Source organism: Actinoallomurus sp. CA-150999 (genome assembly GCF_050942425.1).
Taxonomy (GTDB): Bacteria; Actinomycetota; Actinomycetes; order Streptosporangiales; family Streptosporangiaceae; genus Actinoallomurus.
The window spans coordinates 8,860,180-8,917,017 of the sequence record NZ_CP192063.1; the positions used below are offsets into that span (position 1 = coordinate 8,860,180).

At 72.2% G+C, this 56,838-nt stretch carries 52 protein-coding genes, 1 pseudogene and 1 riboswitch (2 of these 54 cut by a window edge); of the genes and pseudogenes, 15 read left to right on the top strand and 38 right to left on the bottom strand.

Annotated elements, in window-relative coordinates; genetic code table 11:
* The 3 genes from ACQP2O_RS40995 to ACQP2O_RS41005 all read right to left on the bottom strand — a co-directional run.
* Positions 1-16 carry the beginning of an FtsX-like permease family protein gene (locus ACQP2O_RS40995; protein ID WP_433174586.1) on the bottom strand. The gene continues 1,922 nt to the left of window position 1, outside the view, so the window shows 16 of its 1,938 coding nt (coding positions 1-16); its start codon is at positions 14-16; its stop codon lies off the left edge, out of view.
* Between the two features lie 2 nt (positions 17-18).
* Positions 19-789 (bottom strand): ABC transporter ATP-binding protein, encoded by a 771-nt coding sequence (locus ACQP2O_RS41000; RefSeq protein WP_433174587.1) that lies wholly within the window; start codon positions 787-789, stop codon positions 19-21.
* A gap of 105 nt (positions 790-894) precedes the next feature.
* Positions 895-1,248, bottom strand: coding sequence for a VOC family protein (locus ACQP2O_RS41005; RefSeq protein ID WP_433174588.1), 354 nt, complete (start codon positions 1,246-1,248; stop codon positions 895-897).
* Between the two features lie 200 nt (positions 1,249-1,448).
* Here ACQP2O_RS41005 and ACQP2O_RS41010 point away from each other — a divergent pair, with 200 nt between their 5' ends.
* The gene (locus tag ACQP2O_RS41010) at positions 1,449-2,762 is read left to right on the top strand and encodes a sensor histidine kinase (protein ID WP_433174589.1); all 1,314 of its coding nucleotides are present in this window, start codon (positions 1,449-1,451) and stop codon (positions 2,760-2,762) included.
* On the top strand, positions 2,747-3,421 hold the full coding sequence (locus tag ACQP2O_RS41015; protein WP_433174590.1) for a response regulator: 675 nt from the start codon (positions 2,747-2,749) through the stop codon (positions 3,419-3,421). The genes ACQP2O_RS41010 and ACQP2O_RS41015 overlap by 16 nt, the downstream gene beginning before the upstream one ends.
* Positions 3,422-3,564: 143 nt before the next feature.
* Here ACQP2O_RS41015 and ACQP2O_RS41020 read toward each other — a convergent pair whose 3' ends face one another.
* Together ACQP2O_RS41020 and ACQP2O_RS41025 are read right to left on the bottom strand one after the other, a co-directional pair.
* Entirely contained in the window at positions 3,565-4,104 is a 540-nt protein-coding gene (locus tag ACQP2O_RS41020) for a GNAT family N-acetyltransferase (protein WP_433174591.1), read from the bottom strand.
* A 3-nt stretch (positions 4,105-4,107) separates the two neighbouring features.
* Positions 4,108-5,166 (bottom strand): tetratricopeptide repeat protein, encoded by a 1,059-nt coding sequence (locus ACQP2O_RS41025; protein WP_433174592.1) that lies wholly within the window; start codon positions 5,164-5,166, stop codon positions 4,108-4,110.
* 902 nt (positions 5,167-6,068) lie between these two features.
* On the opposite strand from ACQP2O_RS41025, the gene ACQP2O_RS41030 reads away from it, so the two are divergent.
* The 3 genes and pseudogenes from ACQP2O_RS41030 to ACQP2O_RS41040 form a co-directional block, all read left to right on the top strand.
* Complete coding sequence (locus tag ACQP2O_RS41030) at positions 6,069-6,359, top strand: hypothetical protein (RefSeq protein WP_433174593.1); 291 nt, start codon at positions 6,069-6,071, stop codon at positions 6,357-6,359.
* Positions 6,360-6,525: 166 nt separating this feature from the next.
* Positions 6,526-7,572 (top strand): mechanosensitive ion channel family protein, encoded by a 1,047-nt coding sequence (locus ACQP2O_RS41035; RefSeq protein ID WP_433174594.1) that lies wholly within the window; start codon positions 6,526-6,528, stop codon positions 7,570-7,572.
* Positions 7,573-7,585: 13 nt separating this feature from the next.
* Positions 7,586-7,963 (top strand): annotated as a pseudogene (locus ACQP2O_RS41040) (globin); the annotation flags it as partial.
* A 213-nt stretch (positions 7,964-8,176) separates the two neighbouring features.
* Here ACQP2O_RS41040 and ACQP2O_RS41045 read toward each other — a convergent pair.
* From ACQP2O_RS41045 to ACQP2O_RS41060, 4 genes are all read right to left on the bottom strand, one after another.
* Complete coding sequence (locus ACQP2O_RS41045; protein WP_433174595.1) at positions 8,177-9,373, bottom strand: MFS transporter; 1,197 nt, start codon at positions 9,371-9,373, stop codon at positions 8,177-8,179.
* Between the two features lie 122 nt (positions 9,374-9,495).
* Entirely contained in the window at positions 9,496-10,899 is a 1,404-nt protein-coding gene (locus tag ACQP2O_RS41050) for a S28 family serine protease (RefSeq protein ID WP_433174596.1), read from the bottom strand.
* 132 nt (positions 10,900-11,031) lie between these two features.
* A complete protein-coding gene (locus ACQP2O_RS41055) occupies positions 11,032-11,682 on the bottom strand; it encodes a response regulator (RefSeq protein WP_433174597.1) in 651 nt (216 codons plus the stop codon).
* The gene (locus ACQP2O_RS41060) at positions 11,679-12,863 is read right to left on the bottom strand and encodes a sensor histidine kinase (protein ID WP_433174598.1); all 1,185 of its coding nucleotides are present in this window, start codon (positions 12,861-12,863) and stop codon (positions 11,679-11,681) included. The genes ACQP2O_RS41055 and ACQP2O_RS41060 overlap by 4 nt, the downstream gene beginning before the upstream one ends.
* Before the next feature lie 189 nt (positions 12,864-13,052).
* On the opposite strand from ACQP2O_RS41060, the gene ACQP2O_RS41065 reads away from it, so the two are divergent.
* Together ACQP2O_RS41065 and ACQP2O_RS41070 are read left to right on the top strand one after the other, a co-directional pair.
* Positions 13,053-13,982 (top strand): ATP-binding cassette domain-containing protein, encoded by a 930-nt coding sequence (locus tag ACQP2O_RS41065; protein ID WP_433174599.1) that lies wholly within the window; start codon positions 13,053-13,055, stop codon positions 13,980-13,982.
* Positions 13,979-14,791 (top strand): hypothetical protein, encoded by an 813-nt coding sequence (locus ACQP2O_RS41070; protein WP_433174600.1) that lies wholly within the window; start codon positions 13,979-13,981, stop codon positions 14,789-14,791. The genes ACQP2O_RS41065 and ACQP2O_RS41070 overlap by 4 nt, the downstream gene beginning before the upstream one ends.
* Positions 14,792-14,864: 73 nt before the next feature.
* Here ACQP2O_RS41070 and ACQP2O_RS41075 read toward each other — a convergent pair whose 3' ends face one another.
* On the bottom strand, positions 14,865-15,311 hold the full coding sequence (locus ACQP2O_RS41075) for an acyl-CoA thioesterase (protein ID WP_360898006.1): 447 nt from the start codon (positions 15,309-15,311) through the stop codon (positions 14,865-14,867).
* A gap of 235 nt (positions 15,312-15,546) precedes the next feature.
* On the opposite strand from ACQP2O_RS41075, the gene ACQP2O_RS41080 reads away from it, so the two are divergent.
* Entirely contained in the window at positions 15,547-17,826 is a 2,280-nt protein-coding gene (locus ACQP2O_RS41080; protein WP_433174601.1) for a glycosyl hydrolase family 95 catalytic domain-containing protein, read from the top strand.
* Positions 17,827-17,899: 73 nt separating this feature from the next.
* Here ACQP2O_RS41080 and ettA read toward each other — a convergent pair whose 3' ends face one another.
* Together ettA and ACQP2O_RS41090 are read right to left on the bottom strand one after the other, a co-directional pair.
* Positions 17,900-19,597 (bottom strand): energy-dependent translational throttle protein EttA, encoded by a 1,698-nt coding sequence (gene ettA / locus ACQP2O_RS41085; RefSeq protein ID WP_433174602.1) that lies wholly within the window; start codon positions 19,595-19,597, stop codon positions 17,900-17,902.
* Between the two features lie 10 nt (positions 19,598-19,607).
* A complete protein-coding gene (locus ACQP2O_RS41090; RefSeq protein WP_433174603.1) occupies positions 19,608-20,924 on the bottom strand; it encodes a GGDEF domain-containing protein in 1,317 nt (438 codons plus the stop codon).
* 923 nt (positions 20,925-21,847) lie between these two features.
* Between ACQP2O_RS41090 and ACQP2O_RS41095 the strand changes: the two genes are divergently transcribed.
* Positions 21,848-25,756 carry a nidogen-like domain-containing protein gene (locus tag ACQP2O_RS41095; RefSeq protein ID WP_433174605.1) on the top strand — a complete coding sequence of 1,303 codons (3,909 nt, stop codon included), beginning with the start codon at positions 21,848-21,850 and terminating at the stop codon, positions 25,754-25,756.
* Here the strand turns inward: ACQP2O_RS41095 and ACQP2O_RS41100 are convergent.
* Positions 25,735-26,727 (bottom strand): AraC family transcriptional regulator, encoded by a 993-nt coding sequence (locus ACQP2O_RS41100; protein ID WP_433174607.1) that lies wholly within the window; start codon positions 26,725-26,727, stop codon positions 25,735-25,737. The two genes, ACQP2O_RS41095 and ACQP2O_RS41100, sit on opposite strands and share 22 nt — an antisense overlap.
* Positions 26,728-26,893: 166 nt before the next feature.
* Between ACQP2O_RS41100 and ACQP2O_RS41105 the strand changes: the two genes are divergently transcribed.
* A complete protein-coding gene (locus ACQP2O_RS41105; RefSeq protein WP_433174608.1) occupies positions 26,894-27,868 on the top strand; it encodes an NADP-dependent oxidoreductase in 975 nt (324 codons plus the stop codon).
* 379 nt (positions 27,869-28,247) lie between these two features.
* Here the strand turns inward: ACQP2O_RS41105 and ACQP2O_RS41110 are convergent, their stop codons facing one another.
* The 21 genes from ACQP2O_RS41110 to ACQP2O_RS41210 all read right to left on the bottom strand — a co-directional run bounded on the left by ACQP2O_RS41110 (position 28,248) and on the right by ACQP2O_RS41210 (position 50,307).
* Positions 28,248-28,781 carry a single-stranded DNA-binding protein gene (locus ACQP2O_RS41110; protein WP_433174609.1) on the bottom strand — a complete coding sequence of 178 codons (534 nt, stop codon included), beginning with the start codon at positions 28,779-28,781 and terminating at the stop codon, positions 28,248-28,250.
* Between the two features lie 116 nt (positions 28,782-28,897).
* Entirely contained in the window at positions 28,898-30,628 is a 1,731-nt protein-coding gene (locus tag ACQP2O_RS41115; RefSeq protein WP_433174610.1) for an ABC transporter, read from the bottom strand.
* A gap of 19 nt (positions 30,629-30,647) precedes the next feature.
* Entirely contained in the window at positions 30,648-32,372 is a 1,725-nt protein-coding gene (locus tag ACQP2O_RS41120; protein WP_433174611.1) for an AAA family ATPase, read from the bottom strand.
* Positions 32,369-33,607, bottom strand: coding sequence for a uroporphyrinogen-III C-methyltransferase (gene cobA, locus ACQP2O_RS41125; RefSeq protein ID WP_433174612.1), 1,239 nt, complete (start codon positions 33,605-33,607; stop codon positions 32,369-32,371). The genes ACQP2O_RS41120 and cobA overlap by 4 nt, the downstream gene beginning before the upstream one ends.
* Positions 33,608-34,005: 398 nt before the next feature.
* Positions 34,006-35,130: a nicotinate-nucleotide--dimethylbenzimidazole phosphoribosyltransferase gene (gene cobT, locus ACQP2O_RS41130; RefSeq protein ID WP_433174613.1), complete on the bottom strand. Its 1,125-nt coding sequence runs from the start codon at positions 35,128-35,130 to the stop codon at positions 34,006-34,008.
* A 38-nt stretch (positions 35,131-35,168) separates the two neighbouring features.
* A complete protein-coding gene (gene cobC, locus ACQP2O_RS41135) occupies positions 35,169-36,317 on the bottom strand; it encodes an Rv2231c family pyridoxal phosphate-dependent protein CobC (RefSeq protein ID WP_433174614.1) in 1,149 nt (382 codons plus the stop codon).
* Positions 36,307-37,212 (bottom strand): sirohydrochlorin chelatase, encoded by a 906-nt coding sequence (locus ACQP2O_RS41140; protein ID WP_433174615.1) that lies wholly within the window; start codon positions 37,210-37,212, stop codon positions 36,307-36,309. The genes cobC and ACQP2O_RS41140 overlap by 11 nt, the downstream gene beginning before the upstream one ends.
* Complete coding sequence (locus ACQP2O_RS41145; protein ID WP_433174616.1) at positions 37,209-37,820, bottom strand: precorrin-8X methylmutase; 612 nt, start codon at positions 37,818-37,820, stop codon at positions 37,209-37,211. Before ACQP2O_RS41145 ends, ACQP2O_RS41140 begins: the two co-directional genes overlap by 4 nt.
* Positions 37,817-38,887 carry a HoxN/HupN/NixA family nickel/cobalt transporter gene (locus ACQP2O_RS41150; protein WP_433174617.1) on the bottom strand — a complete coding sequence of 357 codons (1,071 nt, stop codon included), beginning with the start codon at positions 38,885-38,887 and terminating at the stop codon, positions 37,817-37,819. The genes ACQP2O_RS41145 and ACQP2O_RS41150 overlap by 4 nt, the downstream gene beginning before the upstream one ends.
* A 31-nt stretch (positions 38,888-38,918) precedes the next feature.
* A complete protein-coding gene (locus ACQP2O_RS41155; RefSeq protein ID WP_360883844.1) occupies positions 38,919-39,119 on the bottom strand; it encodes a 4Fe-4S binding protein in 201 nt (66 codons plus the stop codon).
* A complete protein-coding gene (gene cobJ, locus ACQP2O_RS41160; protein WP_433174618.1) occupies positions 39,110-40,864 on the bottom strand; it encodes a precorrin-3B C(17)-methyltransferase in 1,755 nt (584 codons plus the stop codon). Before cobJ ends, ACQP2O_RS41155 begins: the two co-directional genes overlap by 10 nt.
* The gene (locus tag ACQP2O_RS41165; RefSeq protein ID WP_433174619.1) at positions 40,861-41,007 is read right to left on the bottom strand and encodes a hypothetical protein; all 147 of its coding nucleotides are present in this window, start codon (positions 41,005-41,007) and stop codon (positions 40,861-40,863) included. The genes cobJ and ACQP2O_RS41165 overlap by 4 nt, the downstream gene beginning before the upstream one ends.
* Positions 41,008-41,015: 8 nt before the next feature.
* Positions 41,016-41,219 (bottom strand): hypothetical protein, encoded by a 204-nt coding sequence (locus tag ACQP2O_RS41170; RefSeq protein WP_433174620.1) that lies wholly within the window; start codon positions 41,217-41,219, stop codon positions 41,016-41,018.
* Positions 41,220-41,390: 171 nt separating this feature from the next.
* Complete coding sequence (gene cbiE, locus ACQP2O_RS41175) at positions 41,391-42,929, bottom strand: precorrin-6y C5,15-methyltransferase (decarboxylating) subunit CbiE (RefSeq protein WP_433174621.1); 1,539 nt, start codon at positions 42,927-42,929, stop codon at positions 41,391-41,393.
* Positions 42,926-44,083 (bottom strand): cobalt-precorrin-5B (C(1))-methyltransferase, encoded by a 1,158-nt coding sequence (locus tag ACQP2O_RS41180; RefSeq protein ID WP_433174622.1) that lies wholly within the window; start codon positions 44,081-44,083, stop codon positions 42,926-42,928. Before ACQP2O_RS41180 ends, cbiE begins: the two co-directional genes overlap by 4 nt.
* Positions 44,084-44,090: 7 nt before the next feature.
* Complete coding sequence (gene cobM / locus ACQP2O_RS41185; protein WP_433174623.1) at positions 44,091-44,885, bottom strand: precorrin-4 C(11)-methyltransferase; 795 nt, start codon at positions 44,883-44,885, stop codon at positions 44,091-44,093.
* Entirely contained in the window at positions 44,882-45,628 is a 747-nt protein-coding gene (cobI, locus tag ACQP2O_RS41190; protein WP_433174624.1) for a precorrin-2 C(20)-methyltransferase, read from the bottom strand. Before cobI ends, cobM begins: the two co-directional genes overlap by 4 nt.
* A complete protein-coding gene (locus tag ACQP2O_RS41195; protein ID WP_433174625.1) occupies positions 45,625-46,161 on the bottom strand; it encodes a GNAT family N-acetyltransferase in 537 nt (178 codons plus the stop codon). The genes cobI and ACQP2O_RS41195 overlap by 4 nt, the downstream gene beginning before the upstream one ends.
* Complete coding sequence (locus tag ACQP2O_RS41200) at positions 46,158-47,489, bottom strand: cobyrinate a,c-diamide synthase (protein ID WP_433174626.1); 1,332 nt, start codon at positions 47,487-47,489, stop codon at positions 46,158-46,160. The genes ACQP2O_RS41195 and ACQP2O_RS41200 overlap by 4 nt, the downstream gene beginning before the upstream one ends.
* Positions 47,490-47,517: 28 nt before the next feature.
* Positions 47,518-48,120 carry a cob(I)yrinic acid a,c-diamide adenosyltransferase gene (gene cobO / locus ACQP2O_RS41205; protein ID WP_433174627.1) on the bottom strand — a complete coding sequence of 201 codons (603 nt, stop codon included), beginning with the start codon at positions 48,118-48,120 and terminating at the stop codon, positions 47,518-47,520.
* A gap of 63 nt (positions 48,121-48,183) precedes the next feature.
* Positions 48,184-50,307 (bottom strand): putative cobaltochelatase, encoded by a 2,124-nt coding sequence (locus tag ACQP2O_RS41210; RefSeq protein ID WP_433174628.1) that lies wholly within the window; start codon positions 50,305-50,307, stop codon positions 48,184-48,186.
* 59 nt (positions 50,308-50,366) lie between these two features.
* Positions 50,367-50,488, bottom strand: a riboswitch (cobalamin riboswitch).
* A 204-nt stretch (positions 50,489-50,692) separates the two neighbouring features.
* Between ACQP2O_RS41210 and ACQP2O_RS41215 the strand changes: the two genes are divergently transcribed.
* Complete coding sequence (locus ACQP2O_RS41215) at positions 50,693-51,721, top strand: LLM class F420-dependent oxidoreductase (protein ID WP_433174629.1); 1,029 nt, start codon at positions 50,693-50,695, stop codon at positions 51,719-51,721.
* A gap of 5 nt (positions 51,722-51,726) precedes the next feature.
* Here the strand turns inward: ACQP2O_RS41215 and ACQP2O_RS41220 are convergent, their stop codons facing one another.
* Positions 51,727-52,002 carry a DUF6504 family protein gene (locus ACQP2O_RS41220; RefSeq protein ID WP_433174630.1) on the bottom strand — a complete coding sequence of 92 codons (276 nt, stop codon included), beginning with the start codon at positions 52,000-52,002 and terminating at the stop codon, positions 51,727-51,729.
* A gap of 198 nt (positions 52,003-52,200) precedes the next feature.
* Complete coding sequence (locus tag ACQP2O_RS41225) at positions 52,201-52,476, bottom strand: hypothetical protein (RefSeq protein WP_433174631.1); 276 nt, start codon at positions 52,474-52,476, stop codon at positions 52,201-52,203.
* A gap of 363 nt (positions 52,477-52,839) precedes the next feature.
* On the opposite strand from ACQP2O_RS41225, the gene ACQP2O_RS41230 reads away from it, so the two are divergent.
* The 3 genes from ACQP2O_RS41230 to ACQP2O_RS41240 all read left to right on the top strand — a co-directional run bounded on the left by ACQP2O_RS41230 (position 52,840) and on the right by ACQP2O_RS41240 (position 54,923).
* Positions 52,840-53,685 (top strand): helix-turn-helix domain-containing protein, encoded by an 846-nt coding sequence (locus ACQP2O_RS41230; RefSeq protein ID WP_433191315.1) that lies wholly within the window; start codon positions 52,840-52,842, stop codon positions 53,683-53,685.
* A 23-nt stretch (positions 53,686-53,708) separates the two neighbouring features.
* A complete protein-coding gene (locus ACQP2O_RS41235; RefSeq protein ID WP_433174632.1) occupies positions 53,709-53,816 on the top strand; it encodes a DUF397 domain-containing protein in 108 nt (35 codons plus the stop codon).
* 72 nt (positions 53,817-53,888) lie between these two features.
* Positions 53,889-54,923, top strand: a complete 1,035-nt coding sequence (locus ACQP2O_RS41240; protein WP_433174633.1) for an alpha/beta hydrolase — start codon at positions 53,889-53,891, stop codon at positions 54,921-54,923.
* A gap of 9 nt (positions 54,924-54,932) precedes the next feature.
* Here the strand turns inward: ACQP2O_RS41240 and ACQP2O_RS41245 are convergent, their stop codons facing one another.
* Positions 54,933-55,508, bottom strand: a complete 576-nt coding sequence (locus ACQP2O_RS41245; protein ID WP_433174634.1) for a CGNR zinc finger domain-containing protein — start codon at positions 55,506-55,508, stop codon at positions 54,933-54,935.
* A gap of 69 nt (positions 55,509-55,577) precedes the next feature.
* Between ACQP2O_RS41245 and ACQP2O_RS41250 the strand changes: the two genes are divergently transcribed.
* Positions 55,578-56,348 (top strand): class I SAM-dependent methyltransferase, encoded by a 771-nt coding sequence (locus ACQP2O_RS41250; protein WP_433174635.1) that lies wholly within the window; start codon positions 55,578-55,580, stop codon positions 56,346-56,348.
* Between the two features lie 256 nt (positions 56,349-56,604).
* Here the strand turns inward: ACQP2O_RS41250 and ACQP2O_RS41255 are convergent, their stop codons facing one another.
* Positions 56,605-56,838, bottom strand: partial view of a DHA2 family efflux MFS transporter permease subunit gene (locus tag ACQP2O_RS41255; RefSeq protein WP_433174636.1) — the final stretch only. The gene runs 1,227 nt beyond the window's last position; the window shows 234 of its 1,461 coding nt (coding positions 1,228-1,461); its start codon lies off the right edge, out of view; it ends in the stop codon at positions 56,605-56,607.

Here is a 56,838-nt window from a genome sequence, read left to right on the forward strand (position 1 = left end):
AGGCGATCCCCGGCATGCTCAGCCCTCCAGCCGCGCGAGCCGGTCGGCGACCTCCCGGGCCGACGGGCGCATCGCCTGGTCGACGACCCTGCCGTCCGACAGGAACACCACCGCGTCGGCCCGCGCCGCCGCGGCGGGATCGTGGGTGACCATGACGATCGTCTGTCCGGCCGAGTCGACCATGGTCCGCAACAGCTCGAGCACCGTACGGGCCGACGCCGAGTCCAGCGCGCCCGTCGGCTCGTCGGCGAACAGCACCGCGGGCCGCGTCACCATCGCCCGCGCGATCGCCACCCGCTGCTGCTGCCCGCCCGAGAGCTCCCGGGGCCGGTGCCGCAGCCGGTCCCCCAGGCCGACGGCGTCCAGCACCTCGCGCACGGCCTGGCGGGAGACCGTGCGCCGAGCGAGCTTCAGCGGCAGCGCGACGTTCTGCTCCGTGGTGAGCGAGCCGACCAGGTTGAAGGTCTGGAAGACGAACCCGACGGTGTGCCGCCGCAGGGCGGTGAGAGCGCTGTCCGGCGCGGAGGTGATGTCCTGCCCTCTCAGCAGGACCCGCCCGCCGCTCGCCTTCTCCAGCCCGGCCGCGCAGTGCAGCAGGGTCGACTTCCCCGACCCCGACGGCCCCATCACGGCCGTCCACGACCCGGCGGGAAACCCGATGCTCACTCCGTCGAGCGCCCGGACCGTCGCGTCCCCGCGCCCGTACTCCCTGCTGACCTCGCGCAACTCCACCGCCGGCGCGGCGGGCCCCGCATGCCACGCCCGCCCGATCGCCTGTCCCTCCGTCATAAGGCGATCTCATCGTCCGGGGGAACCGGGAACATCAGCCCAGGACACCAACTCGAGGTATGTCTGGCCCTACCTCCGTGACCGCCGGCGGCGCCGTCCGCCGGGTCAGCCGTACGCGATCACGCAGAAGCGGTTGCCCTCCGTGTCCGCGAGCACGACGAAGTCCGCGTCCTCCGGATAGTCCTGCCAGTCCACGTGCGACGCGCCGAGGCCGACCAGCCGGTCGACCTCGGCGGCCTGGTCGGCGGTGTACAGGTCGAGGTGCACCCGCGGCCGGTCCTGCACCGGCGTCTCGGACAGGCCGAGCGAGATGTTCGGCCCATCACCGGACGCCGGCGCGAGCACCACCCACGTCTCCGTCGGCTCCTCACGCGGCACGTAATCCAGCGCCCGACTCCAGAACTCCACGGCCCGCCGCACGTCCGAAACGCCCATCACGATCGATCCCACTCGCACCATCGCCCGATTATCGACGCCCACTCCGCCACGCGGAAGAACACGCGACTCAGTGACCTTGCCGCCGGCGTTGCCCCCGCGAATCGGGACGACCCAGTCACCTCGCCGTCCGCAACGGCGGCAAGGCCCCGGGCATCACGGCGGACCACCGGTCACGGCGTATCTCCGCACGAACGACGCCGAGGCGCGGTTACCGTACGTGCGTGTCCTCTGCGCCCCGTACCGCGTTCGAGGCGATGCTGCGGCGTCGTTTCCTGGTCGGCGGCTGGCCGTGGCGGTGTTTGGCGTACCTGCTGACGGCGGCCCTGCCGTTGACCGTGGCGGCCGTGCCGGTGGCCGTGCTCGCCCTGCCGTTGGTGGTCGCGACGCGGCGGGCGACGGACGCCCATCCGGCGCCGGTCGCGGTCGCGCTGTTCGGTCTTCTCGGCGTGGTGCTCGTCGCCGGGGCCGGCCCGCTGATCGCCGTTCCGCTGGCCGAGCTGGAACGCCGCCGACTGCGCCTCGTGGACGTACGGCCCGTGGCGTCCGGGCACCGTACGGTCCGCGGCCCGTGGTCGTGGCTGCGGACCCGGTACACCGAGGCGGCGACCTGGCGCGAGCTGGGCTACCTCTGCGTGTTCGTCGCGGTCGTCCCGGTGTTGTCCCTGGCCCTGCTGCTGTTCGCGCTGCTGATCGGCGCGTTCCTCATCAGTCCGCTGCTGGCGCGTGACGGCACCGTGGCGCTCGGGTTCACCAGTGTCGACGACCCGTGGCAGGCCCTCCCGTACGCGCTCGCCGGGCTGGTGCTGCTCCCCGTCCTCCCGTACGTGCTCGCGGTGGTCGCCGGTGCCCACGCGGCCGTGGCGCGCTCGCTGCTGCGGCACGGGCCCGACGAGCGGCTGCGCGCCGAGCTCGTCGAGGTGTCGCGGTCGCGCGCCCGGCTGGTCGACGCGTTCGAGGCGGAGCGGCGGCGCATCGAACGCGATCTGCACGACGGCGCGCAGCAGCGTCTCCTGAGCCTCACCCTGCAGCTCGGCCTGGCCAGGCTGGACGTCCCGGCCGACTCCCCCGCCGCCCGGAGCGTGGGCGAGGCCCACGAAGAGGCCAAACGGCTGATGACGGAGCTGCGGGAACTGATCCGCGGCATCCACCCGCGGGTGCTCACGGACCGGGGGCTGGCCGCCGCGCTGCGCGAGATCGCGGACCGGTCTTCCATCCCGGTGACGGTGGACGCCGAGCTGCCGGACCGCCTGCCGGCCCATGTCGAGGGCACCGCCTACTTCGTCGTCTCGGAGGCGCTCACCAACGTCGCCAAGCACAGTGGCGCTTCGGAGGCGGTCGTCACCGTACGGCGGGAGGCCGGCCTGCTCACCGTGGAGATCCGCGACGACGGGGACGGCGGAGCCGACCCGCGCGCGGGGAGCGGGCTCACGGGCCTGGCGGACCGGGTGGCCGTGATCGACGGCAGAATGCTCCTGTCGAGCCCGGTGGGCGGGCCGACCGTCGTCCATGTGGAGCTTCCGTGCGACCTGCGGTAACGATCCGGGTGGTCCTCGCCGAGGACGGGGTGCTGTTGCGGGAAGGGCTGGCCGGGCTGCTCGGCCGGTTCGGCTTCGAGGTCGTGGCCACGGCCGGTGACGCGGACGCGCTCGTGGCCGCCGTGGCCGAGCACCGCCCGGACCTGGTGGTGACCGACATCCGGATGCCTCCCGGGTTCAGCGATGAGGGTCTGCGCGCCGCGGTCGCGCTGCGCCGCGCCCACCCGGGCCTGCCCGTGGTGGCGCTGAGTCAGTACGTCGAGCTCAGCTACGCGGCCGACCTGCTCGACTCGGGAGACGGCCGGGGAGTGGGGTATCTCCTCAAGGACCGGGTGGTCGACGTCGAGGAGTTCGTCGGCTCGCTGCGACGGGTGACGGACGGCGGGACCGTGGTCGATCCGCAGGTCGTGCGCCAGTTGCTGCGCCGGCAGCGCGATCCGCTGGCGAGGCTGTCGGCGCGTGAGCGGGAGGTGCTCGGTCTCATCGCCGAGGGCCACTCGAACACCGCCATCGCCCGGATCCTCGTCGTCTCCGAGGCGACGGTCGGCAAGCACGTCGGCAGCATCCTCACCAAGCTCGACCTGCCCCCGGCGGAGGACACGCACCGCAGGGTGCTGGCGGTGCTCGCCTACCTGCGGGGCGGCACCGCGTCCGGATGAACGCGTCCGCGCCCACGACGCCCACGGCGGATGCGGCAGGCCGCATCCGCCGTGACCTGAGTGTTCCGTTCACGGTCGACCATCGATCCGCTGGTGTGTCGTGAGCGGCGGCGGAGTCCGGCGCCGCCGCCGCTCACGGCCCCCTATTCCAGTCGTTTCTCGTAGAAGACGGTGACGGTGTCTCCCGTCGCCTCGCGCGCGATCTCCCGCCAGCCGTACGAGCGGTACAGAGCGATCGCGACCCGTTGCTTGACGGTGGTGTCGGCCCGGAGCCGGCGGCAGCCGAGCTCGGCGGCGCGCTGCTCCAGGACGGTGACGAGCGCCGCGCCGTATCCGCGGCCCTGCAGGTCGGGACGGACGCGGAGGCGGACCATCTCGGCGGTCAGGTCGTCGACGCGCCGGAGCCCGCCGAGTGCCGCGACCTGTCCGCTCACCTCCCCCACGAGGAACTCGCCGCGGCCTCGGAGATAGACCTCCTCGATGTTGGTGAAGTCGTCGTCGTAGTACACGCCGTCGCCGGGGCGCAGGCCCACCTGGAACAGGCATTCCTGGTGGAGGGCGAACACCGCCCGATGGTCGTGGGGGGTGTAGCGCCGGATGCGGAGGCCCGCGAACTCCCACGTGGGGGGCTCGGAGCAGAGCCGCCGGGGTAGCGCCGAGGCGATGACCGGTGGACGGCCCACCGGTCAGGCCTGCTTCCTGGTGATCCCCGCCGTGGCCGGTGCGGCCAGCGCGTCACGGAACTCGCGGGCCGCCCGGATGTCGCCGTACTGCGCTACCACGGCGCTGGCGAGCTGGCGGGCCCGGTGGATCACGATGTCGGTACGGTGCGCCGCGGACACCGCGAGGATGGTCTCCTTTGCGGTGCGCAGCGCCTCTTCCGGTTCTCCCTCCTGGAGCCGGCACGACGCCCGGTCGAGCCAGATCAGGGTGCGGTCGAGCTCTTCGGTGGTGGGATAGAGGGTCAGTGCCTTCCGGAGGGTCTCCTCGGCGTTCCCGTGGTCGCCGAGGTTGGTGTAGGTGTCGCCCATGTGGAAGGCGAGCTGGCGTTCGGTGTAGCCGAAGGCGGTGTCCTTGACCTGGTCCTTTCCGAGCTGGGAGAAGACCGCCTGGCCGCGGGCGAGCGCGCGCTTGGCGCTGGGGACGGCTTCGCCCCGCCCCCGTTTGACGAGCATGCCGAGGGCGCGCGCCTCGACGATGGGCGCCATCGCGCCGGCCACGCTGGGCGCGCGACCGGCCAGGTCCTGCGCCCGGCGCGCCAGATGCAGGGCCTCGCGCGGGTCGCCGTAGTACATCGGCACCAGCGACTCGCGCACGCTGACCCAGGCGCGCAGCGCGCGGTCGCCGGTCTCGTCGGCGGCCGTGCGGGCGGTCCGGAAGAAGGAGCGGGAGAGCCGGTGGTCACCGAGGTCGATCATGATGACGCCGGCCATGCCGGACAGCTGCGCCGCGATGCGGCACAGTCGTTCCTGCAGCTCGATCGGCTGCCGTTGCTCGCACATGCGACGGACCTCACTGAAGTCCAGCAGGACGTCGCAGAGCAGCCGTAGCGGCGGCGTCGACATGTACTGCTGCCCGTATCCCTGTACGGTCTCCTCCCACTGATCGAGCATGGTCGGCGACACGGTCGCGTTGACGAGGGTGTCGTCCATCCGGCGGCGGATGCCGTCCACCGCCCCCAGGATCTGGCCGTCGAGCACCACGCCTGCTCCGGCCAGCAGTTGCAGAAGGGTCCGACGAAGCACTATGTCCTCCTCGTCTCCGTCCTTGCCGCCCGGGTCTTCGGCGCGGTAATGGACCCGGGAGATGCGCGGACCGGAGGTACGTTCGAAATTGGCCGCCCACTCGCTGCTGTCCGCGAGGACGGCACGCGGCCTGATCACACTGTCGGGCTCGCGGGCCATCCTGTCCTGATCACCGGCTCGTGGGCGTTCGTGCCGGTGGCCGCAGACACACGGCCCTTGAAAGCCGAGGTCCGGGGGTTCGACGCGGTAGACGCTGCACAGGTAGTGCAGATATTCGGGGCCCGGGCGCTTATAGCCGCTCTCGTACGCTGACAGCAGCGTCTCACCGAGCTTGGGACGCGTCTTTCCCTCCAGCTCGTAAAGCGCTCTGACCTGCGCGACGACATCGGACAGCGCGATGCCGTGCGCGAGTCGCTGGGCTTTGATCTGACTCGTTCCGAAGATCGGCCCGCATTGATCGTGAATTTCCCTCGCAATGTCAGGTGGCGCATGACCTTGCGCCAGCCCACGAGCACGGATACAACGTGCAGTATCGGCTTCTTTGCGAGGTGGATCCTTTTTGCGGGGATCCGGCACTTCCGTTTGAGGGGGATCTGTCACTTCCCGGCCTCCTTGGGGGGAAAGGTCCGACCGGATAACTCATGGCCACGGAGATGAAATCTCGCGTACGCAGCGTAACTCCGGCATCGCGATACGCCAACCGAATCAGTCAGAAACGCAAGCGATACGGTCTCTCTCCCCATACCGGAGCAGATAAAGATCCAACGTCAGTGCAAAAACCTCTACCCATGTGGACAGAAGATGGTCTCCAGGCCCTCCGTCCCGGCCTTGACCGCTTCGCGGCGGCTTGCGATTCTCGCACCGCGTAGCGAGGTGAGTTCACTTGGTGAGGGAGGCACACCATGTTCGACGAACGTCGACTGGGATATCTCGAAGGTCTGGTCCGTGAATTAGGCGAGCGCGGCCTGGTGGCCCGCGTGGTCCGCAGCCGCTCCGGCCCGGCGTTCTGCCGGGTCGTCAACCCGGACGCCGCGAGCCTGTCCGAGAACGTCATGTGCGCGCCGGCGCCCGGCACCCTCGACCAGCGGTCCTGGTACTTCTGGTGGTCGTGGGGCGAGCCGATGCACGACGTCGACGACCCGTGCGGCGCGGCGGTGAAGGTGGCACGTGTCCTAGAGGTGCGCACCGCCTAGCGAGTCCCCCCGCGGAGCCTGTTGCCAGTGGCGCGGACTGACCGGCTCCGCGGGGCCCGTTCATCAAGATCGCGCAAGAGACGTCCAGCCGTCGCCTACCATCCATCGGGTAGGTTCGCCGGTCGAACGTGGTCGCCCCGCACGGGCACCGCCAGGAGGATGTCTCGTGTTCGCGCGTCACCCGATGACGGTCTTGCCGTTCCTTAAGGACAACGGCTCACTCACCGGTGCCTGCACGGAAAAGCTCGGCAACGGGACCGTCCAGACCGTGCCCAGCACAGGTTGCCGGTGGACGTGGCAGATCACGCACAACGAGCATCTCGCCAGCTGGTACCACCAGTGGCTCGACGGGACGAGCCCGATCACCTGGACGCTCAAGCTCATCCTCACGATCACGATCGCGCTCGTCCTGCGCAGGCTCACGCACAAGCTGATCACCAAGGTCACCGTGCGGATGGCCGAGGGCACGATGTCCGAGCGGCTCCGCGAGAAGACCCGCACGATCTTCGATGGCAGCCCCGTACTGGTCAGCGAGCGGCGCCGGCAGCGGGCCGAGACGATGGGGTCGGTGCTGCGGAGCATCTCCTCGATGATCATCCTCGGCGCCGCCGCCCTCACCGTGCTCGGTTACCTCGGGCTCGACCTCACGCCGTTCCTGGCCAGCGCCAGCATCATCGGCGTCGCGGTCGCCTTCGGCGCCCAGAACCTCGTGAAGGACTTCCTCACGGGCATGTTCATGCTGCTGGAGGACCAGTACGGCGTCGGAGACGTCATCGACGTCGGCGGCGCCAAGGGCACGGTGGAGGCGGTCACCCTGCGCACGACCCGCCTGCGCGACGTCAACGGCGTCGTCTGGTACGTCCCGAACGGGGAGATCAAACGGGTCGGCAACGAGTCGCAGAACTGGGCCCGTGTGGTCCTCGACGTCCCGGTCGAGTACGACGTCGACCTCGACAAGGTCCGCACGATCCTGACCGAGACCGCGTCGGCGCTGGCGGCCGAGCCTCCGTGGGACGAGATCATCCTGGAGGACCCGACCGTCTGGGGCGTTCAGGCGCTCTCCGGGGAGGCGATCGTCGTCCGCGTCGTCTGCAAGACGGCGCCGGGCAAGCAGGCCGACACCGCGCGGGAGCTGCGCGAACGCGTCAAGAAGGCCTTCGACTCGGCCGGCGTCGCCGTCGCGACGTTCAAGGAGGACACCTCGGCCGCGTAGGCTGGGTCCCGTCATGGCACAAGAGGTCACTTTTTACGAAGCGGTCGGCGGCGAGGAGACCTTCCGCCGCCTGGTGCACCGGTTCTACGAGGGGGTGGCCGCCGACCCCGTGCTGCGCCCGCTCTATCCCGAAGAGGATCTGGGACCGGCCGAGGAGCGTCTGCGGCTGTTCCTGATCCAGTACTGGGGCGGTCCGCGCACGTACGGCGAGCGGCGCGGCCATCCGCGGCTGCGCATGCGGCACGTGCCGTTCCGGATCGGCAAGGCCGAGCACGACGCCTGGCTCGGCCACATGCGCGACGCCGTCGACGAGCTCGATCTGCCCGAGCCCCTCGAGACCATGCTCTGGGACTACCTCGTCATGGCGGCGAACAGCCTGATCAACGCCCCCGGCTGAGTCACCACCGCACGCGAGCCGGGCCCCATTCGAGTCGACGCCACGCCGGTCCGCTCCGCGCGCGGGTCGGGCTCCACGCGGGTCGACTCCACGCGGCTCAGCTCTGCGCAGGTCAGGTCCGCCGCGGGCCGGGCCCCACTCGAGTCGACTCCACGCCGGTCACCTGCACGCGGGGGCCGGGCTCCACACCGGTCGACCCAACGCAGGTCAGCTCCGCGCACGGGTCGGCTCCGGTGTCGCCGAGTGGGCCGGCGCGCCTTCGGACCGTACCGGGATCAGCAGGGCGGCGACGACGGGGAACGCGACCGCGACGGCGAAGGCCGTCCCGTAGTCGGATCCGCCGACGAGAGACCCGAGAACGGGCGGGGTCGCCGCCGCGAGCAGGTTCTGCCCGGTGTTCTGGATGCCGAGCGCCCGGCCGGCCCAGGCGCGCCCGGCGTACTCCGCCACGGCGGTGTAGGCCAGTCCGTTGGTGGTCACCGTGATCACCGCCGCGACGACGAGCACGACGGAGGCGCCGCCCCAGCCGGTCAGCGCGCCCGCGGTGAGCGCGAGCATGACGACGCCGATCCCGGCCGCGAGGAGGCGCATCGGCCGCAGTCGGCTGCCCGCGCGATCCGACCAGTGCCCGACGGCCAGCCGCGCCGCGGCGCCGCCGACCTGCGCGGCCGCCAGCAGCCGGCCGGCCGTCGCGGCGTCCCAGCCCCGCGCGTCCACCAGGTAGACGAGGGCGAACGCCGCCACCGCGAACTGCGGCACCACGAGCAGCGCGCTCGCCGCGTGGATCCGCCACAGGACCGGCGTCCGGTACGGGGAGCGCCCGCCGTGCGGTTCGTGCCCTCCCGTACGGGCGGGGTCGCGGACGACGACCGCCACCAGCAGCGCGGCGGCGAGACAGCAGCAGGCGAGGAACACCAGTCCGCCGCCGAGCCCGGTGCCCGCCGCGAGCGGCGGCAGGGCGAGTGCCGCGAGGCCGACGCCCAGCGGTTGTCCGGTCTGGCGTACGCCCATCGCCAGGCCGCGTTCGTGGGCGGCGAACCAGCCGAGGATGAGCCGGCCGCTGGCGGCGTGGATGGACGCGCCACCGGCTCCGGCGACGAAGAAGCACGCGCCGAGCGCGACCAGGTGGTGGACGGCGGCGGCGGCCAGGAGCGCTCCGCCGGCCACGGTCAGGCCGGTGGCGAGGACGACCCGCTCGCCCCAGCGGTCCGCGGCCACGCCCCACAGAGCGAGGGTGACGAGGAGCCCCGCCACGGGGCAGGAGATCAGCGTGGCGGCCTGGCTCAGGGAGAGCCCGGCGTCCGCCCGGAGGGCGGGGATGAGGTACGGCAGGCCGTACTGGTAGGCGCACCCGGCGACCATGGCGAACAACCCGACAATGAGGACCGACCATCGTCTGCTCATATTCTGATACTAGCGTCTTGAAATATGAGACGATCATCGACATGCGAAGGCCCCGCCGCCGGATCGGCGACGGGGCCCGCTGTGCCGCCCGGGCGCAGGCGCTCAGCGCGGCGGGTGATTCGTTAGAGCGGCGGGCGCTGGGCCAGCATCGGGTCCTCCGCGACCTGCGGGACCGAGAGGGCCTTCGCCTGCGCGGAGGAGACGCCGGCCCAGCGGAGCAGGTCGGCGGTCACCCGCGCACGCTGCGCGTCCGGCAGCGCGGCGATCAGGTGGGCGCTGTGGTTCATGCCCGGCGCGACGTACACGGCGGAGTCGCGGCTACCCGGGCCGACGCGGAACGGCTCGGCACCCCACGGGTCGTTCTGGCCGTAGATGAACGTCATGTGGGTCGCGCGGGTGCGGACCCAGTGGTCGATGTCCTTCATCGCCGACGGGTCGAACCGCATCGGGATGTCCGCCGGGACGTAGGTCCGCGGCTGGTAGGTGCTCTCGTAGCGCAGCAGCGGGTGCAGGTGCGTGAACTTCGGCGACGGCCAGCCGAGCTGCGTGCCCGCCTGGTAGTAGTACGGGATGAACGGCTCGAGGCCCTGGTCGGTGTAGGTCAGCGCGCCGGAGATCTTGTCGAAGTAGGAGTAGATGGCGTCGGTCGAGGCGGTCGTCGCCGGGATGTCCTTGCACTCCGACTGCAGGTGGTACTGCCAGAACGCCCACTCGAAGTCCATCACCGAGTTCTCGAAGGCCCGATCGACGGTCTTGATGATCTTCCAGGTGTTGCCGGCCTTCTCGGCGTCGGCGCTCATCCGTGCCAGGATCTGCGGGCGGCGCTTGAGCAGTTCGCGCTGCAGGCTCTCCAGGTTGGTCCGGCACTTGGGGTCGGTGCCGACCGTCTTGAAGAACCGGTCGTACGCGCTGTCGTCCTTGTTGTTGACGTCATTCGGCGCGACGTAGGCGACCGTGCCGTCGACGTCCGAGGGGTAGAAACGCTTGTGGTAAGTCGCGGTCATGCCGCCCTTACTCGCCCCGGTCGAGATCCACTTGCCGTGGTAGATGGTCTTGAGAGCCTTGATCAGCCGGTGCTCGTCGGTGGCGGCCTGCCAGATCGTGTCCTTCTTCCACACCGCCGGCTCGGGCCGTGAAGGCGTGAAGAAGCGGTACTCCACCGAGATCTGGTTGCCGCCGACGAGCGCCGTCGGCTCCGACAGGAACATCGTCGTCGGCGTGTTGTAGCCGCTGGTGTAGAGGACCATCGGCAGGTCGGCGGACTTGTGCTCCAGCAGCACGCGCTGCTCGAACCAGCCGCGTTCCGGGTGCCGGTGGTCGACCGGCTGCCGGTAGTTGAGCCAGAACCAGCGGTACCCCGTCAGGGTGGAGGTCTTCTCCTCCACCGTCATACCGGGAATCGCCTTGAGCTTGGCAAGGACGTCCTCGTCCGCCGCTCGTACGGGCGCCGCGTGCGCGGTGCCGCCGACACCGCCCAGCCCGGCCGCGAGCAGCAGTGCCAGCATTCCTCGAGAGAGGTTGCGCATTCCTACCCCTTTTATGTCGGATCGCGAGAATGCAACCGTGACAGTAGGGGTCAAAGAGGTCGGAAATCCCGATCTACCCAGGCTTCGTTACGGAACTGTCGCCGCCCGGCCGAACCCGTCGTACGCCGGCCGTCACCCCACGAGACCGGACTGGTACGCGGCGATGACCAGCTGCGCCCGGTCTCGTGCTTGAAGCTTCATGAGCAACCTGCTCACGTGGGATTTCGCGGTCGCGATCGACACGTGCAGGTGCTCGGCGATCTCCGCGTTGGACAGGCCACGGCCGACCAGCCGGAGCACCTCGCGCTCCCGCTCGGTCACCTCGTCGAGTGCGCGGTGGTCGTGGACCGTGGGCCGGCGGGTGAACTCGGCGATGAGCCGTCGGGTCACGCTCGGAGCGAGCAGCGCCTCTCCGGCCGCGATCACTCTGATCGCGGCGAGCAGGTCCGCGGGCGGCGTGTCCTTGAGCAGGAACCCGCTGGCGCCCGCCCGCAGCGCGGCGTAGACGTACCGATCGAGATCGAACGTCGTGAGCATCAGGACCCGCACCGGGACCGGGTCGGGATCGGCGAGCACCCGCCTGGTCGCCTCGATCCCGTCCAGCTCGGGCATCTGGATGTCCATGAGGACCACGTCGGGCCGCTCCCGGCGGATCAGCTCCACCGCCTCCACGCCGGTGCCGGCCTCGCCCACCACCGACAGGTCGGGCGCGGTCTCCACCAGCACCCGGAAGCCCGCCCGTACCAGCGCCTGGTCGTCCACGACGACCACCCGGACGCTCACGCCGGCGTACCGATGGGCAGGCGGACCGCCACCCGGAACCCGCGCAGCGGCAGCGGTCCCGCGCTGAACTCCCCGCCGTACGCCGCCACCCGCTCGCGCATCCCGATCAGGCCGTGTCCGCCGTCGGATCCATCACACCCCGCCCCGTCGTCGGTCACCTCGACGCACAGGTCGTCCGCGCCATAGGTGAGCAGGACGCGGCCGTTGTCCGTCCCGGCGTGCTTCACCACGTTCGTCAGGGCCTCCTGGACGATCCGGTAGACCGTCAGGTCGATCCCGGACGGCAGGTCGCGGGGCCGCCCGCGCAGCTGAAGGTCCACGCGCACGCCCGCACGCCCGGTCTGCTCGGCCAGTGCGGGCAGGTCGGCGACGCCCCGCGCGGGCGGCGCCACCGCGCCGCCGGGCGTCTCGTCCCGGAGCACTCCGAGGAGCCCGCGCATCTCCTGCAGCACGGCGCGGCTGGTCGTCTCGATCGCGGCGAGCGCCTTGGCGGCCTCGTCGGGCCGGGTTCCGATCACGTAGTGCCCCACCCCCGCCTGCACCGCGATGACGCTCATGCTGTGCGCGACCGCGTCGTGCAACTCCCGCGCGATGCGCAGGCGTTCCTCGCTGATCGCACGCCGGGCCTGCTCCACCTTGATCTGCGCCTGCCGCTCGGCCTGTTCGCGCAGTCCCTCGCCGTACGCGCGGGCCTGGCGCATCGCGACGCCCGCGCACCAGGCCGCGAGCTGGACGACGCCGGTCGCGACCACCTGAGAGATGAGGGAGCTCGGACCGCTGAACGGCGCGACCGCGCGGACGGCGACCGCATCGACCGCCATCGCGGCCTCGACGACGACGAGCGCGACCGCCGCCGTCCGGGCCGGCTTGAGCAGCGCCACCATGTACACGATGAGCGCGAGGGCGATCATCGGATCCTTGGAGAACCCGAGGAACGCCGACACCACACTCCCGGAGACGGCCATCGCGAGCGCGAGGACGGGCCGCCACCGCCGGATCGCCACCGTCGCGGCGATCGCACAGGCCAGCCCGACGCCGATCACCACCGGCACGCCGAAGTACGGCCGTACGTCCCACGCGCTCGACACCAGGGCGACCGTGAGCAGCAGCGCGACCACTACGTCGAGGCCGACCCAGTGCGCGAAGGTCAGCCGCCGGGTGAACGGAGGCCGTTGGTCCACGCGCCGACCGTAACCCGCCGACGCCGTCCCGGTCGTCCGTCTCCAGGCTGAACCGCCGACTCCGTCTCCAGGCTGAAAGGACGCCTGTCCCCCTTGCCCCAGGCGAGCGCGCGAATGCGGCCCACGGCCCGACGCGGTGCGGCAGGGCCCTGCCGCACCGTGGAGGGCACGACGAACCAAGGGGAAGGCATGATCAAGACAACTGCGCTCACCAAGCGGTACGACGGGACGACCGCCGTCGACGGCCTGTCCATGGAGGTACTCCCGGGCCGGGTCACCGGATTCCTCGGCCCGAACGGCGCCGGCAAGTCCACCACGCTGCGGCTGGTCCTCGGCCTCGACGCGCCGACGAGCGGCGCGGCGACCGTCTGCGGTCGCCCGTTCCGCACGCTGCACCGGCCGCTGCTGCGCGTCGGGGCGTTGCTGGACGCCACCGCCGTGCCCGCGGGGCGGACGGCGGACCGGCACCTCGCCGCGCTCGCCCGCAGCAACGGCATCCCGGCGAGCCGGGTACCCGTGGTCCTCGACGAGGTCGGGCTGACGGCCGCCGCGCGCAAGCGCGTCGGCGGGTTCAGCCTGGGGATGAAGCAGCGCCTCGGCATCGCCGCGGCCCTGCTCGGCGACCCGGAGATCCTCATCTTCGACGAGCCGGTCAACGGGCTCGACCCGGAGGGCATCCGCTGGATCAGGAACCTGTTCCGGCGGCTCGCGGGCGAGGGCCGCACCGTCCTCGTCTCCAGCCATCTGATGAGCGAGATGGAGAACACCGCCGACCACCTCATCGTCATCGGCCGTGGACGTCTGATCGCCGACATGGGCGTGGCGGAGTTCGTCGAACGCGCCTCGCACCGTCGTGTCCGCGTGCGGACACCGTACGGCGGCGAACTCGCCCGGGTGCTGATCGGTGCGGGAGCCCGGGTCGAGCCGGGCGACGACGGCGCCGTGGAGGTCACCGGCCTCACGGCCGCGCGGATCGGCGACCTCGCGCTGGAACACCGCGTCGCCGTCCATGAACTCGCCCCGCGCAACGCCTCCCTCGAGGAGGCCTTCATGGAGCTCACCGCCGGCAGCGTCGAATACCGCGCCGGGGCCGAGCAGGAGGGGAGCACGCTCCGATGACCACCGTCAGCCTGCCGACCGGCGCGGGGACGCGCCTGTCCCGTTTCACCGACGTCTTCGCGGCTGAATGGATCAAGCTGCGTTCGCTGCGCTCCACCGCGTGGGTGCTGCTGTGCGCGTTCGCGTCCGCCGTGACCGTGGGCGTCCTCATGGCCAATTCCGAGGTCGGCGAATGGCCGCGGATGTCGCCGGCCCAGCGCGCCGGCGTCGACCCGCTGGCCGATCCCTACCTCGGCTTCATGGTCGCCCAGCTCATCTTCGCGACACTCGGCGTCCTGACCGTGACCGGCGAGTACTCCAGCGGCCTGATCCGCACGACCTTCACCGCGGTGCCCGGCCGGCGTACGGTGCTGGCGGCCAAGGCCGCGGTGATCACAGCCGTCAGCGTCCCCGTCGGGGCCGTCACCGCGACGACGACCTTCCTGATCGGCCAGGCGCTTTTCGCCCAGCGGCACATCGGCCTGTCGATCACCGATCCGGGCGCCGTGCGCTCGATCGTCGCGGCGACGTTCTACCTGGTCGCGGTCGCCCTGGTCGGAGCGGGCCTCGGCGTGCTCCTGCGGCACACGGCGGCGGCGATCGGCGGGCTCGTCGCGCTGCTCTTCCTCGCCCCGCAACTCATCCACGGCAGCGCCCAGTGGGTGATCGACATCGAGAACGCCCTGCCCGGCAACGCGATCCGGCGGCTCGTCTCCCTCCACGTGGAGCACGGCGCTCCGTCGATGACCCACGCGTTCCTCGTGATCGCCGTGTACCCGGCCGTGGCGCTGACGGCGGCGCTGGTCCTCATCCACCGGCGCGACGCCTGACCCTGGACGACCGGATCCCCGGCGGCCGCCGGGGATCCGGTCGTCCGTCGACCTCGTCGGGGGCCGGCGATCGTCAGGCGGTCGCGGCGTACGCCTCCAGGAAGGCCCGCTCACGCTCGTCGAATCGCCGGGTCCGGCCCGCCTTCAGGTCGTAGCCGACGATGACCGAGGTGGCCTGCGCGTACACGTGCTCGTCATCGCGCACGTCGTACGCCAGGCCGAAGCTGGCGGCACGGATCTCGGTCACCCGCGTCTCCACCCGGACGGGTTCGGGCCGCAGCAGCAACGGCCGTCGGTAGTCGATCTCGTGCCGTGCCACGACGATGCCGCGCAGCGGGCGGCGTCCCTCCCGCTGCGGGTCGGTGAAGAACATCGCCACCCGCGCGTCCTCGAGGTAGGTCAGGTATCGGCAGTTGTTCACATGCCCCAGCGAGTCGATGTCACTAAAGCGCACGTGAAACTCGTGCACATGCGCGCTCGAGGGGCCGACGTGACCGGAGTCGACGGCGGGCTGGGTCATCTGTCATCCATCTCGTGAGGCTGCGGGAAGCGGCTTCGGAAGCCGGCACCAGTCTCCCGGTCCGGTCGCGGCGAGACGCGCGCGGGGCGGCCTTCGCGGGACTCGGGAGTGTCGCCGACCAAGAGCCATCGACCGATAGGTCCGACCTCTTTGCGACTCAAAGTCCCAATACACCCCTTGACGCCGCATACGTCGACGTGTTCCCTCTATGTCATCCGACCTCCTGGAGCCCGCCGTGTCCTCTCCCTCCCGCCGCACTTTTCTCCGGACCACCGCCATCGGCACCACCGCGATCGGCGCGACCGCTTTGGGGTCCGCGACGGCCGACGCCCTCCCCACCGGGTCCCCAACGGCCGCCGCCTCGCCGCCGAAAGGCATGCGGACCGAGCGGGAATGGGCCGCGTTCCTCGCCGGATCCGACCTGCGCTGGAAGCAGATGCCCGGCACCTTCTTCGAAGGGCCGTTCCTGGGCAACGGCGCCTTCGGCGCGGCCGCCTACCGCCATCCCACCCGGCAACGCCTCACGTTCGAACTCGGCGACAGCCGCGTCCGCGACCATCAGGATGGCGTCGGCGCCCTGTTCGGGCACTCGCGGCTGCGCATCGGGTACCTGACCCTGGAGACCGCGGGCGACGTCACAGGGGTCGACCTGCGGCTCTCCCTCTGGGACGCCGAACTCTCCGGAACGATCACCACGACCGCCGGTACGGTCGCGCTCCGGTCGTTCGTCCACGCGACCCGCGACCTGCTTGTCGTCGACGCGACGCCGGCCGGCGGGGAGAAGGTCGGCTGGACGTTCACGCCCTTCCCGGCGGTGTCTCCACGGCTGGCTTCCAAGCCGCGCCCGGCCGGGCTGAAGGACAACCCCGACCCGGTGCTCGCGGACGACCACTGCGATCAGGACCTGGTCGCGGGCGGCCGGACGACGACGGCATGGCACGTGGGCGGGCGGACGCTGCTCGCCACCGTCGCCCACACCTTCCCCGACCGGACCGCGACGGACGTCGCCGCCCAGCGGCTGAAGCGGGCCGCGCCGCTCGACGAGCTGACCCGCGAGCACCGGCGCTGGTGGCACCGCTTCTACCCGAAGAGCTTCCTGTCACTGCCGGACGCCCGGCTGCAGGCCTTCTACTGGATCCAGCTGTACAAGATGGCCTGCGCGACACGCGTCGACCGGCCGGTGATCGGCACCGCGGCGCAGTGGCTGCAACCGACGCCGTGGCCCGGCACCTGGTGGAACCTCAACGTTCAGCTGGAGTACTGGCTGATCAACGCCACCGGCCACACCGAGCTCGACTCGCTCACCCACTCCCTCGACCGGTACCGCGACAACCTCGTCGCCAACACAGCCGAGCAGTACCGGTCCGACTCGGCCGGGATCGGCCGGGTCACGCAGGAGAATCTCCTGTCGGACGCGTTCGGCGTCCCCGGGCAGGTGCCGAGCGGCGACTACGGTGTGCCGGAGGTCGGTAACCTGCCCTGGGCGCTGCACGACGTCTGGATGCGCTACCGGCACACCATGGACGACGCGCTGCTGCGGACGATGCTGTTCCCGCTGCTGCGCCGCGCGATCAACTACTACCTGCACTTCCTGACGGAGGGCTCGGACGGCCGCCTCCACCTGCCGGCGACGTACTCCCCCGAGTACGCCACCACCCGGGACTGCAACTACGACCTGGCCCTGCTCACCTGGGGCTGCCAGGCCCTGCTGGAGGCGGCGGCGCGTCTGAAGATCGATGATCCGCTGATCCCGAAGTGGCACGACGTCCTGAACCGCCTCGTCCCGCCTCCGCAGGGCGACGACGGGCTGTGGATCGGCGCCGACGTTCAGCTCACCACCAGCCATCGGCACTTCTCGCACATGCTGTGGTTCCATCCGCTGCACCTGCTGGACGTCACCGTCCCGGCCAACCGGGACCTGCTGAAGCGCTCGCTCGCCCACTGGCTGGGGCTGCCGGGCGCCCAGCAGGGCTACACGTTCACCGGAGGCGCGTCCATGAACGCGCTGCTCGGCGACGGCGACTCCGCCCTCACCAACCTGAGCACGCTCCTGACCACGTACGTCAAGCCGAACACGATGTACGCCGAGTCCGGTCCGGTGATGGAGACGCCGCTGTCGGGCGCCCAGTCACTGCACGACATGCTGCTGCAGAGCTGGGGTGGCACGATCCGGGTCTTCCCCGCGATCCCGTCCGCCTGGACGGACGTGGCCATGCAGGACCTTCGCACGGAGGGCGCGTTCCTCGTCACCGCCGTACGGCGCGACGGCCGGACGGCCTTCATCAGCATCCGCAGCCTGGCCGGCGAACCCCTCCGGCTGATCCCCGGCGGCATGCCCGGCCCGTACGAGGTGCGCCGCAACGGTAAAGCCGCGAAGTGGCACGAGAGCGGCGGTGTCCTGGAGATCGAGCTGCACAAGGGCGACGAGGCGCTCATCTACCCGGCCGGCACCCGACCGGACACCCGGGTCGCGCCGGTGACCGCTGCGGCCGCCCCGCCGTGGGGACTCCCCTAAGGTCTCATCGCAAAAAAGCAGCCCTCCCCCTTCCGGGGGAGGGCTTCGCTCTTCGCGTGTCCGCGCCGACCGCTCAGCGGGTCAGCTTGCGGTGGGTGACGCGGTGCGGGCGGGCCGCCTCGGCGCCGAGCCGCTCGATCTTGTTCTTCTCGTAGTCGGCGAAGTTGCCCTCGAACCAGAACCAGTTCGAGCCCTCTTCCCACGCCAGGATGTGGGTGGCGATGCGGTCGAGGAACCACCGGTCGTGCGAGGTGATCACGGCGCAGCCGGGGAACTCCAGCAGGGCGTTCTCCAGCGAGCTCAGCGTCTCGACGTCGAGGTCGTTGGTGGGCTCGTCGAGCAGCAGCACGTTGCCGCCCTGCTTGAGGGTGAGCGCGAGGTTGAGGCGGTTGCGCTCACCGCCGGACAGCACGCCGGCCCGCTTCTGCTGGTCCGGGCCCTTGAAACCGAACGCCGCGACGTACGCGCGGCTCGGCATCTCGACCTGGCCGACCTTGATGTGGTCGAGGCCGTCGGAGACGACCTGCCAGACGTTCTTGTCCGGGGCGATGCCGCCCCGGCTCTGGTCGACATAGGAGATCTTGACGGTGTCGCCGACCTTGAGGATGCCCTCGTCCGGCTTCTCGTCCGCGGTGACGCCGTCGGGCGCACCCGCGCCGGCCGAAGTGACGATCATCCGGAACAGCGTCGTCTTACCGACGCCGTTCGGGCCGATCACGCCGACGATGCCGTTGGGCGGCAGGTTGAAGGACAGGTCCTCCATCAGGAGACGGTCGTCGAAGCCCTTGGTGAGGTCCTCGGCGACGATCACCGTGGTGCCCAGGCGCGGGCCCGGCGGGATCTGGATCTCCTCGAAGTCCAGCTTGCGGTACTTGGCCGCCTCGGCCGCCATCTCCTCGTAGCGCTGCAGACGGGCCTTGCTCTTGGTCTGGCGGGCCTTCGGGTTGGAGCGGACCCACTCGAGCTCCTGCTCCAGGCGCCTCTTCTTCTTGGCGTCCTTCTGGCCCTCGACCTTGAGGCGCTCGGCCTTCTTCTCCAGGTAGGTGGAGTAGTTGCCCTCGTATCCGACGAGACGGCCGCGGTCGACCTCGCAGATCCAGCCGGCGACCCTGTCGAGGAAGTAGCGGTCGTGGGTGACCGCCAGGACCGTGCCGGCGTACTTCTCGAGGTACTGCTCCAGCCACTGCACGCTCTCGGCGTCGAGGTGGTTGGTGGGCTCGTCGAGCAGCAGGAGATCGGGCGCCTCCAGCAGCAGCTTGCAGAGCGCGACGCGGCGCCGCTCGCCACCGGACAGCTTGGTCACGTCGGCGTCGCCGGGCGGGCACCGCAGCGCGTCCATCGCCTGCTCGAGCTGGCTGTCGAGGTCCCAGGCGTTGCGATGGTCGAGCTGCTCCTGCAGCTTGCCCATCTCCTCGAGCAGCTCGTCGGAGTAGTCGGTCGCCATCTGCTCGGCGATCTCGTTGAACCGGTCGAGCATCGCCTTGGTCTCGGCGACGCCCTCCTCGACGTTGCCGAGGACGGTCTTCTCCTCGTTGAGCGGCGGCTCCTGCGCGAGGATGCCGACGGTGAACCCGGGCATGAGCCGGGCCTCACCGTTGGAAGGCTGTTCGAGGCCGGCCATCATCCGCAGCAGCGTGGACTTACCCGCGCCGTTGGGCCCGACCACACCGATCTTGGCTCCGGGCAGGAAGCTCAAGGTGACGTCGTCGAGAATCACCTTGTCGCCGTGCGCCTTGCGCACGCGCTGCATCGTATAGATGTACTCCGGCATGCCCTCAAGACTAAAGCCTTCGAGGGGATGGCCTCGCCGTGATCTGGCGACGCTCACCGGTCTTCTTCGTCGCCGGCAGGCAGATCCGGTTGCGGCCGGACTCCTTGGCCCGGTATAGCGCCAGATCCGCGGACGTGAGCAGCTCGATCAGATCGTGTCCGTGCGTGCGGAACAGGGCCACCCCGATCGAGATCGTCACCGTTATGGTCGCGTCGTCGGCGGGCACGCACATCCGGCCCACGCGGCTGCGGAGCCGTTCGGCCACCCGGCAGGCCTCCAGCATGTCGGCGTGCGGGAGCAGCACGGCGAACTCCTCACCGCCGAACCGGCCCACGACGTCGTACTCCCGCAGCTGCTGGACCAGAGTGGTCGCCACCCCGTGCAGCACCTGATCGCCGGTCAGGTGCCCGTGCGCGTCGTTGACCCGTTTGAAATGGTCGATGTCGATCAGGAGGAGGGCGATCGACTCGTCGGTGCGGACGGCCCGGGTGATCTCGGTGTTCGCCTCGAGCTGCCAGGTCGCGGCGTTCAGCAGGCCGGTCTTGGCGTCGAGCCGCGCGGCGTTCCGCAGCTGGTGGTGGATCAGGCTGCGCTGCAGCAGCATCACCGGAGGCAGCGCGATCAACAGCAGCAGCGGGGTGAGCGCGCAGGAGATGGTGATGAGGATCCCCACGCACACCTCCACCGTGTCGAGCAGGAGGATCTCGCGGTCCCACAGGGCGTCACGCCAGCACAACTCGGGATTGGCGATGTGCACCGCGACCACGACGATCGCCGTGTTGATCAGGGTGAAGAGCACGGCGCACACGACCACCGAGGGGATCATGGCGTTGAGGTCGATGAGCCACTGGTGCGCGTCGCGGAGCGGGTGCGGGATGACGGCGTGGAACGCCACGGAGGCGGCGGCGCCGGCGAGCCCGTGGGCGGCCGTGACGATCGCCCGGCGGTGCAGCATCGTGCGGCGCACCCGCAGCTGCAGCAGGATCTGCAACGGGATCGGCATCAGCAGCGCGTACACCGGCGGCAGCAGCAGCGCCGCGGGCAGCCACCACGCCGACAGCAGGTCACGCGCGACACCCGCCGGCATGCCGAGCCGCCGCGACGCCTCGATGCTGATCGCCCCACAGGCCAGCAGGGCGCCGAACACGATCAGCGCTCGGGCGCACCATGTCGTGTGCGTGACCGCGAGGGCGATCAGCACGGCGTGCAGCGCGACGACCACGAAGACGTACGGGGCGAGCAGCGGCGGCTGCTCCAGCAACGGCCATCGCCGCGGGATCGCGGCGACGTCACCGCGTCCGTCGCCGGAGGTCTGCAGTGCCGTCATTCATCCCCCTACGGGTCAGGCCGTGACCGCCCGTCAGGACGGCCCCCGCGACGCAGGACGGCGGCTCGTGCGCACTCTTGATCGAATCACGTTCAGTAATAGGATAGTTGCAATGTGTGCGGAGTGGGCAACAAATTCGGTACCTTCTTAGGGCGCCCGGTGGCGGGCGGCGGCCACCCGGGTCGGTGGGCACCGCGCCGAGCCGCACCTGACGTGCTCGCACCGCCGACTCCCCACGTCGGCGGACGCGCCATCTCGGAAGGAACGCACGATGCGCGGCATCTCCTGGATCTGACGACCACCACGTCCCCTTCCCCCACCCACGCGGCGACGCCACGCGGGCCTGTCCGCTTGCGGCCAACCTCTTAGCGAGCGCTCCGGTCGGTGCTCGTACGCCACGCGGCCTCGGGCCGGAGCCCGACACGGCGGTTCACCGGCCTGCGCCGGCGACGCGACTCTCTCCCGGCACCGCGCTCGCTCCGACGGCCCGCCACGGCGTGTCAGAACCGCCGAGCCGAGCCGGGGTCGGCCGATGCCCTTCGCGCGGCTCTCGTCCGCTTTTCGTCGATGGCCGGACATGACCGCAACTCGCGCTTTCCGGAATTTCAACCCGTCAACCCCCTAATTTTCGGGATACCGGCGTTATCGCCACGGTTCTTAGCGTGAGGGCTCAGGGCGGCGAACCAGTGCGCCGTCACCCCGGCACGCCGCCACCCCACGCAGGTCCGCTCGTTCCGGCGGCCGGGCGATCACGGCGGAGTCACCTACGAAGCTTCAGTCACGAATATCGATAATTTCACCGGCCGAAACTCGCAACACCGGTTAGCATCGGCATTTCTGCGGCGTTGTTTACGCAAACGAGGATGCGGCGTTAATAACGTCCGATTAGTCAATCATTTACGGTTTTATCGGGGAGTTGCTAAATGCGTAATCGGCGAACCCGGCCGTCGATCGCCGGGTGGGCGGCCGTCCGGGCGACGGCGGTCACCGCGGCGATCGCCATGGCGTTCGGCCTGGCACCGCCCACCGCGGAGGCGGCGCAGGCCGCGAAGGTGGCACCGGCCGCACGTCCCGCGGACCGCGTGGCCGCCCTCGGACACACCGGATTCACGGTGTCCGCACCGCGTAGGACCCGGTCCGGCAGCGTCACGCTTCGCGGGCGCGCCACCGCGCGGACCATCGTGATGGTCGGCGGAGGCGTCCTCCCGGCCATGGCCGTCACCGGGCGGCAGGGCACGTTCTCGGTGGAGGTGCTGCTGCGCCCCTCCCGCCACAACTGCCTGACGGTCACGGCGTACTCCGGTAAGCGACGGGTGACCAAGCGGGTGACGGTCCAGCAGCGATCGGGCAAGGCCCACGGGCAGGTGACCGGCCGGGTACTGGACGCCGCCACGCGCAAGCCGGTCGCCGGGGCCACGGCGAGCTACGGGTCCCGCACCGCCAAGACCGACGGCAGCGGCCGGTACACCCTCACCGGGCTGCCCGACGGCGGCGTCGCCGTCTCGGTCCGCGCGCCGGGGCGCCTCACCGGTCTGGCGGTCGCCCGACTGGCCGCCGGGCGCGGCCAGGTCATCGACACGCCCGTGCAGGACCTCGCCAAGCCCGTACGGGTCGGTCCGGGCGGCGGTTCGTACACCGGGAAGGGGTGGCGGGTGACGGTTCCGGCGGGAGCGGTGCACAAGCCGACCGACCTGGATCTGACGCCGCTGAAGGCCACCGGGACGAAGGACGCCTTCGGCACGGGCGTCCTCGACCTGTCGCCCAGCGGCCTGCGCTTCGCCAAGCCGATCACCGTGGCCATCGAGCCGGGCGCGATGGGGCTCGAACCGGCCGAGACGGTGGTCAGGGGGCTCGATCCCGACAACATGACCGTGACGACGCCGCGTACCAAGGTCGTCGGCAAGGAGCTGGTGTTCCAGCTCGATCGGCTGCGGGGACTCGAGGTCCGGGCAGACCTGCCGGACTACCCGGATGAATGGTGCAAGCCGTACAGCCCGTCCAAGGGCGAGGACGTCAGGTCCCAGGTCCTGCATGCCAGGGAGTTCCTGATGTTCGGGCTGTTGCCGTACCTCGACGGCACGAGCAACCAGCCACCGGACCCCAGCCCGACGTCAACCGAGTTGATCAAGATGTTCATGCGGGGCGGGCTGCGCAACCACGACCGGATCGAGGTGTCCGACGCCGGCGCGCTCGCGCAGTTCCGCGACGCGGTGGAGACAAGGTTCGCGATCGACGGCGCGCTCACGAAGCTGATCCGCACGATCAAAGCCGCGCCGCCGGAGCTCGCGGCCCCGGAGACGCCGACCACCAAGCAGTTCTCGGACTTCGGCGAGATCAGCAAGAACGTGCAGATCGAATGGTCGAATACGACCCGGGTTCCCGGAATCATCGCCGGTGGGCCCGGGCAGGTCACTCTCCCCCCGGGACCGACGACCTTCGCGGATGAGCGGAACTTCACGGGCCCGATCAAATTCGTGCCCAAGGCCGACGAGCGAGGCGTGCTGAAGCGGGTGGATCTCGTCGCCAAGCCCACGCTCGAGGTGCTCGATTCGGTCGACTTCTGCGACGGTTTCCCGGGCTCGTGGGCCGCTCAGAAGGGGGCGACGATCGCGCTCAGCAGACTCGAAGCGACCCCGCAGCCGGGCGGCCCTCCCGGTGCCGTGGCCGGGAAACCGTTCCTCTTCCGCGTCGAGTCCGAGCTCCCCGAGATCAAGAGGGACATCAGCAACCTCTACCCCCACAACGACAAGGACGGGGACGGCGTACCGGACGCCCAGCCGTGGCCGGGGGCTACCTTCAAAATCGACAACTGCCCCACCGTCCCCAACCCGGACCAGACCGATTCGGACGGCGACGGGGAGGGCGACGCGTGCCAGAACTCCTGTAAGGCTCAGCTCGAGGCCGCCAAAGGCGCCGCTGCCGGGCCCGACAAGTGCGACCTGCCGCCGGGCGGCGTGCCGCCGGGCAGCGGCGGTGGCGGTGGCAGTGACGGCGGTACCACCAAGGACGACGGGCCGCTGCCTCCGGCGACCGGCGGATCGTACGGCGACCCGCACTTCGTCACCTTCGACGGCGGCTCGGTCGACTTCCAGGGCGCAGGCGACTACGTGCTGGCCGAGTCGACCACCGACAACTTCATGGTCCAGGGGCGCTACACCCGGCTGCCGCACAGGTCGACGTCGATGTCGATCAACCGCGGTGTGGCCGCACGGGTGGGCGGCTCGGTGATCGCGTTCGGCGACGACACGACCTCGGAGCCGCTGGATCCGCAGGTGGCCACCCTCGACGGCAGGCGACTCCCGCTCAAGGAGGGAGTCACGACCAAGCTGCCCGGCGGCGCCGTGCTCACGTTCGGCAAGGTACGCGGCGCGGTGGTCCGGTGGCCGGACGGCACGGAGCTGATGGCCGGTCGCTGGATCGCCGACAACGCGTTCCTGACGCTGGCCAAGAGCCGGTGGGGGAAGGTCCGGGGCCTGCTCGGCAACGCCGACAGCAATCCGACCAACGACCTCACCGCGCGGGACGGCACGCCGGTCAAGGACCCGCTCGACTTCCAGCAGCTGTACGGGAAGTTCGGCGCGAGCTGGCGGGTCCAGGGGAACACGTCGTTCTTCCGCAGCACGATCCCGCGGGACGGCGCGCTGCCGATCGAGCCGCCGAAGCGTGCCTCGGTGGCCGACCTTCCGGCGGCCGAGCGGGCCGCGGCGGAGAAGATCTGCCGGGACAAGGGCGTGGCGCCCGGCGCCGCGCTGGAGCAGTGCATCCTGGACGTCGCCCTCGCCGGTGACCGGCGGTTCGCCGACAACGCGGCGGTCGTCGCCCAGCGGATGCGGTCCACGGTCGACCTCTCCGCGCTGGGCGGCCCGATCGAGAACACCGCCCAGCTCCAGCTCGGCCGCCGGGTGTCGGGGTCGCTGGACAAGCCGTACGCCACCGACCGCTATCTCGTCGACCTCAAGGCCGGGCAGTCCGTCCGGATCACCACGCCGGGCGCCTGCCCCGGCGACGGCACCTTCGCGATCACCCTGGTCGCGCCCAGCGGCCGGCCGCTCGGCCGCACGCGCGGTCCGGGATGCGGTTCGGTGGGCTTCACCGGGCTCCGCGAATCGGGGCGGTACGAGGTCCGGGTATTCGACTCGGGCGGCTTCACCGGCCGGTACGACCTGCAGGTCGACGGCGATCAGGCCGATGTGAGCTGCGACGCCAACCGGGTGGTGCCGAATGACGACCAGTCCGGGCCGAAGGTGACCCTGCCGTTCAGCTTGAACTTCAAGGGACGGCGGTTCTCCCAGCTCTGGGTGAACAACAACGGCAACGTCAGCTTCGGCGAGAAGGCGTTCTCCGACTTCACCCCGGAGCCCTTCAAGGACATGACGGAGCCGATCATCGCGCCGTGGTGGGCCGACGTCGACACCCGGGCCCGGGGAACGCAGCCGGTCCGGTACGGGATGGGCACGGTGCAGGGACGGCGGGCATTCTGCGTCCTGTACGACGGGGTCGGCTACTACGAAAGCCACGCCGACCCGCTGAACTCCTTCGAGCTCTACCTCGTCGACCGGGGCGACGCCGGCGACGGAGCGTTCGACATCGTGTTCCGCTACAAGCAGCTGCGCTGGGAGAGCGGCGACCTCAGCGGGGGCCACAGCGGCCTGGGCGGCACCTCGGCCGGCGTCGGCTACGCCAACGGCTCGGGCGACCCGGGCACGTATCTCGAGGTCCCCGGATCCCGCGTGCCCGGCTCCTTCCTCGACACCTCATCGAAGGGCCTGTCGCACACGTCCACGAACAGCGACCAGGCCGGTGTCCACGTCTATCCGATCCGCTCCGGCTGACCTCGATCGAGGCGACGGCCGCTCGGCGTTCCCGAGCGGCCGTCGCGCCGGTAGCGTCCGGGGGCGACGCCGAACTCTCGCTTGAACGCGTTGGCGAAGGCGAACTCCGAGGCGTACCCGACCTGTCGGGCCACGGCGTGCAGCGGGGCATCGGTGCCGCGCAACAGCCGCATTGCGGTGGTCAATCGCCACCAGGTCAGGTACGCCAGCGGCGGGCGCCCGACCAGAGCCGTGAAGCGCCGGGAGAACGCGGCCCGCGACAGCCCGGCCCGCGCACCCAGGTCGGCGACGGTCCAGGAATACGCGGGCTCGCGATGGATCGCCTCCAGGGCGGTGCTGATGGCCGGGTCGGCGAGGGCCGCCGCCCACCCGGCGGTTCCGCTGCGCACCGGCTGCTCGGTGAACCAGGCCCGCAGGATGTAGACGAGCAGGGTGTCCAGCAGTGCGGGCACGAGGGCGTCGGTCCCCGGCCGTGGCTCTTCCAGCTCCGCGCCGAGCAGCTCGACCGCGGCGCGCAGTCGAGGATGACGTCCGAGCCTGGCGGGCAGATGCAGCACCGGCGGCAGGTCGCTCAGCAGTGGGTGGACACGAGCGGCGTCGAGTTGGTACGCCCCGCACACCGTCACCGTGGTCGGAGAGCCGCCGCGCCGGCCTGCGGGTGAGGCGGCGTACCGGCGTTCGAACCGGGAGTCGTCCTGCGGATCGCAGGTGTGCTCGGCCAAGGGCGTCGAGGGAGCGTCGGCCAGACCATGCGACCCTCCGTGCGGCAGGAACACCACATCGCCGGCGGACAGCGGAACGGGATCCCCGTCTTCTGGGATCAACCAGCAGAATCCGCGCAGGACGATCTGGAAGCCCGCCGCTCCCGGCACCGTCCGAAACCGCTGTCCCCACGGCGCCTGCCACTCCACCCGGGCCGACCGGGGCGCACCGGTGCGCATCACGGCGATCACGTCGCTCAGCACGTCCATTCACCGGATGGTAACGACGGCTCCCACGAGACGATCTCGTAGGGATCCGAGACGAACACGCATTGGCCGTCTCGCACGCCGCTCGTACCGTCGAGTCACTCGCAGATCGCCGAGGCCCCTGTCCCGGCGCGCGGCGGTCGAAGCATCGGTTGAGACAGGACGGCTCATGACAGCAGAACCGGCATCGAGGCCGCGGGCCACGAACCCCAACGCCACGATGATGGCCGCACGGGTCCATGCCTTCGGCGGGCCCGAGGCGATCCGCTACGAGCGGATGGCCCGTCCCGTCCCTGGACCGGGTGAGGTGCTGGTCCGGGTGGCCGCGGCCGGGTTCAACCCTTCGGACGTCGGCTTCCGGAACGGCTTCATGCGGGACGTCGTCCCCGTGGAGCTGCCGTTCACCCTCGGATCCGAGGCCTCCGGAACGGTGGTCGAGCTCGGAGACGGTGCCTCAGGCTTCGGCGTCGGCGATCACGTCGTCGGCCGTGTCGACGAGGGCGGCGCGGCGGCAGAGTACCTCACGGCTCCGGCCGGCGGGCTGGTGCACGCGCCTGCCGCCATACCGCTCGCCCACGCGGCGGCGATCCCGGTCGCCGGTCTCACCGCCTGGCAGGGACTGTTCGAACACGCGAGCCTCGAACCGGGTACCCGGATCCTCATCAACGGGGCGGGGGGCGGCGTGGGGATGTTCGCCGTCCAGCTCGCCCGTCACGTCGGCGCCCACGTGATCGCCACCGCCGGGCCCCGGAGCGCGGACCGGGTCCGCGGCTACGGCGCCGAACAGATCATCGACTACACGCGCGCCTCGCCGCACGAGGCGCTCGACCACCCGGTCGATCTGGTGTTCAACCTCGTTCCGACACCGGCCGAGGCCACGGAGGCACTCTGCCGGGTCGTCCGGCCTGGCGGTGCGCTGGTGTCGATCACCGTCCCGGTGAAGCCGCCGGCGGCGACCGGCGTGACGGGGACGCACTTCGTCGCCCGCAACGATCCCGCCCAGCTCGCCGGGCTCGTCGCCCTCGTCGACAGCGGCGCGATGCGCGTGGACATCACGGCGGCCCGTCCGCTCGCCGAGCTCCCGGCGGTGCACCGCGACGCCGAGGCCGGTCGCGCGAGCGGCAAGACCATCCTCATCCCCTGACGGCACCCGGGACCACGATCCCCGAAGGAGACCCGGGTACCGCCGGTCCACCGAAAGAGACCCAGGGCGGCCCGTCCACCGAAAGAGACCCAGGGCGGCCCGTCCACCGAAAGAGACCCAGGGCGGCCCGTCCACCGAAAGAGACCCAGGGCGGCCCGTCCACCGAAAGAGACCCGGGGCCACCCGTCCACCGGAAGAGACCCGGGAGCCGCCGGAGCACCCGAAGGGCAGCGGAGCGCCGAAGGAGGTCCGGGGGCGACCTGCACAGGGCGGTGCGTCGGGGTGGCGCTCCGCCCTGTGCCAGGCTCCCGGTCGGTCTACCCGGGCCGCGCCGCGGTGTCCTGCACGGTGCGGGCCCAGGAGACGCCGGCAGGGCGCATCAGGCCACCGCCCGGAACGCGGGCGGCTCGGTGGTCTCGTCGGACTCGTCGGCTCCCCCGGCGACCTGGGGGGTGAGCTCCTCGGTGCCGTCGGTGCGCTCCTCCGCCTCGATCCAGCGGTCGGCGACGTCGTCGGCCTGCCGGCGGTCCTCCGCGAGGTTGACGGCGGAGCGCTGGGACCGCTGCAGCCGGGCGACGCCGCGGCTGAGGTCGTGGCCGACCGTGGTCGCCTCGATCTGGGCGGAGAAGCGCGTCTGCCCGTCCTTGGCGTACTCCCGGAGCCGGAGCCGGCCCGTGACGATGACCGGATCGCCGCGTTTGAGATCGACTTCCTGGAGGTTGGTTGCCAGGGACCGCCAGCAGGTCACGGTCAGGAACATCGGATCCTCGTCGCGCCATTGGCCGAGGTCGCGGTCGAAGCGGCGCGGGGTGCTGCCGATGCGGAGCGACATCAGGGCGGTGCCGCTGGACAGGACCTCGAAGTGGGGCTCGGCGGCCACGAAACCGATGACGGTGATCAGCGCGTCGTTCACTAAGGCTCCTCGGGTGCGTGCGCGGCGGCCCTACGCCGCCGCCGTCACACCCACCGTCGAGGATCCGAGACCCCGCTCACCAGGCCCCTCCGTGAACTGTGGATAACTCCGCGTGCTTAGGGGGCGACGTCGCGGATCGCGTGGCCCGCCTCGTCGCGGAACCGCGCGTACACGGCGAGCTCCTGTTCGATGGGCGCGATGACGAGGTCGCGGGCGGCGGTGCCGACACCCTCGCGCATCTGCTGCTCCATCCGCTCGCTGTGCTTCACCGACGTCATGGCGATCATGTTCCGGGCGGCCAGGGCGGTCAGTGCGCCGAGGCCGAGGACGCAGACGAACACCAGCCCGACGTACGGTGCGACGTCCGCCTCGCCGAGGAGGCGGGTCGGCGCGTGGGCCAGCTTCAGCCCGGCGAAGGCGCCGATCGCGCCGAGCCAGACGAGGCCGACGGCGGCGACGACGAGCAGGAGGTACTGCCAGACGCGCACCGCCCACCACCAGGCCGGCACCTGGTTGAACGAGGGGACGACGTCGCGGAGCGAGGTGCCCAGAGCCTCGGGGAGCGCCTCGGCGTTGGACCGGCCGGCCTCGCGCACCGACCGCCGCCAGGAGGACGGCAGGTCGCGTACGACGTCCTCGGCGACGTCCTGCAGGGCGTTGTCGACGTGGGCCTGCTGAGCGTTGACGGGGGTGGTGAACGCCGAACGCAGCTCGTCGCGGAGCTCGACGAGGCGCATGCGGCGCAGCGGATCGCTGCGGAGCCGGGCGGCGAGGCGGGCGAGCGGCCAGCCGACGTAGTCCAGGGCGCGGAGTTCGTACGCGCTCTCCATCGCCTCGGCCACGGCCGGGATGCCGGCGGCGTCCACGAGCGCCTCGACGAGGGCGGCGGTGCGCTTGGCGTCGACCGTGGTGGGCGGCTCCATGTCGCCGAAGGCGCCTTCGAACCGCTGGATGAGCCGGTCCAGGTCGGCGACGAGGCGTTGGGTGCGGGCCCGCCGCGCGGCCACGGTGTCCGCGACGACCTCGCGGAAGTCGTCGATCCCGGCGCCGGACTTGGCCGAGGTCGTCAGGATGCGGGGGTCGCGCAGGCCCTCGGCCTCCAGCAGGCGCCGCAGGTCCTTGACGCACTCGTCGATCTCTTCGGGCGCGAGGCGGTCGACCTGGTTGAGGACGATGAGGCTCACGCCGTCGTGTCCGGCCAGGGGCTCGAGGTAGCGCCGGTGCACGGCGAAGTCGGCGTACTTCTGCGGGTCGAGCACCCAGATCAGCAGGTCGGCGACGCCGACGTACCGGTCGACCTCGGCGACCTGCTCGGATCGGATGGAGTCGTGGTCGGGCAGGTCCAGCAGGATGAGGCCCTCCAGCGAGCCGGCGCCGCCGCCGGTCGTCTGGTCGAGGGCGCTGGCCCGGGCGTAGCGGTGCCGCTTGTCGATCTCGAGCCAGTCCAGGAGCGGTCCGGCGCCGTCGAGGCCCCAGACGCAGGCGTGCGCGGCGGCGGTCATCGGGCGGCGCAGGCCGGTGGGGGACAGCTCGAGACCGCAGACGGCGTTGAACAGCGACGACTTGCCGCTGCCGGTGCCGCCGGCGAGCGCGACGATCGTGTGGTCGCCGGACAGCCGCAGCCGCTGGCCGGCGCGGCCGAGCAGCTCGGCGGCGTCGTCCATGAGCGCCTGGTCGACGCGGCCGTCGCCGAGTTCGACGAGCCGGTCGAGCGTGGCCAGGCGGGGCGTGAGCCCGGACGCGTCGGACGGCGGTGCGGCCGGCTCGGGAGCCGGGGTCGCCTGCTCCGTCTGCTCTGGCTCGGTCTCCTGGGACGTGCCGGAGACGCCGGGGGTGGTCGTCGTCATCGGTCGCGATCCTCCTCGGTCACCGGGCGACCTCGAGGTTGTATGTGGCCTGGTAGAGCTGGACAGGGGTGGTCTCGTCGGGCACACCGGAGCCGTCGAGCACCTGCCCGAACCGGATGCCCTCCTCGTCGAACAGCATGCCGACGCGGCCGCGCAGGTCGGCCCGCGCCTTGGCGCTCATGCTCCGCAGCGACTCCGCGCCGAACAGCGCCTTGAGCAGCCGCTGCGGCACGGCGCTGGTGCCGCCCTCCACCGCGATCTCGCTGGTGCCGAAGCCGAACAGGCCGACCATCAGCACGAGGGCCAGGGCCTCGTCGTCGTAGGAGACGAACTTGGCCACCGACCGCTTGGTGACGCCCTCGGTCCGGATCAGCTCGGCGATGTGGTCCTGCCAGGCGCTGACGGCTCGGGTGACGCGGCGGGGCAACTCGGCGGAGGCGCGGTCGAGCGCCTCCTCGCGCCCGGCCAGCAGCATGGCGCCGGCCGGCCGGTCCTGCCACCGCTTCACGACCTCCTCGGCGGCGCGCTCGGCACCGGCCATGATGAGGGACTCGAGCGCGCTGCGCAGGGCGGCCTTGAGCGCGCGGACCCGCGCGGGGCTGCGCTTGCGCCGGCTGCTGCCGCGGTGGCCGGTCTGGCCGCGCCCGGCGTGCAGGGCGCGCTCGAGGTCGCCGGTGCCCGCGAAGTCCTGCCAGCGGGCGAGCACCTCACCGCGCAGCAGGGAGCCGTTGCGGGTGGCCTCGTCCAGCTCGGCCAGGCCGGTGGCGTAGGCGGCCTCGACCTCCTCGCGGAGCATCGTACGGAGGGCGACCTGATCCTCGACCTTCGCGGCCAGCTCGGGGACGCGGGTACGGAAGGTGTCGAGCACGCCACCCAGAGTAGACCTGATGACCTCCGCTCGGCCATCCTCATCCTCGCTGATGCCGCTCAGCCACATCTGGACCTCGTCGGCCGCCTCGGAGGGCAGCATCCCGCCCGAGACCGTGGTCTCGGGGATGACGAACTGCGCCGCCTGCTCCAGGCCGTTGTCCTTGAGCATCCCGGTGAAGTGCCCGACGACTTCCTCGCCGCCCTCCGGGACGCGGGACAGGACGACTCCGAGAGTGGCGCCGTGGTCGCGGGCGCGGTGCAGCAGGCGCCAGACCAGCGCGTCGGCGTAGCGGGCCGCCGTGGTCACGCAGACCCACACGTCGGCCGCCGACAAGAACTGGGAGGCGAACTCGTGATGATCCTCGAACACCGAGTCGACGTCCGGGCTGTCGAGCAGCGCCAGGCCCTTGGGCAGCACGTCGCTCTTCATGATCACCAGCTGGTCGCCGACGACGGCGTCGGGCGCCGGGCCGGGCACCCGCCCGAAGCCGGGCAGCACGTACCGCTCGTCGAGCCACCAGTCGGCGTCGTCGGGGTGGCAGACCAGGATCGGGCTGCTCGTCGTGGGCCGGAGCACGCCGGTCGCACTGACCCGCTCACCGACGAGCGTGTTGACCAGCGTGGACTTGCCCGCGCCGGTCGACCCGCTGAGCACCACCAGCAGCGGGGCGTCCTTTTGGCGCACGCGCGGCAGGAGGTAGTCGTCGAGCTGGTTGATCAGGTCCTGCTGGGTCGTACGGGCCTCCTCGACGCCGGGGGCGTCAAGGACGAACTGGAAGGAGGCGATCTGGTCCCGAAGATCGGCCAGGGCCTCATCGAGTGGAAGGGGTGTAGCCGCGCGTTTGATCGCGCTCTGGTCAGCCGGGGGTGTCACGGAGTCCGCCCCAAATCCGCGTTCAGTATGTCGATCTCTCGTGCAACCTGCACGACCTCGCCGACGACGACGATCGCCGGTGGCCGTACGCCGGTGGCCGCCATGTCATCCGCCACCGCCGCAAGCGTCGTCGTGAGGGCGCGCTGGCTCTGCAGCGTACCGTTCTGGATGACCGCGACGGGAGTGTCAGGCGACCGACCATAGCGCATCAGCGTGTCGGCGATGACCCTCATGCGCTCCACCGCCATCAGCAGAATGAGCGTGCCCTGGGCCCGGCCCAGGCCCTCCCAGTCGACCGTCGAGGCGGGGTCACCCGGGGCGACGTGTGCCGACACCACGTGGAACTCCTGGGACACGCCGCGGTGGGTGACGGGCACACCGACCGCCGCGGGCACGGCGATGGCGCTGGTGATGCCCGGGACGACGGTGACCGGGACGCCCTCCCGCACGCAGTGCAGCACCTCCTCGGCGCCCCGGCCGAACACGAACGGATCGCCGCCCTTCAGGCGCACGACGAACCGGCCGGCCTTGGCGTGCTCGACGAGCGCGGCGTTGATGTGCTCCTGCGTGACCGAGCGGCCGTACGGGATCTTGGCCGCGTCGATGATCTCCACGTCGGCGGACAGCTCGTCGAGGAGTTCGCGCGGGGCGAGGCGGTCGGTGACGACAACATCAGCCTCGGCCAGCAGCTGCCGCCCGCGTACGGTGATCAGCCCCGGATCGCCGGGGCCGCCGCCGACGAGCGCGACGCCCACGGGCCGCCGCCGCGAGTGCCGCGCCCCGATGGTGCCGTCGCGCAGCCCGTCGACGATGACGTCGCGCAGGCCGGCGGCGTGCCGCGGATCTCCCCCGGCGAGGACGCCGACGGTGGTCTCACCGACCCTGCCGCTCGCCGGAGTCCAGGCCGGGGACAGCTCCGCGTCGTCCGCGCGCACGCACCAGATCCGCCGGCTCTCGGCCTCGGCGGCGGCCGCCGCGTTGACGTCGCCGTCGTCGGCGCAGGCCTGAACGAGCCAGGCGCCGTCGCAGTCGCCCGGACGGTACGCCCGGCGCTCCCAGGCGAACTCGCCGCGGGCGGCGAGATCCTCGAGCATCGGCGTCGCCTCAGGGGCGATCAGAAGCACGTCGGCGCCGGCGGCGAGCAGCGTGGGCACGCGCCGCTGAGCGACGCGTCCGCCACCGATGACGACGACACGGCGACCGTCGAAACGGAGACCGAGAAGGTAGGGCGGCAAGAAAGGATCTCCTGGTCGAAGCGTGAGCGGTCCGGTCCGGCACCAAAGGTACCCGCGCCGGTCCGGTGCCATCCGGCAGGCACCCGGGTGGGTCGGCCACCGTCCGGTGGTCACCGGCACCGGTCCGGGGCCATCGGTGGTCACCAGCGCGGGCCAGCGGCCATCCCGTGGTCACCGGCCCTGGTCAGGCGCCATCCGGCCGGTACCCGGACGGATCGGCTGCCGTCCGGCGGTCACCGGCACCGGTCCGGGCCATCGGTGGTCACCAGCGCTGGCCAGCGGCCATCCGGTGGTCACCGGCCGTGGTCAGGGGCCATCCGGCGATCACCGGTGCGGGTCCGGTGCCATCGACGGTCACCAGCACGGGTCAGCGGCCATCCGGTGGTCGCCGGTGCGGGTCAGGGGCCATCCGGCGAGGCGGCGTCCTTGTCGGCGACGCCCGCCGAGTCGAACGTGGCGACCTCGTTCAGCACGCGCACGGCGCTGCTCACGACCGGCAGGGCGAGGACGGCGCCGGTCCCCTCGCCCAGCCGCATCTCGAGGTCGATGAGCGGGCGCAGCTCCAGGAACCACAGCGCGGCGGCATGGCCCGGTTCGGCGGAGCGGTGGCCGGCCACGCAGTAGTCGCGTGCGCCCCGGGCGAGCGCCGCCGCCACGAGCGCGGCGGCACCGGCGATCACGCCGTCGAGCAGGACGGGGACGCGCTGGGCGGCGGCGCCGAGGATGAAGCCGGCGATCGCCGCGTGCTCGAGCCCGCCGACCTGCGCGAGGACCGCGAGCGGGTCGGCGGAGGCGACCCGGGGATCGGCGCCGTCGCTGCCGTCGTGGCCGGGGAGTTCGGTGCGGGCACGGGCCAGGGCGGTGTGCACGACCTTGATCTTCCGGGCGTGGGTGAGGTCGTCGATGCCGGTGCCGTACCCGGTGACGCCCTCGACGCTGCGGCCGGTGAAGGCGGCGATGAGGGCGGCGGAGGGCGTGGTGTTGGCGATGCCCATGTCGCCGGTGATCAAGCACCGGTTGCCCGCCGCGACAAGGTCCTGGGCGATCTCGATGCCGACCTCGACGGCCCGGCGGGCCTCGTCGGCGGTCATCGCCGGTCCCTGGGTCATGTCGGCGGTGCCGTTCGCCACCTTCCGGACCAGCAGCCCGGGCGCGGGCGGCAGGTCGGTCTTGACGCCCACGTCGACGACGGTGACGTCGGCGCCGGACTGCCGGGCGAAGGCGTTGACGACCGCTCCGCCGGCGAGGAAGTTCTGCACCATCTGGGCGGTCACCTCCTGCGGCCAGGGAGTGACGCCCTGGGCGTGCACGCCGTGGTCGCCGGCGAAGACCGCGACGGCGGCGGGCGCCGGCAGGGGCGGCGGACACGTTTCCGCGACGCCGGCCAGGCGGACGCCCAGCTCTTCCAGGGCGCCGAGCGAGCCGCGCGGTTTCGTCAGCCTGTCGTGCCGTTCGCGCGCTGCCCGCATGGCCGTCTCGTCCAGCGGCCGGATCGCGGCGATCGTCTCGGCGATGAGGTCCATCGGTTCTCCTCGTTGCAGGGATTCCGTACCATGATCATTTAACAGGCGGACGGCGGTGGAGTGTCGCCGAGGACCGCTTTGAGCGCGGCCGTGAACGCGTCGTCGGTGGCGGCGTCCCGGACGGCGACGCGCAGCCAGTCGGGCCCCAGGCCTGGGAAGGTGTCGCCGCGCCGCAACGCGTAGCCGCGTTCGCGCAGTGCCGCGCGTACGGCCAGGCCGCCCGGCGTGTCGGGGACGCGCACGCACAGGAACGAGGCCCGCGCCTCGGGCACGACGTGCAGGCCGAGCGCGCGGATCGCGTCCGCCAGCCGGTCGCGTTCGACCTGCAGGTCGCGGGCCCAGGCGTCCGCCTCGGCGAGGGCCCGCGGGCTCGTGCAGGCCTCGGCCGCCACCAGGGCGGGGGTGGACACCGACCACAGCGGCTGTGCCTCGGCCAGGCGGGCGATCAGGGACGGCTCGGCGAGGACGTAGCCGACGCGCAGGCCCGCCAGGCCCCACGTCTTGGTGAGGCTGCGGATGACGACCAGCCCGGGGACCCCGGCCTCGGACGCCAGGCTCTCGGTCTCGCCGGGGACGCAGTCCATGAACGCCTCGTCCACCACGAGCGTCCGGCCCGGCCGGGCGAGCGCGGCGATCGCCGCCGCCGGGTGCAGCACCGACGTGGGATTGGTCGGATTGCCGATCATGACGAGGTCGGCATCCTCCGGCACCACCCCGGCCTGCAAGCCACCGTCCTCCGGCGCCGCGCCGCCACGCAAACCGCCGCCCTCAGACGCCGCGTCGCCCCGCAGGCGGCCGCCCTCAGGCGTCGTAGCGAGCCGGAAGTCGCCGTGCAGGATGACCCGGTCCGGCTCGTGGCCCGCGGCGCGGAGGGCGGCCTCCGGCTCGGTGAACTGCGGGTGCACGACCACCGCGCGCCGGGGTGCGAGGACCCGGGCGAGGAGGACGAACGCCTCCGCGGCGCCGGCGGTCAGCAGGACCTCATCGGGGGTACGGCCGTGGCGGCGGGCCACCGCCGCCCGCGCGCGGGCGGCGTCGGGGTAGGCGGCGAGCCCGGCGACGCTGTCGCGCAGCAGCGCGGCGAGCCAGTCGGGCGGGGTGCCCGGCCGTACGTTGACCGCGAGGTCCACCAGTCCGGGACCGACCTCCTGGTCGCCGTGGTGGCGCAGGTCCACGTCAGTTGGCATGGGCGTGCGACGGGTCGTCCGGATGGGCGTGCGCGTGCGGGCCGTGATGGTGGTGGCCGTGCGCGGGGTCGTCCGGGTGGTGGTGCGGGAGCTGCGGCGCGCCGACGCGGTCCTCGAAGCCCGGCATGGCGATGCGGTAGACGCAGGTGTCGCAGTTCATGCGGATGTCGCCGGCCAGGGCCTCCTCGTAGCGTTCGAGGACGACGTCGGCGAGGCCGTCGCAGTCGCCGATCACGTCGGCGCACCGCACCTCCAGTCCCTCGTACGCCCCCGCCTGCTCTGCCACGCGGTCCGGCAGGACGCCGGGGAACAGGAAGTACGGCAGCACGACGACGCGGCGCGCGCCGAGCCGGCGGCAGCGTTCGAGGCCCTCGGGGACGTCGGGCCGGGCCAACGATACGAACGCCGGCTCGACCATGCCCAGTCCCCGGCCCTCCCACAACAGCCGGGCGACCTTGTGGATCTCGGCGTTGGCGTCCGGGTCGGTCGAGCCGCGGCCGACGAGCAGCACGGCGGTGTCGGCGCGCTCGGCCGGGTCCAGGACGGCCGACAGCCGCTCGTCCAGGAGGTCCAGCAGCCCCGGGTGGGGGCCGAGCGGGCGGCCGTAGGCGTACGACAGCCCGGGCCGGCGCGCCCGCTCGCGGGCCAGCGCGCCGGGGATGTCGCCCTTGCCGTGCCCGGCGGCCACGAGGACGAGCGGCACGGCGGCGAGGCGCCGGTGCCCGGCCTCGTACAGCGCGGCCACGGCGTCGGTGAGCGGCGGTGGCGACAGCTCGATGAAGCCCCCGGACACGTCGGCCGGCAGCCGGCCCCGCACCCGCTCGACGAACCGGCCGAACTCCTCGGCCCCGCTCTCGTCCCGGGTTCCGTGCCCGACCAGCAGCAGCGGCGTCATGCGTTCCCTTCTCCCTCGACGGTGCCCTCGTGGTAGAGGAGGGCGTTGAGCGCGGCGGCGGCGACCGCGGAGCCGCCCTTCTCGGAGACGTTGCTGACGGCGGGCAGCCCGCTCTTCCGCAGCGCCTCCTTGGACTCGGCGGCCCCGACGAACCCGACCGGCAGCCCGATCACCAGGGCCGGATCGACGTCGCGCGCGATGATCTCCTCCAGAGCGGTCGGCGCGCAGCCGACCACCCAGATCGCGCCCTTGCCGACCTCGGCGTACGACAGGCGGATCGCCGCCGCCGAGCGCGTGATGCCCGCCGCCCGGGCCATTCGCGCGGCGGCCGGGTCCGCGACGGAGCAGATCGTCTCGCGCGCGGTGATCCCGGCGGCGACCATGGCGACGTCGGTGACGATCGGCGCGCCGGCGCGCAGCGCCCGCAGTCCGCGTTCGAGGTGGGCCTCGTCGGTGACGAGGTCGACGGCGTACTCGACGTCCGCGCTGGCGTGGATGACCCGCTCGGCGACGGCCCGCCACAGCGGCGGCATCGGGCTGAGGTCGACCCGCGACCGCAGGATCTCGTACGACCGTTCCTCGATCGGATGGATGGTCCTGGTGTTCATGTTCCGCTCCCGTAGCGCTGCTCGAACCGGCCTGCCCTCCACAGGACGGCCGCGACGAGCCAGGAGATGACGAAGACGGCGACGATTCCGTAGCCGAGGTACTCGAAGCGGTCGGCGAGGGAGGCGTAGGAGTCCAGGAACGCCGCGCCGGCGTACTTCGCGAGCAGGTCGGCGAGGTACACGCTGCCGATGAACCCGGCGATCAGTACCGTCATCGCGGTGGTCGCCATGTTGTAGTAGAGCTTGCGCGCCGGGCCGCGGAACGCCCAGGAGTACGCGCGGGTCATCAGCAGGCTGTCGCAGGTGTCCAGCGCGCTCATCCCGGACGCGAACAGCAGCGGGAGGGTCAGCGTCGCCAGCAGCGGCAGCGCGCCCTGGCTGGCGCTCTGCGCCGCCAGCCCGAGAAGGGTGACCTCCGAGGCGGTCTCCAGGCCCAGGCCGAACAGCAGGCCGACCGGGTACATGTGCCACGACGACCTGATCAGCGTGCGGGCCCGCCCGCCGAGCATGCGGTTCATCAGGCCGCGGTTGAGGAGCTGGAGCTCCAGCTCCTTCTCGTCCATCTCACCGCGGGTCATCCGCCGCCACAGCCCGGCGATGCCGCGCAGCACGACCGCGTTGAGGGCCGCGACCAGCAGCAGGAAGCCCATCGCCACGACGACCGAGATCGCGCCGCCGACCTGCCGGAAGGAGTCGATCTGCGCGGTCGTCGCCGCGCCCGCCGCCAGCGCGATCACCGTGGAGAGTACGAGGACGACGGTCGAGTGGCCCATGGCGAAGAAGAAGCCGACGCCGACGGACCGGCGGCCGCGCTGCAGCATGAGGCGGGTGGTGTCGTCGATGGCGGCGATGTGGTCGGCGTCGAACGCGTGCCGCATGCCGAGGACGTACGCGGTCACACCGGCGGCGGTGAACGAACCGGCCGCCGCCAGGTTGTGGGAGTAGTAGAAGTACAGCGACCAGCCGACGACGTGCAGGATCGCGATGATGCCGAGGATCCCGGACAGGCGCATGCGTTCGGCGCGCGTCCAGGTCCCGGCCACCGCTTGCACGGGGGGTGTCGTCACAGGGCCTCCTTCGCCGACCCGACGATCCGGGTCACGGGAGTTCTTCGATGGCGTCGACGGGGCAGATCTCGGCGCATTCGCCGCATCCGGTGCAGCGGTCGGGCAGGACGCGCAGCGGGTCGCCGCCGTGCGCGGCCCATCCGGCGTCCGGGCGGATGGCGTGTTCGGGGCAGGTGAGGAGGCAGGCTCCGCAGCCCTGGCAGCGTCCGGTGACGCGTACGGTCAGGCCCATCGGTACCCGCGCGGGGTGACGAAGCGCCCGGCGACGGCGCGGCTGCGGCTGGATCCGACGATGACGACCGTGAACATGTCGATCCGCGCCGGGTCGAGCTCGGCGAGGGTGGTGAGCGTCACCGTCTGGTCGGGGCGGGTGGCGTTGCGGACGTACCCGACCGGCGTCTCCGGCGGGCGGCGGGCGGCGAGGATCGCCAGGGCCTTCGGCAGCTGCCAGTCGCGGGCCCGGCTGCGCGGGTTGTAGAAGCACACCGTGAAGTCGCCCACGGCCGCGGCGGTGACCCTCCGTTCGATGACCTCCCAGGGGGTGTGCAGGTCGGACAGGGAGATGTACGCGTGGTCGTGGCCGAGCGGCGCGCCGAGCAGGTTCGACGCCGCCACCGCGGCCGTGATGCCGGGCACGCCCTCGACGTCGATGCCGGCGTCGGCGAACTCCAGCGCCGGGCTGGCCATGGCGTAGACGCCGGCGTCGCCGGAGCCGACGAGCGCGACGGCGTTCCCGGCCGAAGCCTCGGCGACGGCGGTACGGGCGCGTTCCTCCTCCTGGCCGAGGCCGGACGCGATGACGCGGGTGCCGGGGCGGAGGAGGTCGCGGACCTGGTCGAGATACTGGTCGAGGCCGACGACGACGGACGCCCGCTGCAGCACGGCGATCGCCTTCGGGGTGAGCAGGTCGCGCGCGCCGGGGCCGAGGCCGACGATCGACAGGCGCCCGCGGGGCCTCAGCCGCGCGATCGCGGCGGTGGCATTGGCCGACTTGCGCTTCTCCACGACGAGTTCGGCGTCCCGGCCGTGCTCGCGCGCGCCGCGCAGGGCGGCGGCCTCGGCGACGCTGGGCGTGCCGACCTCGGCGCGGACCACCTCGGAGGGGTTGGGGACGGCGACGGCGGCGAGGTCCTCGGCCGGGTAGGTGACGACCTCCCAGCCGCGTGCGGCCGCCGCCTGGAGGATGCCCTCCTCGTCGGCCTTCAGGTCGACGGTCGCCAGGCACCGCACCGACACCGGGTCGAGCGCGGCGGCGGCCAGGGCCTCGTCGACCAGCGCGCCGACCTCCTCGGCGGAGACGCCGCGCGCCGAGCCGACGCCGACGACGAGGGACTTCGGCCGGTAGACGAGCGCGCCGCCGAACCAGCCCTCGTGACACATGCAGTCCATCTCGGCGTGGTCGGTGACGAGGATGCGGTGGGCGGCGTCCTCGGCGTCCGGGGTGACGTTCGGCGGCAGCGGGGGCAGCGGCCGGCCTTCGGCGCCCTCGATCCGCACCGGCTCACCGGACAGCACGGCCGCGCCGACGTGGGCGAGCAGGTCGGGGTTGTGCACGGTGAACCCGAGGTCGGCACCGTACGAGTCCAGCGGGGTGACGTTGCTCCGGTCGCTGGCGGTGGTCACCACCGGCGTGCAGCCGAGCACACCCGTGAGCCGGTGCGCGAGAAGGTTGGCCCCGTGGTGGCCGCCGAGGACGGCGACGGCGAACGCCATCGACTCGTCCACGCAGACGACGGCGGGGTCGGTGGTCTTGTGGCCGAGCAGCGGCGCGAGGACGCGTACGGTCGCGCCGACGGCCAGGAAGCTCACGATGGCGTCACAGGTCCGCCACGCCTCGCGCAGCGCGTCGCCGGCCTTCTCGGCCGTCAGGACGCGAACCTCGTCCGGCCAGGCCGCCCGCAGCGTCTCCGCCGCCGTCCGCCCGCTCGCCGTCGCCGCGACGACCCCGATCCGCCGCGCACCCGGCTGCTCCGTCACCACCCGCTCTGCCCCGTCCGCTCCGCCGCCGCATGGCCGCTCGCCGTCGCCACGACGACGCCATGGCGCCGCGCGTCCGTCCGGTTCGCCGCCGTACGGGCGCCCACTCGCGCCGCGACGACGCCGATCCGCCCCACGCCCATCCGCCCCATCACAGCGTCGCCTCCGATCCGGGCCGCGCCCGTTCGCTCGCCGTCGCCGCGACGACGACGCCGGTCCGCCGCGCGTCCGTCCGGTCTGCTGCCTGTTCCACCGCCGCATGGACGCTCACCGCCACCGGCTGCTCCGCCGCCGTGTGGCCGCTCGCCGTCGCCGCGACGACCCTGATCCGCCGCGTGCCCACAGGCTTCGTCACCGTCCGCTCCAACCCGTCTGCCCCGCCGCCGCATGGACGCTCGCCGTCGCCACGACGACCCGATCGGCCGCGTGCCCGCCAGTTCCGTCACAGCGTCTCCTCCGCCCCGTTCCGCGCCCGTCGACTCCGTCACCGCGCTGCCCCGGATCCGCCGCGCGCCTGGCCGCCCTGTCACCGCAGCCTTCCCGTCAGCACGAACACCGGGTTCTGCGCGTCCAGGCGGAACGACCCGCCGGGCAGGTCCGCGAACCGCGACGCGGCCAGCTGCACGCCCTCGACCGCGTAGCCGGCGTCGGCGAGCAGCCGGCGGGCGGTCGCCGCCCGGTCGACCGCCGCGAACGTCGCCACCGCCGTCTCCGGACGGCGCGCGAGGGCACCGCTGAGCGCGTCGAGGCCGCCGCCTCCGACGAAGACCGCGTCCGGGTCGGGCAGCCCGTCGTACGCCTCGGGCGCGGCGCCCTCGACGATCCGTACGCCGGTCGAGCGGGCGTTGCGCCGGATGAGTTCGCAGGCGGCCGGGTCGCGCTCGATCGCGATCACGGCCGCGTGGTGCTCGGCGCACTCGACGCCGACCGAGCCGCTGCCCGCGCCGACGTCCCAGATCAGCGTGCCGAGCGTCGGCCGCAGCCGCGACAGGACGACGGCGCGCACCTCCCACTTGGTGATCATCCCGGCGCGGTGCTCGTAGGTGTCGTCGGCGTAGGCCCAGCCGTCCGGCGGCGCGGCGGGCTGGTCGTGCACGCGACGGCCCGTACGGTGCGCGAGCCCATCCTGCGCGAGCCTGTCCTGCGCGGATCCGTCCTGCGCGGATCCGTTCAACGCGGATCCGTTCAACGCGAGCCCGTTCAGCGCGGATCCGTTCAGCGCGTCGCCGCCCGGACGGCCGAGGGCGTCAGGACCGTCGGGCGAGCCGCCCGCTGTACGGCCTGCAGCGTTCGTACGGCCGGCCTCGGCACGGTCGGCGTCCATGCGGCCGGCCATGTCCGTGCGACCGGCAGCCACCGCACGACCGGCGGTGTCCATACCACCCACGGCCTCCGTGCGGCCGGCAGCCGCCGCACGACCGGGGCCCGTATGGCTCCCGGCGTCCGATGGGATCGCGCGTCCGGCGCCGAGGCGGTGCTCGTCGAGGGCGATGACGAGGTTCGGGTCGGACCAGTCGCGGGTCGCGGCCTCGGCGGGGGTGCAGCGGACGACCCGCTCCTCGGGGCCGCCGAGGCGTTCGGCCACCCACAGGACGCGGTCCCAGCCGGCGAGTTCGGCGCCGATCTCGCCGGGGCCGCAGGCGGGCGAGGTGAGGACGGCGACCTTGGGCATCGCCCGGCAGGCGTTGACGGCCGTGCGCGGGTCGCGGCCGTGCGCGCTGACCACGACGGCGTCCTCCCACGGCAGGCCGATCCGGGCGAACGCGGCGGCCACCGAGGAGACGGCGGGCAGGGCCTCCGGGGCGTGCCCGTGCTCGCGCAGCGACCGCAGGATGCCGAAGAACCCCGGGTCGCCGCTGGCGAGCACCACGACGTCGTCGCCGGCCGCCGCGTCGATCTCGGCCAGCGCCGCCGGGACGTCGCCCAGCACGATCCGGCGGGCGTGCTCCGGCGGGCGTACCGCCTCCAAGTGCCGCCGCCCGCCGACCACCAGCGAGGCCTTCTGGAGCCGGTCCATCGCCGTCTGGGGCAGCGGCGAGCCGTCGTAGCCCACGACCGTGATCATCGGGCGAGCCGCCCGTACATCGCGATCATCCGCTTGCCGGTGAAGTCGACGAGGACCACCTGCGCCGCAACGCCGTTCGCGCCGGGCACCTTGGCGGCCTCGTCCTCGGCGAAATGCTCCAGGACCCCGGCGACGCGGCGGCACAGTTCGCGGCCCGCGCGGCCGAGCAGGCCGGCGGACTCCCACAGCTCGTACGCGTGCCGGGCGGTGTTGGCCTCGGCGACCTCCGCGGCGACGTCGTCCGGCCCGCCGATCGCGGTGGTGATCTCGCCGAGCAGCGCGGTGTCGACCCTCGAGCGCGTGTAGTGCGTCATGAGCACGCCGGACGCGAGCTTGGTGAGCTTGCCGGCCATCCCGACGAACACCACCTGGGTGATGCCGTGCTCCACGGCCCGCCGCAGCGCCGCGCCGGTGAAGTCGCCGACCTCGACGAAGCACACGTCGGGCAGCTTCGGCAGCATCGCCATCGCGCCCTGCTCGGTACGGCCGCCGGTGCACAGGACCAGCGTCTTCTCCCCTTGGGCGGCCATCACCGACACCGCCTGCTCGACGCTCGCCCGCCACGACGCCGTCGAGAACGGGCGGACGATCCCGGTCGTGCCCAGGATCGAGATGCCGCCCAGGATGCCGAGCCGTTTGTTCGTGGTCTTGCGTGCCATCTTCTCCCCGTCGGGCACCGAGATGACGACGCGCACTCCTCGGGTGTTCAGGTCCACCGACTCCCCCACCGCCTGTTGGATCATCCGTCGTGGCACCGGGTTGATCGCCGGGCCGCCGAGCTCCAGGCCGAGCCCGGGCTTGGTGACGACCCCCACGCCGACGCCTCCGTCCAGCTCGATGCCCGGTTCGTCCCGCCACGAGACCGCGGCCGTCAGATGGGCACCGTGCGTGACGTCAGGGTCGTCTCCCGCGTCCTTGATCACCACTGCTTCGGCCCGCCCGTCGCCGATCCGGCAGGAGTCCACCGCGAACGTCACCCGGTTGCCCGACGGCAGCGCCACCTCGACGACCTCCGGGGCGACGCCCGTGACCAGCGCCTCCGCCGCGGCCTTGGCCGCCGCCGAGGCGCAGGTACCGGTCGTCCAGCCGGTGCGCAGCGCCTTGCCGCGGACCTTCATGGTCCGCGGCATGTCGGGTTCGTAGGGGGTGCTCATCACCCGCTCAGCCGCCCCGCAGCGCCTTGCGCGCCGTACGGTCCGCGCGGCGGTGGCCGTGGAAGTGCCCAGGGTGGTACAGGTGCGAGCGGGTGCCGCCGGCCTCGAGCGCGGCGCCGACCAGCACGAGCGTGTGCTTCCACAGCTTGTGCTGCTTCACGGTCTCTTCCAGCGCGTCCAGGCGGCAGCGCACGATCAGCTCGTCGGGCCAGGTGCATTGGTAGGCGACCACGCAGGGCGTCTCGGGCGGGTACCCGCCCTCCAGGAGCTCCTCCTGCAGCTGCTTCGACCGCGCCGCCGACAGGAACAGCGCCATCGTCGTGCCGTGCCGGGCGAACTCCCGGACCTCCTCCCCCGGCGGCATCGGCGTCTTCCCGCCGCCGAGCCGGGTGAGGACCACCGACTGGGCGACCTCGGGGATCGTCAGCTCCCGGCCGACCGCGGCGGCGACGGCGGAGAAGCTGGACACGCCCGGCACCACCTCGGTGTCCAGGTCGAGCTCCCGGCAGCGGTCGAGCTGCTCCTGCAGCGCCCCCCACAGCGCGGGGTCGCCGGAGTGGATGCGCGCCACGGTCAGCCCCTCGGCGACCGCGCGCTCGTAGTACGGCAGCACGCCCTCCATGGGCAGGCGCGCCGAGTCGACGATCTCCGCGTCCGGGCGGGCGTGCTGGAGCACGTCCTCGTGGACCAGGCTCGCCGCCCAGATCACCACGTCCGCCTCGGCGATCGCCTTCGCGGCCCGGAACGTCAGCAGGTCCGCCGCGCCCGGCCCCGCCCCGACGAACACCACGCGTCCGCTCATTCTCTCCCTCTCAGCTTCCCGCCGGTGGTCGTCCGGCGGCCCGGCACGATCAGCGTCGACAGGTACGGCACCGGCCCCTCGAGGCCCTTCGCCGCACGGACCTCCTCGTCCGGCAGGCCCAGCCGCGCGCCGTACACCGCGTCGTCGAGCCGCCCGGCGTCCCGTACGACGGCGAGGGTCTCCTCGGCGACCCGGCCGAACTTGTACGCCACGACGGTGTCGCAGATCTCCAGCGCCGCGCGCAGTCCATCGGTGCCGCCGGTCAGCGGCAGCAGGCACAGCGACTCGTCGCCCTCGGTCAGGACGGTCCCCGACCGCGCGGCGAGGTCCTGCATGGCGGTGACGCCCGGCACGGTCTCGACCTCGACGTCCGGCTCCCGCTCGCGTACGGTCCGGGCCAGGTAGGTGAAGGTCGAGTAGACGTTCGGGTCGCCGATCGTCGCGAACGCCACCGTCCGCGCCCCGTCGGCGAACGCCTCGACGACCCGGCGCGCGGCGGCGTCCCAGGCGGTCACCCGGCGCTCGCTCAACCCGCCGGTGTCGTTCAGCGCGAACACCACGCGCTCGGCCTTGTCGGTGTAGGCGCGCACGACCGATTCGGCGCGGCCCGGCTCGTCCAGCGCCATGACGGGGACGAGCACGACGTCCGCCTCGCGCAGGACCCGCACGCCGCGGACGGTGACGAGCTCCGGGTCGCCCGGCCCGACGCCGACGCCGACGAGCCTCGGTTTCTCCTGGTTCATTGCAGTTCGCCGTCCAGCAGGCCGAACAGCACGGCGTCGACCCGCCCGGCCGGCGTGAGCACGGCCTGGCGCAGCACGCCCTCCCGGGTGAAGCCCGCCTTCTCCGCGACGCCCTGCGAGGCGTGGTTGCCGACGGCGGCCAGCAGCTCGACCCGGTGCATCCCCTTCTCGAACGCGTACGCGGAGGCGCCGCGCGTCGCCTCGACGGCGTACCCCTTGCGCCGGGCCCACGGCGCGATCCAGTAGCCGATCTCGACGCGGCCGTCCGTCCACTCCGCGCGGTCGAGGCCGAGGGCGCCGACGAGCCGGTCGCCGCCCACGATCGCGAAGTTGACGCCGCGGGCCGGATCGATGTGGGCGTACGTGACGCACCAGGCGAGCGCGGTCTCGGCGGTCTGGGCGGGCGCCCAGGCCATCCAGCGGAGGAGCTCGGGGTCGCGGCTCGCGGCCAGGACGTCGTCGGCGTCGTCCTCCTCGAACGGGCGCAGCAGCAGCCGCCGGGTCTCCAACAGCACACCCTCGTCGAACGTCATCGGCACGCTCCCGCGAAACGGCTCGCCATCTCCGGACTACCAGCCCAATGGAGATGAAGGTAGGACGCAAGACGGTTCCGGCCGGCGAATCCCTCCGGCCCGGACCCCGGCCATCGCCAGGCGGGTTCGGCGCCCGGCCCGGAGACCACCGCCGTGCGATGAAACTCATGCCCCCGGAAGCGCTCACCCGTCCGGGTCACCGGCGAGTCGGCCACCGCGACCGCCTCGCGGTAGCCGAGGGTGAGCCGGGAGGTCATGCGCGCCTCCGCGTCGACGACCCCGCACATCGGCGCGCCGTCGAGGGTTCGGGCGAGGTAGAGCAGACCGGCGCACTCGGCGTAGATCGGCCCGTCGAACGCGGCGACCTGGCGGCGCAGCGGTTCGTTGGCCGCGAGTTCGGGAGCGTACATCTCGGGGAAGCCGCCGCCGATCACGACGCCGCGCGTGCCCTCCGGCAGCGCCTCGTCCCGCAGCGGGTCGAACGGGACGACCTCCGCCCCGGCGGCGTTCAGGAGCTCGTCGTTCTCCGTGTAGCCGAACGTGAACGCCGGACCACCCGCGACCGCGACAACAGGACGCGCACCCGCGAACTCCGGCTCCGCCGGGTCCCAGGGGTCGGCCGTGATCGGCGGTGCGCCGTGGGCGAGGGCGAGCAGGCCCTGCAGGTCGCAGGACTCGGCCACAAGGGCGCCGAGCCGCTCGACGGTCCGTACGGCGTCGGCGCTGCGCTCGGCCGCCGGGATGAGGCCCAGGTGACGCGACGGGGTGCCGGCGTCCGCGTGGCGCCGCAGCACGCCGAGCACGGGCAGCCCGGTCTCCTCGATCGCCGCCCGGCAGATCCGCTCGTGCCGGTCGGACCCGACCCGGTTGAGGATCACGCCGCCGATCCGCACCGTGGAGTCGTACGTCACGAAGCCGTGGACCAGCGCGGCGACCGAGCGGCCGGCCGACGAGGCGTCCACGACGAGGACGACCGGCGCGTCCAGGAGCCGGGCCACGTGCGCCGTGGAGGCGAACCCGCCCCCGCCGGCGGCCTCGGCCCCGTCGAACAGCCCCATAACGCCCTCGATCACGGCGACGTCCGCGCCCCGCGCCCCGTGCAGGAACAGCGGCGCGACGAGGTCCTCCGACGTCAGCCACGGATCGAGGTTGCGACCGGACCGCCCGGCCGCGAGCGCGTGGTAGCCGGGGTCGATGTAGTCCGGTCCGACCTTGTGCGGCGAGACGTCGAGCCCGCACGCGGTCAGCGCGGCCATCAGCCCCGTCGCGACCGTCGTCTTGCCGCTCCCGGAGGCGGGAGCGGCGATGACGAGACGCGGGATCCTCACCGGACCGCCCGCGCGATCGGGGACACGGTCACCATTCGATGCCCTTCTGGCCCTTCTGGCCGGCGTCCATGGGGTGCTTGACCTTCCCCATCTCGGTGACGAGGTCGGCGAGCTCCACCAGACGCGGGTCGGCGTCGCGGCCGGTGATGACGACGTGCTGGTACCCCGGGCGGTCCCGCAGCGTCGCGACGACGTCCTCGACGTCCACCCATCCCCACTTCATCGGGTAGGTGAACTCGTCCAGCACGTACAGCGTGTAGGTCTCGGCGGCGAGGTCGCGCTTGATCTGCTCCCAGCCCTCGCGCGCGTCCGCCGCGTGGTCCTCCTCGGTTCCGGGCCGCTGGATCCACGACCAGCCCTCGCCCATCTTGTGCCAGGTGACCGGGCCGCCCTCGCCGGACTCGCCGAGGACGCGCAGGGCCCGCTCCTCGCCGATGCGCCACTTGGCGGACTTGACGAACTGGAACACCCCGATCGGCCAGCCCTGGTTCCAGCCGCGCAGGGCCAGTCCGAAGGCGGCGGTGGACTTGCCCTTGCCCGGCCCGGTGTGGACGACCACCAGGGGCCGGTTGCGGCGCTGGCGGGTCGTGAGCCCGTCATCGGGCACCTGCGACGGCTTTCCCTGCGGCATGTCAGTCCTCCCGTACGACGACGGTCACGAACTCATCGTCGAGATTGATCTTTCGTTCCGGGGTCACGCCGCCGCCCTGCTGTCGTTGACGACACTGGTGAGGGCGTCGGCGGCCAGTTCCTCCAGCCGGACGACCTCGGCGCCGAGGCGGGCGGCGATCCCGCCGGCGAGCCCGAGGCGTACGGGGCCGTGCTCGCAGTCGACCACGACGGCGGTGACGCCGTGCAGGAGTCCGGCGGCGCGCAGCGCGTCGGCGGGTGAGCCGTGGGTCGCCCGGCCGTCGGTCACGAGGACGAGCAGCGGACGGCGGGCGGGGTCGCGCAGGCGTTCGCCGCGCAGCACGTCGGCGGCGCGCAGCAGTCCCGCGGCGAGCGGGGTACGCCCGCCGGTGGGCAGGGTCTCGAGGCGGCGGGCCCCGGCCTCGACGGAGGAGGTGGGGGGCAGCGCGAGCTCGGCGGACGTGCCCCGGAAGGTGATCAGGCCGACCTTGTCGCGGCGCTGGTAGGCGTCGAGGAGGAGGCTGAGCACGGCGCCCTTCACCGCGCGCATCCGCTGCCGGGCGGCCATCGAGCCGCTCGCGTCGACGACGAACAGCACCAGGTTGCCCTCCCTGCCCTCCCGGACGCGTTCGCGCAGGTCGCCGGAGCGGATCACCAGCCCGGGGCCGGTGCGGCCGCGGGCGCGCTGGTGCGGGGCGGCGGCGAGGAGCGTCGCGGTCAGGTGCAGCGAACGCGCGCCCGGACGCGCGCCGGTCGTCCGGCCGTACGGTGTGCGGGCGCGCGAGCGGCGGCCCGGCGCGCCGTCGCCGAGGCCCGGCACGGTGAACACCCGCGTCCGGTAGACGGCGTCGGCGGGCGCGGGTTCCGGGGAGTCCACCCGGGTGCGCTCTTCGTCGTCCTCGTCCGACGCGCCCTCGCCCGACAGCGCCTGCTCGATGTCGACCAGCGGCCCCTCGCGGGCGTCTCGCCCGTCGGAGTCGCCGGGCCCGTCCGGGCCGGAGCCGTCCGGCCCGGGGCCGTCGGGCCCGTCGTCCGGGCCGGGGTCGTCGGGATCCTCGTCGTCAGGCTTGCGCCGGGCGTCCCAGTCGACCGTCATGTCCGGGTCGGGTCCGGTGTCCGGCTCGCTTCCCCCGCGTGGCTGGGGCACGTCCGGCTCGGAGGCGTCGTCGGAGTCGTAGCCGCCGGTGTTCTCGAGGACGTCGTCGAGCTTGTCCTCGTCCAGGCCCGGCGCGTCGAAGGGGTCGCGGCGGCGCCGGTGCGGGAGGGCGAGCCGGGCGGCGATACGGACGTCGGCGGCGGTGACGACGGTCCGGTCGTGCCAGGCGGCGAGGGCCATCGCGGCGCGGGCCATCACGATGTCGGCGCGCAGCCCGTCCACCTCGAACGCGGCGCACACCGCCGTGATCTGGCGCAGCGCGCCGTCCGGCAGCACGACCTCGGAGAGCCTGGCGCGGGCCTGGCCGATCCGCCAGGCCAGCTCGGCCTCGGCCCGCGCCCAGCCGAGCGTGAACGCCGCGGGATCGGCCTCGTAGGCCAGGCGCCGCCGGACGACCTCCGCCCGTTCCTCCGGGTCCCGGGTGGCCGCCACCTCCACCGTCAGGCCGAACCGGTCGAGCAGCTGCGGCCGCAGCTCGCCCTCTTCGGGGTTCATCGTGCCGACCAGCAGGAACCGGGAGGCGTGCCGGATGGAGACGCCCTCGCGCTCGACGTACGAGTGCCCCATCGCGGCGGCGTCGAGAAGGAGGTCCACGAGGTGGTCGTGGAGCAGGTTCACCTCGTCGACGTACAGGACGCCGCGGTGGGCCTCGGCCAGCAGGCCGGGCTGGTATGCCTGGACGCCCTCGGTCAGGGCGCGTTCGAGGTCGAGCGAGCCGGTGAGGCGGTCCTCGGCGGCGCCGATCGGCAGCTCGACGAGCCGCGCCGGCCGGACCAGCGTGCCGTCGTCGTCGACGTGCGGCCCGTCGGGGCACTGCGGGTCCGGCGCCTGCGGGTCGCAGGAGAACCGGCAGTCCGCCACGACCGTGACGTCCGGCAGCAGCGCGGCGAGGCCCCGCACGATGGTGGACTTGGCGGTGCCCTTCTCGCCACGGACCAGCACGCCGCCGACGGCCGGGGAGACCGCGTTGATCAGGAGGGCGAGCTTGAGGTCGTCCAGCCCCGTGATGGCGGAGAACGGATAGGTGTTCACCCGGTGGTCGTCCTTTCCTCGGGTTAACGCGCCCGTAGGTGGCCTGGCATCGGCGGCCGGAGTCTCCTGGCTCCCGGCTCGCCGCCCGCCCTCGACCTTCCGGCTCACGCCGTGGCCATTCTTGAGGAAGAACTCCCCGGTCACAGTTGCGCGACAGCCCCGGATTCACACCGGGTTCCTCCGCGTATCGCCGGAAGACAGCATGACATATCCGGTCTGGCCCGCGACACCGCAGGTCCGACGCAGGGGCATCGCGGCCCCGGCACAGGGACACTGCGGGTCCGGCGCAGGGAGAGCGCAGGTTCGGCGCAGAGCCTCGGGCCCGTGCCGGATCGACGTCGATCTGCTTGAATAGAACGTGTTCTAGTTTCGAGGAGGCGCGCGGATGAGGCTCGGCATCAACGTCGGCTACTGGCAGCGGGATCCGGAGGACGCCACCGAGACGGTGCTGGCCGCCGAACGGCTCGGCTACGAATACGTCTTCACCGCCGAGGCGTACGGTTCCGACGCCTTCACCACGCTCGCCTGGTACGGCGCCCGGACGTCGCGCATCAAACTGGGCACGGCGGTGGTCCAGATGTCCGCCCGTACCCCCGCCGCGACCGCCATGCACGCGCTGACCCTCGACGCACTGTCCGGCGGCCGGCTCACCCTCGGCATCGGCGCGTCCGGCCCTCAGGTCGTCGAGGGCTGGTACGGCGTGCCGTTCGCCCGGCCGCTGGAGCGCACGCGCGAGTACGTCCGGATCATGCGGGACGTCTGGCGGCGCGAGGAGCCGGTGACCTCCGCCGGCCCCCACTACCCGCTGCCGCTGCCGCCGTCGGCGTACGCTCCCGGCCGCGTCACCGGCCTCGGCAAGCCGCTCAAGTCGATCGTCCATCCCGTACGCCCGCGGATCCCGGTGTACCTCGGCGCGGAGGGCCCGAAGAACATCGCCCTCGCCACCGAGATCGCGGACGGCTGGCTGCCCCTCTTCGTCGATCCGACGCAGATCGAGGCGGTGTTCGGCGCGTCGCTGGCGGGCCGCAGGGAGGGGTTCGACATCGCCGCGACCGTGACGACGATCGTGACGGACGACCTGGCGACCGCGCTGGAGTTCGCCAAGATCCCGCTGGCGTTCTACATCGGCGGGATGGGCGCCAAGGACCGCAACTTCCACCTCGACCTGATCGGGCGGCTGGGCTACGCCGAGGAGGCCGTACGCGTGCAGGAGCTGTTCCTGTCGGGCCGGCGCGACGAGGCGATCAAGGCGGTGCCGGACGAGCTGGCCGACTCCATCTCCCTGCTCGGCCCGATCGGCCGCATCAAGGAACGCCTCCGGCTGTGGCAGGACTCCCCCGTGACCACGCTCCTCATCGCCGGAGTGAAGGACGAACCGACCCTGAAGGCCATCCGCGACCTCGTCGAGTCCTGAGATCCCTAGTTCCAAGCGCGGGAGAGCATCCACGTGCCGGTCGCCTGGTCGTGACGCAGTTCGTACACGCCGATCGCCCGGTCCGGGGTGGCCTCGACGCGCCAGAACTCCCGCTCGGCGCCTTCCGGGGCCTCAGGGTGCCGTTCGTGCCACCAGTCGCGGGTGGTGACCCAGCGATCCAGGACGCGCAGCACCGTGTAGAGCCGGCCGCGCCAGACGAAGCGCGAGGGCCTGCCGTCGCTGACCCAGACCTCGACCGGGTCGCCGTACACCCGGCTCATCGGCCGCCGCCCGGCGCGTCTCCACGCCCCACAAACCCTTCGCTCGCTCCGCCCACGCGGGCCGCCCACCTTCCGGATCGATGACAGGGAGTGAGCCTGGGGGAAGGCAGGCGACAAGTTCGAACATACGTTCGGAAGTGGGTTTTGTAAAGCGCCGGCCGGCAGGCGACCTCTCAGTCGGCCGGCGACCGCCGCGACTCAGCGGCCGAGGGAGTGCGCGATCGCCTCGGCGGCGCGCGCGGGGTCGGCGGCGTCCGCCTGGCCGCCTCGGCCCCACAGGTACGACCAAGCGATGCGGGACGTCGGCATGGCGACCACCATCACGCTCCGCCCGCCGGCCGGCTCGACCACGCGCAGCATCGGCTCTTCGGCCCCGACCAGCACGCCGCGCAGACCGCGGGCCTCGACCTCGCGGGCGAGCGCCTCCAGGTGGCGGCGCCGCGGCCCGGACGGGGAATCCGCAGTGGCGGCCATGGGTTGCCACCCCTCTCGCGCTTGGACGATACGGCAGGAAGGGGTACGCCCTAGGGCGTTGAACAGGTAGGGTGCCATCCGGTGGCAAAAGGTGCCCAGATGGCAACGGTGAGTGACCTTCCCTGTCAGGATGTCCTCCCCCACTTTGACGTGCAAGTATTTTCGGACAAATAGATCAGACGGATTCGGCATCACCCGTGCACAGTTCAACGGCCCTTCCGCGGTCCGGCCGAGGGTTTCGGCCTCACCCACCGCGGCCCACCACCACTCCCCCCTCTTCTCGGCATTCCCGCAGGACGCTCGCCATGGAGGCGCCCCATGTCCGATGGCCGTAGTCCAACCGTTCGCCGCCGCCGGCTCGGAATGGAACTGCGGAGGCTCCGCGAAGCCGCGGGTCTCATGATCGAAGACGTCGCGAAGCACCTGGAGTGCTCGATGTCACGCGTCAGCCGCATCGAGACCGGCAAGTCGGTGGCGCGCATCCGCGACGTACGGGACATGCTCGACCTCTACGGGCTGCCCGAGGGCGCACAGCGCGACCAGCTCCTCGGGCTCGCCAAGGACGCCCAGCAGCGCGGCTGGTGGACCGAGTACGAAGCGGTGCTGTCCACGTCCGCGGGTCTGGACACCTACATCGGCCTGGAGGCCTCCGCCGCGTCCATTCGAACGTTCCAGACTCATCTGGTGCCGGGTCTCCTGCAGACCGAGGAGTACGCCCGCGCGCTGATCAAGGCGGGCCGGCCGGGCGAGACCCCCGAGAACGTCGACCGGCGCATCGCGCTGCGCACCCGCCGCCAGGCCATGCTGCAGGAGCCCGGCCGCCTGGAGCTGTGGACCGTGATCGATGAGGCGGTCCTACGCCGGCCGATCGGCGGCATCACCGTGATGCGTTCTCAGCTGATGCGGCTGCTCGAGGCCGCCGAGCTGCCCGGCGTCACCATCCAGGTACTGCCGTTCGCGCGTGGCGCCCACCCGGGCGTCGACGGGGCCTTCACGATCATCGGCTTTCCCGACCCCACCGACCTGGACGTCGTCTACATCGACTGTCCCGCAGGGAACATCTTCCTCGAGAAGGAAAAGGACGTCCGCCGTCACACGACCTGGTTCGACCATCTGCGGGCCGCTGCGCTGCCACCCGACGAGTCAGCCGAGTTCATCGCGGCGGCGGCGGACGAGTTCAAGAGTGCGTCCCCGTACCCGCGGGGGTGATTTAGCAGAGAGGAGAGCAGGGGATGAGTGGCCACCCCGATCTCACCGACGTCGGCTGGCGCAAGAGCAGCCGCAGTTCCAACAATGCCGACTGCGTCGAGGTCGCCGTGATCGACGGCTCCGACGACTGACACATATCTCATGCCCAGCCGACCGCGGGAGTTCGCTCCCGCGGTCCCTCTGCGTCGGGTTAAGATCGCCACATGCTGCCCTGGTCGGCCGAGCTCGCCGGACGCATCGACGAACACGACTTCACGAGCGACCTGCTGCGCGACAATCCTCTCGGCGACCCGCACCGGCGGCCGCTGTGGGTGTACGTCCCGCCGGGGTACGACGACGCGCCGGACCGCCGCTACCCCGCGGTCTATGTGATCCAGGGCTACACCGGCTCGCTGCCGATGTGGCGCAACCGCCCGCCGTGGCGGCAGCCCTTCCCGGAGTTGGCCGACCAGGTGTTCGCGCGCGGCGAGGCGCCGCCGGTGATCGTGGTCTACGTCGACGCCTGGACGGCGGTCGGCGGCAGCCAGTTCCTCGACTCCCCCGGCACCGGGCGCTACCACTCGTACCTGTGCGAGGAGATCGTGCCGTGGGTCGACGCGCACTACCGGACGCTCGCCGACCGGGACCACCGCGCGATCAGCGGCAAGTCCAGCGGCGGCTACGGCGCGATGATCACGCCGATGCTGAGGCCGGACGTGTTCGGCGCGCTCGCCACGCACGCGGGCGACGCCCTGTTCGACGTCTGCTACCGCTCGGAGTTCCCCAAGACGGCCCGCGTCCTGCGCGACGCGTACGACGGCTCGATCGAGAAGTTCCTCGCCGACTTCCGGGGTCGGCTCGCCGGCACCAAGGAGACCGACTTCCCGCTCATCGAGATCTACGGGTACTCCGCGGCGTACTCCGCCGACGAGGACGGCACCGTCCGCCTGCCGTTCGACGACACCGGCGACGTCATCCCCGAGGTCTGGGAGCGCTGGCTGGCCAACGACCCGGTGCTGATGGCCCGGCGCCCGGAGTACGCCGAGGCGCTGCGCTCGCTGCGGGCCGTCTGGATCGACGCGGGCACCAAGGACGAGTACCACCTCGACTTCGGCGCCGTCGCCTTCCGCCGCGCGATCGCGGCCGCCGGCGTGACGGACGACGCGGTCCACTTCGAGCTGTTCGACGCGGGCCACGGCGCCATCGAGTACCGCTATCCCCTCTCCCTCGCCTGGCTCGCCGAGCGCCTCACCCCCTGACTCCGACGCTCACGGCCGGGACTGGGCCCGGGCGCGGAACGCCGCGGTCTTGACCCGGTTCTGGCACGCGGTGGAGCAGAAGCGGCGCATGCCGTTGCGCGAGGTGTCGACATAGACCCGGTCGCAGTGCGGCGCCGTGCACACGCCGAGCCGGTCGTACAGCTCGCCGCCGAGGACCACGGCCAGGCCGGTGGCGCACGGAGCCGCCCACTCGGCGGCGAGTCCGTCCCTCGCGCCGTGGAAGTGAATGTGCCAGGGCTCCCCGTCATGGCGGGTGAGCCGCGGCCTGGCCTGCGTCTCCTCGAGCAGCCGGTTGACCTGTTCCGCGGCGGCGTCGAGGTCTCCGGCGGCGACCGCCTCGAAGACGACGCGCAGTTCGCGCGCGATGGCGGTCAGCTCACCGACCTGTGACTCGGTGATCTCGGCGCGCCGGCTGACGGCACGCAGCACCTCGGTGGCGGCCTCCGCCCGGGCCGTGGCGTCCGGCAGCCGGTACGGCCGCCCGCGCCGCTCGCCCTCCGTGAGGGCGTTGACCAGGCCGACGGCGCTCGCCACCACGACGTCCATGTGACTGTTGAAGTTCACTTGACCAGTTACGCCTCTCGATCTAGCGTGTCACTGGCAAAAGCTTATACGCCAGTTACGGAGGGGCTCATGTCAGCACTCACCCGCGACGTCGCCGACCGTTGGATCACCCGCTGGGACCGCCAGCAGGAGGGCTTCCTCCCTGACCGTGAAGAGCGGTTCACCGCCCTCATCGACGCGGTCGCCGCCGGCGTCGGGAGGCCCGACCCCCTCGTCCTGGACCTGGGCTGCGGACCGGGCTCGCTGTCGGCCCGACTGCTCGACCGCCTCCCCCAGGCCCGGGTCATCGCCATCGACACCGACCCGCTGCTGCTGTCGCTGGGGCGCGCGCTGCACGCCGGCCGGGACAGCCTCACGTTCGCCGACCTCGACCTGCGCGTGCCCGGGTGGGCGGCCCGGCTGCGCCTGGACCGGGAGGTGGACGCCGCGGTGAGCACCACCGCCCTCCACTGGATCTCCGAGGCGGAGCTGCGGGTGACGTACGGCGAACTGGCCACCGTGATGCGCCCCGGCGGCCTGTTCCTCAACGGCGACAACTTCTCGGCCGAGGACGCCACCCCCGTCATCGCCCGGCTCGACCGCGCCCTGCAGGAGCTCGAGACCGAGCGGCGATTCGCCGGAAACCGGCCGGAGGGCTGGCGGCAGTGGTGGGACGCTGCCGCCGCGGACCCGGTGCTCGGCGGTCTCAAGGAGGCCCGCGACGCCTCCGCCGCCGGCCATCACGGCTCCGAGTCCGGCCTGCTGTCCACGCACGTCCGCGTCCTCCGGGAGACCGGCTTCGGCGAGGTCGGCCCGCTGTGGCAGCACGGCGACAACCGCATCCTGTGCGCCGTACGGTGACCGGCGCCTGATCGAACCGATCCCGGGTCGTAGCGGAGACGCAGACCGTTTCCCCGGCGGTCACTGCGAACGTCATCGCAGCGACCGCCGGAGATCAGGGGCCGGACCGATCAGGAGGGCATCGGGGCGGTGGCCGACATCCGCGCGGTGAGGATGTGCTTGCGCTGGTCCCTCTGGTCGGTCAGCACCGGCATGGCGATGAGAAGGGCCTGCGCCACCGGCTCAGTCCGAAGACGGCCGGGCCGTACGGTGCGGGTCAGTCCGAGGATGGCCGGGCCGTACGGTGCGGGACCGTGACGGCGATCAGGACGGCGACGGTGACGAGTCCCGCCGCGACCATGAACCCGAGGCGGTAGCCGCCGGCCGCGGCGGCGACGGCGGACGCACCGTGGCCCGCGAGCGTACGGCCGTGGGCGGCCGAGAGGGTCGCCAGGACCGCCAGCCCGACGGCCGCTCCCACCTGCGTCGTCGTGTTGATGAGGCCGGAGGC

Coding starts and splice junctions, on each gene's coding strand:
- ACQP2O_RS41000 (WP_433174587.1), bottom strand. CDS start 789: ATGACGGAGGGACAGGCGATCGGGCGGGCGTGGCATGCGGGGCCCGCC.
- ACQP2O_RS41005 (WP_433174588.1), bottom strand. CDS start 1,248: ATGGTGCGAGTGGGATCGATCGTGATGGGCGTTTCGGACGTGCGGCGG.
- ACQP2O_RS41030 (WP_433174593.1), top strand. CDS start 6,069: ATGTTCGACGAACGTCGACTGGGATATCTCGAAGGTCTGGTCCGTGAA.
- ACQP2O_RS41045 (WP_433174595.1), bottom strand. CDS start 9,373: ATGAGCAGACGATGGTCGGTCCTCATTGTCGGGTTGTTCGCCATGGTC.
- ACQP2O_RS41050 (WP_433174596.1), bottom strand. CDS start 10,899: ATGCGCAACCTCTCTCGAGGAATGCTGGCACTGCTGCTCGCGGCCGGG.
- ACQP2O_RS41065 (WP_433174599.1), top strand. CDS start 13,053: ATGATCAAGACAACTGCGCTCACCAAGCGGTACGACGGGACGACCGCC.
- ACQP2O_RS41070 (WP_433174600.1), top strand. CDS start 13,979: ATGACCACCGTCAGCCTGCCGACCGGCGCGGGGACGCGCCTGTCCCGT.
- ACQP2O_RS41075 (WP_360898006.1), bottom strand. CDS start 15,311: ATGACCCAGCCCGCCGTCGACTCCGGTCACGTCGGCCCCTCGAGCGCG.
- ettA (WP_433174602.1), bottom strand. CDS start 19,597: ATGCCGGAGTACATCTATACGATGCAGCGCGTGCGCAAGGCGCACGGC.
- ACQP2O_RS41090 (WP_433174603.1), bottom strand. CDS start 20,924: ATGACGGCACTGCAGACCTCCGGCGACGGACGCGGTGACGTCGCCGCG.
- ACQP2O_RS41095 (WP_433174605.1), top strand. CDS start 21,848: ATGCGTAATCGGCGAACCCGGCCGTCGATCGCCGGGTGGGCGGCCGTC.
- ACQP2O_RS41100 (WP_433174607.1), bottom strand. CDS start 26,727: ATGGACGTGCTGAGCGACGTGATCGCCGTGATGCGCACCGGTGCGCCC.
- ACQP2O_RS41105 (WP_433174608.1), top strand. CDS start 26,894: ATGACAGCAGAACCGGCATCGAGGCCGCGGGCCACGAACCCCAACGCC.
- ACQP2O_RS41115 (WP_433174610.1), bottom strand. CDS start 30,628: ATGACGACGACCACCCCCGGCGTCTCCGGCACGTCCCAGGAGACCGAG.
- cobT (WP_433174613.1), bottom strand. CDS start 35,130: ATGGACCTCATCGCCGAGACGATCGCCGCGATCCGGCCGCTGGACGAG.
- cobC (WP_433174614.1), bottom strand. CDS start 36,317: ATGCCAACTGACGTGGACCTGCGCCACCACGGCGACCAGGAGGTCGGT.
- ACQP2O_RS41140 (WP_433174615.1), bottom strand. CDS start 37,212: ATGACGCCGCTGCTGCTGGTCGGGCACGGAACCCGGGACGAGAGCGGG.
- ACQP2O_RS41145 (WP_433174616.1), bottom strand. CDS start 37,820: ATGAACACCAGGACCATCCATCCGATCGAGGAACGGTCGTACGAGATC.
- ACQP2O_RS41155 (WP_360883844.1), bottom strand. CDS start 39,119: ATGGGCCTGACCGTACGCGTCACCGGACGCTGCCAGGGCTGCGGAGCC.
- ACQP2O_RS41165 (WP_433174619.1), bottom strand. CDS start 41,007: ATGGGCGTGGGGCGGATCGGCGTCGTCGCGGCGCGAGTGGGCGCCCGT.
- cbiE (WP_433174621.1), bottom strand. CDS start 42,929: ATGATCACGGTCGTGGGCTACGACGGCTCGCCGCTGCCCCAGACGGCG.
- ACQP2O_RS41180 (WP_433174622.1), bottom strand. CDS start 44,083: ATGAGCACCCCCTACGAACCCGACATGCCGCGGACCATGAAGGTCCGC.
- cobM (WP_433174623.1), bottom strand. CDS start 44,885: ATGAGCGGACGCGTGGTGTTCGTCGGGGCGGGGCCGGGCGCGGCGGAC.
- cobI (WP_433174624.1), bottom strand. CDS start 45,628: ATGAACCAGGAGAAACCGAGGCTCGTCGGCGTCGGCGTCGGGCCGGGC.
- ACQP2O_RS41195 (WP_433174625.1), bottom strand. CDS start 46,161: ATGACGTTCGACGAGGGTGTGCTGTTGGAGACCCGGCGGCTGCTGCTG.
- cobO (WP_433174627.1), bottom strand. CDS start 48,120: ATGCCGCAGGGAAAGCCGTCGCAGGTGCCCGATGACGGGCTCACGACC.
- ACQP2O_RS41215 (WP_433174629.1), top strand. CDS start 50,693: ATGAGGCTCGGCATCAACGTCGGCTACTGGCAGCGGGATCCGGAGGAC.
- ACQP2O_RS41220 (WP_433174630.1), bottom strand. CDS start 52,002: ATGAGCCGGGTGTACGGCGACCCGGTCGAGGTCTGGGTCAGCGACGGC.
- ACQP2O_RS41225 (WP_433174631.1), bottom strand. CDS start 52,476: ATGGCCGCCACTGCGGATTCCCCGTCCGGGCCGCGGCGCCGCCACCTG.
- ACQP2O_RS41230 (WP_433191315.1), top strand. CDS start 52,840: ATGGAACTGCGGAGGCTCCGCGAAGCCGCGGGTCTCATGATCGAAGAC.
- ACQP2O_RS41235 (WP_433174632.1), top strand. CDS start 53,709: ATGAGTGGCCACCCCGATCTCACCGACGTCGGCTGGCGCAAGAGCAGC.
- ACQP2O_RS41240 (WP_433174633.1), top strand. CDS start 53,889: ATGCTGCCCTGGTCGGCCGAGCTCGCCGGACGCATCGACGAACACGAC.
- ACQP2O_RS41250 (WP_433174635.1), top strand. CDS start 55,578: ATGTCAGCACTCACCCGCGACGTCGCCGACCGTTGGATCACCCGCTGG.